We start from the raw sequence: 55296 nt of genomic DNA, 5'->3' as shown, positions 1-55296 counted from the left end.
AACGACCGCACCGAGCGGGTGGACCACAACGAGAAGATCTCGATTGGCGACAACCGCACGGAGGATGTGGGCAAGAACGAGACCATCAGCATCGGTGAAAACCGCAGCGTGACGGTGGGCGACAACGAGACGATCAGCATAGGCAGCAACAAGACCGACGATATCGGCGACAACCTGAGCATCACGGTGGGCAAGGCCAAGACCGAGGCGGTGGCATTGGCGTCGATGGAGAACGTGGGCCTGGCGAAGATGACGAACGTGGGGGCGGCCTACAGCCTGAATGTGGGGGCGTTCATGAATACGGTGGTGGCGGCCTGGCAGAAGGAACAGGTGGGATTGACCAAGGCGATTACGGTAGGTGATGCATACGATCTCACCGTTGCCGGTGCAAGCTCGATCCATATGGACGAAGACACCATCACCCTTAAAGTCGGCAAGAGCGTCATGACCATGAAAGGGGACGGTACCATCACAATCAATGGCAAGGACATCAATGTCATGGCCAGTGCCGAAATACAAGTCGAAGCCAAGGCCGATATTGTCATGCATGGCAAGAACATCAAGCAGAATGGTTAAGGAGACAGGCATGTCCGTGCCCCACACCGCCCAGTGCACTGGCCAATCCACATCAGGTACCCCCTTAGACTCCCTACTGCAACGGCCAGCTGCTACGCTCGCCCCACCGCAAGGCAGCGTCATGCTCGCCACGCTGATCGCATTTGATGGTAGCCAAGCCACACTCTCGCTCCCTGGTGCTCAGCCTATCACCGCAGCCAGCTTGGTCCCACTGCAAGCTGCAGATATCGGTCGCACGGCTGCAATCACACTGCACGGCGACAGCCAAGCACTCGTGCTTGGCTTAATCTGGAAAGCGGAGCCCGCGACCACGACCCTGCATGATGTCATCGTCGATGGCCAACACGTCAGCATTGAAGCCAAAGAATCCATCACCCTCGCCTGCGGTCGCGCCAGCGTCACCCTTACTGCAGACGGCCAGATTCTGCTACGCGGTGACTATATCTCGAATCACTCCACCGGCACCCAGCGCATCAAGGGCGCTGCCGTGCAGATCAACTGACGGGATAACCGATATGGACCTGATCAACGGCACCCGCTACGCCCTGAGCGTCGACCAGGTACTCGATAAAGACGGCCGCCCATGGCTCGTAGCCGTGGCCAAAAGCACTTGGCAGCTCGAACCCGACGCCGACGGAAAGCTGACCCTCGCCGCCAAACAACGCCCACTGCGCATGAGTGACGTGCACGAAGGAGAGCCCGGTCTGAGTGCCCCTTTGTTCGAATCTGACTACACCTTTCGCAAAGCCGCTTGCGATGTACTGTTCAAAGGTGCTGCCCACTCACCCGAAGGCAAGCCTGTCAAGATACTTGAAGCCGGTCTACGCATCGGTCCTATCCACAAGGTATTACGCGTCGTCGGCAACCGCCCCTGGCAACGCAAGCTAGGCAGCTACTGGACACCGGGCTCACCGGAGCCGTTCGTTCAACTCCCAATCACTTACGGTAATGCTTTCGGTGGCATGTATACACCTGAGCAAATTGGCTCCTCCTCCCCGGACGATTACCTAAGCTACCCCGACAATCTCGTCGGCCGCGGTTATGCCAAAGGCGCATTCCAAGGTCTCTTGGCTGACACCTACGCACCCAACCTCGAAGCCATGGACGAGGAGATCAGTGCGCCCGACGGACGTTACAAGGCTGTGTCGCTAGGCCCGATTGCCCGCAACTGCCCCCCCCGGCTACGCTACGCCGGCACCTATGATCAACGGTGGCAGGAGGAGGTCTTCCCTCTCCTGCCCAAGGATTTCGACGAGCGCTTCTATCAGAGCGCGCCACCGGACCAGCAAATGCCTTATCCAACCGGTGGTGAGCAGATAGCACTGCTCAACCTGACGCTTGGTGGCGGCCTCAAGGTCATTACCTTGCCACGTCTACGCCTGCCCATGGTCGCACTGACGCGCGAGCGTCGGCCCATCCCGCTCCACACCGTCGTCGACACCCTGATCTTCGATACCGATGCCATGGTGCTCGAAGTCGTCTGGCGTGCCTGCCATCCGCTCAAGCGCAATCTGCAAGAAATCCACACGCTGGCCGCCGGCAACGTCTGCAAACGCTGGTGGAAGAGCCGCGTCTACGGTGCGGAAGACTGTGGCTGCCACGGTATCGAAACAGACGACAAGGACCTGGCTCCCGTCACCGAAGCACTGGAGGAAGACGACTCCATACCCGATGACAGCACACCCCGCAGCGAGCATGCATGAGTAACCATACAAAGCTGACTATTATCGCCAGCGGCGCTGTCACGCCACTGGGCTTGAGCGCCGCCAGTACCTGCGCCGCCATTCGCGCCTGCCTCAATAACTTTCGCGAAACGCACTTCGTCGACGGACAAGGAGCTCCGCTGCTCGGCGCCACAGTGCCTGCGCACGCCCTGCTTGGCAGCGACGAGGATGCCGTACAAGGTGGGCCAGATAAGCTCGCCGCTATGTTCGTACGCGCCGTGCGCGAATGCCTGCAGCAGGTACAAGGCTTCAACGCCGCCCAGACGGCTCTGCTACTAGTCGGCCCCGAAAGCAGCCGGCCAGGCATCACTGCCGAAAGCCTGCGTGAAGTCTTTGATGCCTGTCAGGCCACGCTCGGCGAGCACTTCCACGACGCCAGCCGCATCACGCAGATCGGAACCCCTGGGCTCGCTGTAGCACTTAAATACAGCCGCGAGCTCCTGGCCGACCCGAATCAAAGTGGCGTTCACGCGGTCTTGATTGTCGGCCTGGATAGCCTGCTCAACACCAGCGACATCCTCGCAGGCCTCCAACAGCGCCGACTCCTTGCCCAGAACAATAGCGACGGTTTCATCCCCGGCGAAGCATGTGCCAGCCTATTCATTATTGGCGAGCGCAGCAATATCACAGCCCCCAGCGGCAACCTAGTCGTGCGCGGCCTTGGTATAGCCCAAGAGACCGAAACCCTGCTCGAGCAAAAACCCAGCCGAGGCCAAGGCCTGGCGGCCGCCATCCGGCAAGCGCTAGACGAAGCCGGCCTCGGAGCCCACGACATGCACACCCGGCTCTCTGACGCCACAGCCGAAAGCTACTTCTTTGAAGAAGCCAGCTTCGCCTGGACCCGGCTACTACGGCAGCGCTCACCGGAGGGCTACGGATTTTTCACCCTAATGAACCGCGTCGGCCACATCGGTGCCGCCATGGGACCACTCACCCTCGTCGTCACCCTTGACCAGGTGCGCAAGCAATGGGCCACCGGCCCCCACACGCTCGTCCACCTCAGTAGTGCGCATACACCCCGAGCTGCTGTAGTCGTGACCGCTGCCTGAGCCACAGAATCGAGAATCCGCCGTCATGTCCCACAACGTCTTCGCCAACAACAACGAGATCTGTGCCAAAAGTGCATCGGGTTCGTCGAATCTCGCCACGGATACCTGCTTCTCGCCCGGCGCCCCCATGCCCGGCGTGCCCGTGCCCTACATGAATAGCTGCAAAGCCAGTGACATTACCAAGGGCTCCAAGACAGTAGCCATCAAGGGTATGGAAGTCTGCATGGAGGACAAGAGTTACTTTGCCACCAGTTACGGTGATGAAGCCGCTACCCAGGGGCTCAAGCGCGGTGTCGTCTCAACCAGCGTCCAGGGCAAATGCCGCTTCATAGGCTGGAGTCCCAACGTATTTGTCGAAGGCCTGGCCGTTACCCGCCATCTGGACATGGTGACGCACAACCACAACAGCCCGGCCAATACCCCTCCCATGCATTACATGTCCAATGCCGACCCTTCTAACCCATGCAAAAAAGACTACGAACAGATCGCCAAGCGTTGCGCGCCTGACGATCACAAGGACAGGGCCAAGCGTGGCAAGGGTGTACCTAAGGACAAGCAAGGGAAGGTCGATAAGGCCGGTAATTGGGTCATGGATCATTGCGGTCCGCTTATGGTCCATCCCGGCGACAATTTTGAGGACTGGAAGAAGGATTTTGGGGACTTGGGTAGCCTGATGAAGAAGGCTTCAGATCAGCTCAAGAACGATGTGATCGCCAAGATGGAAAAGGAGATCGCCGAGTTCGCGGCAAAGAAGCTGACAAAGATGGCTGTAAGGCGCGGCCTGACGGGTTGGATACCTGTAGTCGGCTGGGTACTGACCGCAGTAGATGTTGCAGCAACGGGATATGAGATTGCCACAACGGTCAGCACCATGAAGGATGAATTGGCTGACCTAAAGAAAACCGTCGACAACCTCAAAAAAGAGTCAGACAACGTTACCAAAGCATTCAAGGATTACGAAGATAAGCTCAAGAAATACGGCACCATGAGCGCCGATGAGAAGAAAAAAGCTGAGCGTGAAGTCATGGCAGCCGTTCAGGGTGCCTATGGCGCGGCCAACCCTTGCTTGCGTGCCCGTAAATGTGCCTTGGTTCCCTACAATAAGGCAGATAAAGATAATGGCTGGCTAGGCAAGGGCTGCTGCCCAGGTCAAACAGGCCACCACCTTTTGCCTGATGCCATGTTCCGCAGTGCTGATAAGCAAGAACAGGCGAAGGCCTTCGAGACCTGGAAGAAATCCTACGGTGGCAAGAAAGATAAGTCCAAACTCACGGCCAGCGATATGCCGCGTGATCACAAGGCAAATGCAAAGTGCTGGGACAAATACAAGGAAGGCCCAGCCCCGACCATCTGCCTGGAAGGTACCGACAATACCAGCGGCTCGCACGGTCTAGTCCACAGCGCGACCTCAACGTTGCTTGCACCGTTCAAGAGCAGTCCGACTATGGATTACACCAAAGCCCGGAGCCTGCTTGCCAAGGAAATTAGCGTCGCCTACGGTTGCGATGCCGACTGTCTGGAAGCGCAATTGGATGAAGCCTATTGCAAGATGTATACCTGCGGCGGAAACAAACCCTGCCCAGAGAAGCTAAAGGATGCCAAGGTTGTCCCACATGACGGCATGCCAAATGGCGGACCGAAAACCGGCGACGGTACAGTAAACACAGACATGGATGGTTAATTATGTTCGACGCAAAAACTTGGGAAAGATTCGGTTCAGGCTTCTCGTTCTACGACTGTGCAATCAGCACCGCTACCCGTTTCTGGTTGCTAGGGTACGAAATTCAGGAGACTCCACACCGTGACCCTTGGCCGCGGATGCGTGTCCTGTCAGTCAGTCTTAAAAAAGACATGGCTGAGCGCTTTTCTTACGATGAGTTTGGCAATTTTGATTTCGCACGCATGGCCTTTTACAAAGGTGATCAAACAGAAATCGTCGCAGCTGATCTCGGCGGCTTGATTTACTCATTCAATGCCCTTGGTACGCGCGAGGAAGCACCGCACCCAATCGGCTTGGCAGGAACCGAGCTACGTGCCACCGTCACGCAAATCGTTCGCATCGGACAGCATGCCTACACTGTCGGCGGACCGCGTCGCATGCACAAGCGCCTAGGCATGAATCAATGGGAAAACATGACTCAAGACCTCCCCATTCCGCTTGCCTATGCTAACGGCGATGTCACTATGGGCGACTATGTCTGGAAGAGCGCTGCCGGTTTTAGCGAATCCGACATCTATACCGTGGGCGGTGCTGGCGATGTCTGGCACTACGATGGCAAGCACTGGACGCAATGCAGCTTTCCATCCAACGAAAGGCTCTACAACGTCTGCTGCGCTGACGACGGCAACGTCTATATCGGTGGCAATATGGGCTCCCTCTACGTCGGGAAAGGCAACCAATGGACCAAGCTCAGCGACAGCAATTTCAGCGTGCCTTGGAAAGACATCGCCTGGTTTGCGGGCAAGCTCTGGTGTGGTTCAGATTACGGCCTTTGGGTCCTGCAAGACAAGGAACTGGTACGTGCAAATATCCCCGCCAACGTCCAACTCGTCTCTGGCGCCATTGATATCTCCCCCGACAGCAAGTGGATGCTGACGGCCGGCCGTGATGGGGCGGCCTTATTTGATGGCACCAACTGGGAAGTCCTGTTCAGCCGCCACGACCTTGAAGACTAAGTATTTGCAGGCCGTCAGCCACAGGCGGCCTGGACTGCCATCGATTAGATATCGATAGCGGCACGGGAGCAAACCTTTTGAGGTGCCCCCTTGATCCATTGACCAGCTACGTCTAGCTAGCCTGAACTCAGAAAGTTGATTGTAATGTCCGTAGTGAAACATCTTGTTGCACGCCACGCCGAGGATGCCGCCTTTTATTGGGCGCGCTGCCAGGAGGGACAGTTCAGCGCTCAGCAGGATATCGCCACACTGAAACGATTTAGCCATTTGGTGGAAGCCAACCTGGAAGGCTTGCGGGTTGCACAGCAGGAGTGCCAGGCCTGCACCCCATCTAATGGTGCAGGCTGGCAAGCCACCTTCTCGCGCACCCAAAAATGGCGTACTGCGGATGAAGCCTTTGTAAGCGGCGTACTGGCTTTGGAGACCGCCTTGGCTGCAAGTGCGCCGACACAGGCACTACTCGATGCGATGGCGCAATTAGCCACGAATCAGTTTGCAGAAACGGGCGAGAGGGAAGTAGCTAAGGGGCTGGCACTGGCAGCTAGTTGGTTGGGCTTGCCAGCAATCAACCTTCTGTCCAATCTCTGGCAACAATCTGCCGACCCCATTCAACGCTACATCACCCTTGCCGCCGCTGCAAAACATGAAAGCCTCAGCGATACCGTGCTGACCGCTTGGCTGCAGGATACCCATCCACTTGTGCGTGCCCATGCCATGCGCTGCGTGGGTGAGCTAGGTCGTACCATGCTTGGCGAAACCCTGGTGCCAGCCATGGATCCACTGCAGGAAGCTGATGCCGATTGTCGCTATTGGGCTGCCATATCTCGCTGCCTGCTAGGCTATGTCGATGGTGCTCCCTTGCTGGGCAAGTGGGCGTCAGAGCACCCTGAACAGCCAAGGAGCAGACATGCGCTAGCCGTGCTGGCGCAACTGCTCCCGCCCGACACGATGTTCCGAACACTCAGCAACGCGCTAGGTCTACCCACCCATCAGCGCTGTGCATTGGATGCAATACGCTACACCGGGGATCTCCGGTGGGTACCCTATCTGCTTGATCTGGTGGACGCCCATACCCAACCCGACGCGCTACGTAGCGCCCTGCTCGAACCGGCCAGCAACCTGGCTCGGCTGGCCGCCGACGTACTAGCCCACCTGACTGGCCACCCGATTGGCGGCAACATGCAACATGCGGCCTTGTGGCAGGACACACCCAGTGCAGAAGACCTATGGGAACCCGACGAGGCCGGTAACTATCCCGACCCAGCCTCCGACCCTGCAATCCCTGTACACCGCAAGCAAGATCCTGACAGCGGGCTTTTATGGCCCGACCCGCTCAAGCTGCGCCCAGCCATGAGTACTTATGTGTCCCATGCTACGTTTGGCGCAGAGCAACTCCCCATACTGGGCGGCCAGACACTTACATCTGAGAGGGCACAGATCGTATTCGCGGATCCGGAGGCCACCCAGCTACAGCGTCGCCACGCTGCCCTGTTTTTACGATGCAAAGGCTATAGTGCGACCTTGTTGAGTAACGGAGTATAACCCCCGCCTAATTGCCTTCGTGCGCAAAGTACCGTGGCGACAGCGGAGGCGCAACGCAGCCTGCAATACCGTCAGGTAAGGTGGAAGCACAGCAAGGCCCAAAACAAGCCGCAGTGACCGGAACAACGTAAACGTGCCAGGCCGCCATCATGATGGCGGCCGTCGCTGCGTATGTCCTCACAAGAAGAACAATCCAAACAGCCAAATGCGGCACCATGTGGTACAGGATCGTTGCTTCAAGCAGCTTGGCGAGGCTTTGTTGCACAGCTCCTCGCACCTAAGCCCAGCCGATAAACTACGGCCATGACCAAACCCGCTCCCGCCCAGTACAAGACCACCAACTGGCGCGACTACAACGCAGCCCTCAAGCTCGTGGATCGCTACTGATCTGGCTTGATCCTGCCATGCAATGGTATGCACCGGCCAGCGGCAAACCTGGCCGCCAGCCCACTTTCTCTAATACCGCCATCCAGTTCTGCCTGTCGATCAAGGTGCTGTTCGGCCTAGCATGGCGGCAGGCCATTGGCTTGTTAGAAGGGCTGATCAAACTAGCTGGGCTAGACTGGCGCGTGCCGGACTACAGCACGCTCAGCCGGCGCCAACAGATGCTGACGGTGCAGATTCCGGCCCGGCGCAGCACCGCAGGGCTGCATTTGCTGATCGACAGCACCGGTATCCAGTTTCTCGGCGAAGGCGAGTGAAAACGCAAGAAATATGGCGCGGAATACCGCAGGCAATGGCGCAAGGTACATCTGGGCATTGACGCCGAAACTCTGGAAATCCGCGCCATTGAAGTCACGGGGAACGGCATCGGCGACGCACCGGTGCTGCCAGACTTGCTGGGGCAGATTCTGGCTGAAGAGGGCATTGCCAGCGTGTGTACCGATGGCGCTTACGACACCAAGGAGTGCCATCGCGCGATTGCCGAGCGGGGCGCCGAGGCGGTCATCCCAGTGCGCAAGAACGGCCGGCCTTGGAAAGCAAATCAAGCTGGTGCTGGAGTGCGCAACGAAGCATTGCGCGCAATGCGCCGGCTGGGCCCGGCGATCTGGAAACGCTGGAGCGGTTATCACCGCCGGAGTCTGGTCGAAGCCAAGATGCGCTGCTTCAAATTGGTGGGTGAGCGGGTAAAGGCGCGTACCTTCGAGAGGCAGGTGGCGGAGTTGCAGATTCGCGCCGCACTGCTGAACCGTTTTACCCAACTGGGCACGCCGCAGACGGTGAGTGTGGCATGAATCCGTCTGGGGTTTGGGGAGGCTCAATCTTCAGCTGCGTTGTGCAACAAAGCCATGGCGGCCCCAAAACATCTGACGGCGCTCTGTAAGAAAATTACAACTTCCAGAAAGGTAATCCTAAATGTCAATTGCTGACAAAGAGCGCTGGGACCGCTTCTTCAATGGCTTCTCAATATATGACTGCGCATATGGCTATGAAGACAGGTATGTTTTCCTGGTCTACGAAAAGACTGACAGCCCTCACCGCGACCCTCTGCCAGAGTTGAGAATTGTTGTTGCTCGCATGGAACGCCCGATGGATAAGCGCTTCTATCGGATGCAATTCCCCTATTTCGACTTCGCCCGTGTTGCGTACACATCCTCACCAGAATCCGAATTTGTTGCGGTCGATATAGTTGGACAAACCTACGGCTACACCCCCCCGCGTAGCGACGAAGAAGAGCGCCATCCGACACAACTGAAAGGCGCAGAGCTGGGCGCCACGGTTACTCAGGTCGTTCGGATTGGACAGCATGCTTACACCGTCGGCGGCCCGCGTCGCATGCATAAGCGCCTAGGTGTGAGCCAATGGGAAGACCTCACCAAGGATCTACCCATCCCGCCCGCCTACGCCAATGGCGATTTCACCATGGGCAACTATGTCTGGAAAAGCGCTGCCGGCTTTAGCGAATCAGACATCTATACCGTGGGCGGTGCTGGCGATGTCTGGCACTACGACGGCAAGCACTGGACACAATGCAGCTTTCCATCCAACGAAAGGCTCTACAACGTCTGCTGCGCTGACGACGGCAAGGTCTACATCGGCGGCAATATGGGCTCCCTCTATGTCGGAAAAGGCAACCAATGGACCAAGCTCTGCGACAGCAATTTCAGTGTACCTTGGAAGGATATCGCCTGGTTCGCGGGCAAGCTCTGGTGTGGTTCGGACTACGGCCTGTGGGAACTGCGCGGTGAGGACTTGATACGGGCAGACATCCCCGCCAACGTCCAACTCGTCTCCGGCGCCATTGATATCTCCCCGGACAAGAAGTGGATGCTGACCGCCGGCCCTGATGGGGCGGCGCTGTTTGACGGCACCACCTGGGAAGTCCTGTTTAGCCGCCACGACCTGGAAGAATAAGTACTCACTGGGCCACCAGTCATAAGTGGCCTGATTTGCTGTCACGTCCAAACCGACCGGCAATCCACGGCTACGTAATTGGCTACGCGGCGGCATGACCAGCTTTATCGGCGGCGATGCCGTGGCTACGGGCTATCTTGCCCGCGGGTGCCTCAAACCAGAAATCCCCCTCCGCATCCAGGTAACCTCCGGGGTTCCACGCCACCTCCCACAGAAAACCATCAGGGTCGCTGAAATAGCCGTTGCGACCGCCCCAAAAGGTATCTTCGGCGGGCTTGGTGATATTGGCGCCTCGACTGGCCAGTTCCTGCAGCAAGCTATCGACCTCGCCCCGCACCGCCACATTGTAAGCCAGAGCGATACGGGCATGGCCGCCCTCACCTGCTAGGCCGGCATCGTGTGCCAGGGCATCGGCGGGGAACAAGGCCAGCACAAAGCCGTTGAGCTGGAAGAAAGCCACACCGGCCTGGCTCTTGGGCGAGAGCGGCCAGCCTATGACCTCGCAATAGAAGCGACGGGCGCGCTCCAGGTCGCGTACCCCCAGGGTGATGAAGCTGATACGGGCTTGCATGGCGCGGGCTCCCAAAAAAAACGGCGGCCACTGGCCGCCGCTTGATCTGCCGTGGTAGACCCCAAGTCTACTTGACGGAAACGTTTTCGAAGTTGTTATTGGTGAACGGGCTGGGCTTGAAACCCACGACGTTCTTCTGGAAGGCCACGGTCGTCAGCGGCTCCACCAGGGTGGCCCAGGGCATTTCTTCGATAAAGATCTTCTGGGCGGCTTCGTACAGCTTGGTGCGCTCCTTCAGATCGGTTACCCGCTTGGCCTGGTCGATCAGCTTGTCGAATTCCTTGTTGCACCAGCGCGAGCGGTTCTCGCCCGATTCGGCGGCAGAGCAGCTCAGGTTGGGGGTCAGGAAGTTATCGGGGTCGCCATTGTCGCCTGCCCAGCCGTAGATGGTGACATCGTGCTCACCGGCCTTGGTGCGCTTTTGCAGTTCCACCCACTCCATCACCGTCACCTTGACGTTGACGCCCAGCTTTTTCCAGTCGGCCTGCAGCATTTCGGCGGCCAGCTTGGGGTTGGGATTGGAACCACTGCTGCCGTTACGCACCAGGATATTGATGTCGAAGCCATTGGGGTAGCCGGCTTCCTTCAGCAGCTTCTTGGCCTTTTCGATATCGGTCTTGTAGGCAGGGATAGCCTTGTTGTAGCCCCACATGCGTGAAGGCAGCGGCAGGTGGGCGGGCGAGGCGTTGCCTTCCCACACGGCCTTGATCATGGCGTTCTTGTCCAATGCCAGTGCCAGTGCCTGACGAACGCGCTTGTCCTTGAGCTGGGGCTTCTGGGCATTGAAGGCCACATAGGTCAGCAGCAGTGCCGAGGTTTGCAGCACGGTCAGCTTGGGGTCTGCCTTCAGGCCGGGGATATCAGCCGGCTTGGGATAGACCATGAAGTTGCACTCGCCGCGCTTGAGCTTCTGGGTACGCACGGCGCCGTCTTCGGTGATGGCGAAGATCAGCTTGTCGCTGCCGGGCTTGCCGCGCCAGAAGGTCGGGTTGGCGTCGTAGCGTATCTGCGAGCCCTTCTCGTAACGCTTGAACACATAGGGGCCGGTGCCGATGGGCTTGAGGCTGATGTCGCCCGGGCGGCCTGCCTTGTCCAGCTGCATGGCGTACTCGGCCGACACGATATCGGCAAAACCCATGGCCAGGTTGGCCACAAAGGGCGCCTCGGGTTTGCTCAGGGTGAACTTGACCTTGTAGGGATCGAGCTTCTCGATCTTTTTGATCAAGGTGGGGAAGCCCATATCGGCAGCGTAGGGCCAACCCTGCAGGCTGGCCTTGGCGCCGGGGTGCTTGTCGTCGATCATGCGCTGGAAGGTCCACAGCACGTCATCGGCATTGAAATCACGGCTAGGCTTGAACCACTCGGTAGTATGGAACTTCACGCCACGGCGCAGATGGAAGGTGTACTCCAGGCCGTCCTTGCTTGCTTCCCACTTCTCGGCCAGGGCGGGTACGACCTTGGTGCCGCCTTTCTCAAACTCGGTCAGGCGGTTGTAGATGGCCTCGGTGGAGGCATCATGGGTTGCGGCAGCGGTAAACATGCCGCCATCGAAGCCTTCGGGCGAGGCTTCGGAACAGTAGACCAGGGTCTTGGCCTGGGCGCTTGTTGCCAGGGCCAGGGCAATAGCCGTGTATTTGATCAGTTTCATCGTATTTGCTCCGTGGTGCATGCGTATGCAGCAGGTAATCATCGTCTTACGCAAAAAAGGACGGGCGTACCCGTCCTTTCCCGATTGCCGAGGTTGGCTTACTTGATCGACACACCGTAGAAGGCGAAATTGCCGAAGGGGCTGACCTTGAAGCCTTCAACCTTCTTGTTCATCGGCACATACACGGTCGAGTGGGCAACGGTAGTCCAAGGCACTTCGCGCTTGAAGATTTCCTGGGCCTTTTCGTACAGCTTGGTGCGTTCCTTCTGGTCGTTCACTTGCTTGGCCTTGACCACAGCATCGTTGAACTCCTTGTTGCACCAGCGCGAATAGTTGTTGCCACCCACGGCATCGCAGGAGAGCAGCGTGCCCAGCCAGTTGTCCGGATCACCATTGTCGCCAGTCCAGCCGACCAGCACAGTGTCGTGCTCGCCGTTCTTGGCGCGCTTGAGGTACTCACCCCACTCGTAGCTGGTGATCACGCCCTTGACGCCGATCTTGGCCCAGTCGGCCTGGATCATTTCGGCCATCAGCTTGCCGTTGGGGTTGTAGGGGCGTTGCACCGGCATGGCCCACAGGGTGATGCTCAGATCCTTCACACCGGCCTTGGCCAGCATGGCCTTGGCCATCTCGGGGTTGTAGGCGGCATCCTTCAGGTTCTTGTTGTAGGACCATTGGGTAGGCGGCATGGGGTTGCTGGCCACCTGGCCAGCGCCCTGGTACACCGCGTCGATGATGGCCTTCTTGTTGATGGCCATATCCAGCGCACGGCGCACCGCAACGTTGTCGAGCGGCTTGTGCTCAACGTTGTAACCCAGGTAGCCGACATTGAAGCCAGCTTGGTTCATCATCTTCAGCTTGGGGTCCGCCTTCAGGCCAGCCAGGTCGGCCGGCTTGGGATGCGCCATCAGGTCGCATTCACCGGCCTTCAGCTTCTGCGCACGCACGGCGCCGTCCGTGGTGATGGCGAAGATCAGGCCATCGAGCTTGATATCAGCCTTGTTCCAGTACTGCTTGTTGGCCGTATAACGGATCACAGCGTCTTTCTGGTAGCTCTTGAAGACGAAGGGACCGGTGCCGATGGGCAGGGTATTGATCTGGGTGGGCTTGCCTTCCTTCAGCAGCTGGTTGGCGTACTCGGCCGACAGCACCGAGGCGAAGTCCATGGCGATATTCTGCAGGAAGGGGGCATCCACCTTCTTCAGGGTGAACTTGACGGTCAGGTCGTCCAGCTTCTCCACCTTGGCGATGTTCTCATCCAGGCCCATGTCGGTGGCGTAGGGGAACTCGGTTGGATAGGCCTTACGGAATGGGTGCTCCTTGCTGATCATGCGCTCGTAGGTGAAGACGATGTCGTCAGCGTTGAAATCGCGCGTCGGCTTGAAGTATTCGGTGGTATGTACCTTCACGCCACGGCGCAGCTTGAAGGTGTACTGCAGGCCATCGGGGCTGATGGTCCAGGATTCAGCCAGGGCGGGGACAACCTTGGTGCCGCCACGCTCGAACTGCACCAGACGGTTGTAGATGGCCTGTGCAGTGGCATCCATCGTGGTGCCGGACGTGAACTGACCGGGGTCGAAACCCTCGGGGCTACCTTCAGAACAGTACTTGAGCACGGCCGCTTGGCCCGCAGTGGCGGCAAAGGTGGCGGCAAGTGCGAACGACAACACGGTAAGACGCTTCATGTAGTTCATCCTCGTGGGTGAGTTTTGCAGACCGGGTCGGGAAGCCCCTGGATAAATCCCCGGCACACCTTACGAGAGATTTATCCAGAGACTCCCTAGGGTTTTCCCTAAGCAGCAACCCGGCAATGCGGCGATTCCGCATGGCGCGAGACGGTAACACAGCCGTAAACGTGAAAACAGCGGGGCGAGCCCGCTGTTGTACCTATTGCTTCCTTACTACAACGCTTCCGACCGAATATCCGGCTCCGAAGCTTGATATCACCCCCACCTCGCCCGGTGGCAGATCGCCATGCAGATGGAAGGCAATAATCGAACCGGCGCTGGAGGTATTGGCATAGCGATCCAGAATCACCGGCGCTTCCTCGGCCGTGGGATCGCGCTCCAGCAGCCGTTTGGCAATCAGCAGATTCATGCTGAGATTGGCCTGATGCAGCCAGAAGCGGCGCACCGCTGCCGGCGCCAGCCCCAATTGGCCCAGGTGGCTGGCGATATGCTCGGCCACCATGGGGCAGACTTCCTTGAAGACCTTGCGGCCCTCCTGCACGAACAGCTTGTCGCGCAGGTCGCCTGTTTTGTCCTCGGCCCGATTCAGGAAGCCGGCATTGTTGCGGATATTGTTGGAGAACACCGTGGCCAGGCGTGTACCTAGTATCTCGTAACCCTTAACCTGGGCCAGTTCAGCACGTTCCACCACCACCGCGGTACAGACATCGCCAAAAATGAAGTGGCAATCACGGTCGCGCCACTCCAGATGAGCCGAGCAGATTTCCGGGTTGAGCATCAGCACTGCACGGGCGCTGCCGGTACGGATGGCATTGGCCGCCTGTTCCAGCCCAAAGGTGGCGCTGGAGCAGGCCACGTTCATATCAAAGGCCCAGCCCTGTATGCCCAATGCCTGCTGTATCTCGACCGACATGGCCGGGTAGGCGCGCTGCATATTGCTGGCGGCACAGATCACGCCATCAATGTCGGCAGCCGTCCTGCCTGCCCTGGCCAGTGCCTCGCGCGCGGCGGCCACGGCCATCTCGGCCATGACCGACAGTTCCTCATTGCCGCGCGGGGCAATCTGCGGACACATCCGCTCCGGGTCCAGGATGCCGGCCTTATCCACCACGTGACGTTGCTTGATGCCCGAGGCCTTTTCGATGAACTCCACCGAGCTCTCTGCCATGGGCTCCAGTTCGCCAGCGGCGATGCGCTCGGCGTTGGCCGCATTCTGCAGGCGCACATATTCATTGAAGCTGGCCACCAGCTCTTCGTTGCTGATGACTTGCGGCGGCGTATAGAGACCGGTGCCGGTGATGACGGCTTGATGCATGGCGGTAACCTTTGCTGTGTCGGGGTCGTGCAGCTTGCCGGGGCTGATGGAACAGGCTGTCCAAGCTACCTAGCAAGCGATTGAATCTGCGCAGTTTAGCAGATGCACCGGCAGCACCGCCTACTCATGCGGATTGGCCACTTCCACCAGTTCGGCCTGCAGCAGGGGCAGCAGGGACTTGGGATCCAGCCCTACCAGGAAACCCCGCTTGCCGCCGTTGAGATAGATGCGATCCAGCGCCATGATGGTCTTCTCGACATACACCGGCATGGCCTTGCGCGTACCCAGCGGCGAGGTGCCGCCCACCAGGTAACCGGTGTGGCGATTGGCCACCTCGGCACTACAGGGCTCGATATGCTTGCGGCCCGTCTGCCGCGCCAGATTGCGGGTGGACGTCTCGCAATCGCCATGCATCAGCACGATCAGGGGCTTCCTGGCCTCGTCTTCCATCACCAGGGTCTTGATCACTGCGTGCTCGGGCACGCCCAGCTGGCGCGATGACTCGGCCGTGCCACCTTTTTCCACGTAGTCGTAAAGGTGTTCGGTATAAGCCACCTTGTGCTGGCGCAAGGCACGAATGGCGGCGGTGACGGGGGCTTTTTCCTGGCTCATGGGGGCGATTTTAACCACGCAGCACGGGGTATTTCCATGATAATTGCCATATGGATATCCTGACCGAACGCCTGCGCCTGCGGCCACTGGCAGAACGCGACATGGCCAGCTTCATGGCTTACCGCAATGAGCCCGAGGTGGCGCACTGGCAGAGCTTTGCCCTGCCCTACTCCTTGGACGAAGCGCAATCGCTGTTCCGAGAATGTGACGCCAGCCTACCGCTGATGCCGCGCGCCTGGCGGCAGATTGCCATTGCCAGCCGCCTGGACGACACCCTGTTGGGCGATTGCGCCGTGTGCCTGTCGGGCGATGGCCAGCAAGCAGAGCTGGGCATCACCCTGGCGCCCAAGCACCAGGGCTGTGGCTACGCCACCGAAGCCTTCAGAGCCTTGTTCGATTGGCTATTCACCCAGCAGGGCCTGCATCGCGTGCATGCCGCCTGCGACCCGGACAACCATGCCTCGGCCCGCCTGCTGCGCCGCGTGGGTATGCGCCAGGAAGGCCACTTCAAACGTAGCCTGTGGCTCAAGGGGCAATGGGTGGATGACCTGGTATTCGGCCTGCTGCGAGAGGAGTGGCAGGCTCAGCGATAGCGCGCGGCAAAACCGGCGGCGGTGCCATCCTGCAGCACCGATTGCACGGCATTATCCAGCTTCTGGAACAAGGCATCCGGCATGCTGGGGTTGCAAGCCAGCCACATCTGGGTGTCGCCGGGATTACCCATGGTGATCACCACCCGCACCTCGCCCTGATAGCCCTCGCGATTGGCCTTGTACGCACCACTGATCACCCCAGCCACCCACAGGTCTATGCGCCCGCCCATCAGCTTGGGCAGGTTGTGCCTATCGGCTGGCGCCCTATCAAGCGGCACGCCCTGGCGCTCCACATAATCGCCATAGGCATCGGCCAGATAGCCACCCACCTTGTATTGTTTGGCATCCGCCACGCTATCGAGCCGTATGGCGCTGCCGGTACGCGCGAACAGGGCTATCTTGTCGTCCACCAGCGGCCCTATCCATTTGAACTGCGACTCTCGCTTGGCGCTGCGCACGGCGGAATAGACACAGGTATCACTGCGGCTGGCAGCCAAGGCCAGCGACCGCGCCCAGGGCAGCAGATCGAACTGGGCAGGCAAGCCGGCCCGGTTCACCGCCTCCCGCAGTATCTGGGTCGAGATGCCACTGACCCGTCCGTCCTCCAGCATGTTGAACGGGGGATAGTCTTCGGTCAGCAGCACCAGCGCGTTGGCGCCGGGCATGGCCAGCAACAGGCAGAACAAGGGCAAGCAACGCATGCTGCTGCTCCCACACCGCCAGGCGCCCTGCCACTCAGGCGGGCGCCCGGCTGCACGGCTATTTGTATTTGGTACCCAGCTTGGCGGCCGTGCCATCCTTGGCAATGGACTGGATCGCGTCGTTGAGCTTCTTCACTGTGTCATCCGGCACACCGGGATTACACGCCAGGTACATCTGGCTGTCCTTGGGATCGCCCACCGCCAGCACCGGCTTGATCGCGCCCTTCAGGCCTTCGCGTGCTGCCTTGTACGGGCCACTGTTAGCCCCCGCCACCCACAGGTCTATGCGGCCCGAGCTGAGCTTGGGCAGGTTCTGGGTATCCGTCACCACCCGCTCCAGCTTCACCCCCTGCTTCTCCACAAAGTCGCCATAGGCGTCACCGTTATAGGCGCCCACCTTGTACTTCTTGGCGTCGTTGATGCTGGCCAGGGTGATATTGCTCTTGCTGGCGGCAAATAGCGTGATCTGGTCGGCCGTCAATGGTCCCACCCACTTGAACAGTTTTTCCCGCTCTGGTGTGCGTACTGCCGAATAGACACAGGTATCCGGCTTGGTCTTGGCCATATTGAGCGCACGCTCCCATGGCAGCAGCTCAAAACTGGCCGTCAGCCCCGCACGCTTTAACGCCTCCTGCAGCATCTCGGTGGAGATCCCGACCACCTTCTTTTCCTCGTACATATTGAACGGTGGATAGTCTTCAGTCGTGAAGGTCAGTGCCTGCGCCTGCAAGGCGGCAAAGCCTGTCAGGGTGGCGCACAGAAGGCTGCGGCGTAGCATCATGGTGGTCTCCGAAGAACAAAGAAGGACATCGCGACGGCAGGCGATGCTGCCTTGACCTTAGACCACCCGCCCCACTCTGCGCCAGCCAGCTACGATATGCGGCTTGCCAGGGTAGAATCATCGCCTGTCCCTCTGGAATCACCATGCCTACCATCACGCTCGATCAAGCCGGTTTTCGCGGGCTGGGGCCGGACTTCTACAGCGAAGTCACCGCCACGCCCCTGCCTCAGCCCCGGCTGGCCGCCTACAACGCCAGCCTGGCTGCCGAACTGGGCCTGCCCGCCCACGCGGGTGACTGGCCTGATGCCGCGGCCATGCTGGCCGGCAACCTGCCCGCTGCCGATAGCGCCGCCATGGCCACGGTCTATTCCGGCCACCAGTTTGGTGTCTGGGCCGGCCAATTGGGCGATGGCCGCGCCCTGCTGCTGGGTGAGGCAGGTGGCCAGGAGGTACAACTCAAGGGGGCCGGGCTCACACCGTATTCACGCATGGGCGATGGTCGGGCAGTGCTGCGTTCCAGCATACGCGAGTACCTATGCTCCGAGGCCATGCACGGCCTGGGCATACCGACCACCCGTGCACTGGCCCTGGTAGCATCGCCCGAGACGGTCTGGCGCGAGACGCCGGAAACCGCTGCCGTCCTGACCCGGGTGGCACCCAGCTTTCTGCGTTTTGGCCATTTCGAACACTTCTTCTACCGCGATCAACAGCACCAGCTGAGCCAGTTGGTAGACTACGCTGTCCGCCGCTATTTCCCCCACTGCAGCGAGGCCGCGCGGCCAGCCCAGGCCATGCTGGAGGAGGTCATCCGCCGCACCGCCGCCCTGATTGCCGATTGGCAAGCCGTCGGCTTCTGTCACGGCGTAATGAACTCGGACAATATGTCGCTGCTGGGCCTGACCATAGACTATGGCCCCTTCGGTTTTCTGGACGGTTTTGACACCGGCCATATCTGCAACCACTCCGATCACAGCGGCCGTTACGCCTATGGCGCCCAGCCCGAGATCGGCCTCTGGAACCTGCACTGTTTGGCCCAGGCCTTGCTACCCCTGCTGGACCGCGATGAGGCCATCGCCGCCCTCAAGCAGTACCAGCCGCTGTTCGAAACCGAGCTGACCCACCGATTCAGCCGCAAACTGGGCCTCGCCACCCAGGAAGACGATGACTGGGCCCTGCTGGTGCGGCTGTTCGACCTGATGCAGGCCAGCCGCAGCGACTGGACCCTGTTCTGGCGGCAACTCAGCCGCTTCGACAGCAGCCCCGACGCGCTCAACCCCGATGTGCGCGACATGGTGCTGGACCGCGATGCATTTGACGGCTGGGCCCAGGATTACAAAACTAGGCTGGCAAGCGAGGCCAGCGTGGATGCGGCACGCCACACCGCCATGCTGGCCACCAACCCCAAGTATGTGCTGCGCAACCATCTGGCCGAGCAAGCCATACGGCAGGCCCAGGCAGGAGACGACAGCGAAATCGCCCGCCTGCAGCAACTGCTGGCGCAACCGTTTGACGAGCAGCCTGCCTTCGAGGCCTATGCTGGCCTGCCGCCGGACTGGGCCAAGCAGCTCTCGGTAAGCTGTTCGTCGTAAGGGGATGGTATTTCTGTCCCGATAAGCTAAGACCCTTAGTAGAAGACAGAGCATCGACAGCGGCATAGTGTCGCTAGTCGTGCCTACTCAACTATGAAAAGGGCGAATGATGAAGCTGTTTATCCTGAGTGCCGTCATGGCATGCAGCGCTGCTGCATGGGCCGAAACCGTGACCATAGGTGCCGAAGACGATTGGGCGCCGTATTGTTCCAAGGTAGGCAACGACGCCAAGGGCTTTGCTGTTGACCTGGTGCGCGAAGCCTATAAGGCAGCGGGGGTGGAAGTGAAATTCGCTGTGGTGCCCTACGCACGCTGCATGAGCGAAGCCAAGGAAGGCAAGTTGGTGGGCTGCTTCAATGCCGCCCGTAACAGCCTGCTGGAGAACGACTACCTGTGGCACGCCAAGCCCATGTTCAATGCCCGCATCAATATCTACGCCCCGGCCGACAGCAGCGAAAGCGGACTGACGCCCAAGAGCCTGGAAGGCAAGGATGTGGCGGTCACCAACAACTATGAGTACGGCGACGACTTTGATCGCAATACCAAGATCAAGCGCAGCGTCAGCAACCAGGATGAGCAAGGGTTCCGCAAATTGCTGGCCAAGCGGGTGCAGTACATGGTGGCTTACGAGAAGGTCGCCAATGCCATCTTCAGCAAGAACAAGGCCGAATTCACCGGCAAGTTCAAGGCCGTGGGCATGACTGCCGAGCCGGGCCTGTACATTGCCTTCTCCAAGAAGCACCCGGACAGCGCCAAGTTCGTGGAAAAGTTCAACCAGGGCATGGAAGCGATACGCAAGAGCGGCAAGTACAAATCGCTGGAGACCGCCTGGCCTTGAGAGCCTGTATGGACTCAAGGCATTGATGGTTTTTTCTGACAGCGCAGGCGCCAGGGTAACCCTGGCGCTGTGCGTCCATTCAGCCTGAACCAGTAGGCTCTCCCCTTATGAGAATCCACACCCCCCGCCCGCGCCGCCGCGAGGTGAGGAATCTGATCTCCCATGGTCCCCCTTGCTGGTGCTTGTGAACATGGCGCTGTTCGGACTTGATCAATGTGACGGCAGTTATGACCAGTGATAAGGGCCGATTTTCGGCCTAAGCGGACCCTGAGCACATTGGGTTTGGTCGTCCGCTAATGATCCATTCCGGACTTGCATGCGAGAGAGCGTTTCACCATACCCCATAGGCATAGAGAACGGCATCCCGCTCACTAAAGGCGGCGGAGCGCAACTATGTTCTTGACTACTTTTCCAAAGGCTCGCCCATGAACTTCCTCGTTGCTGGTTGCGCGAAGAAGTTCTGAGCTGGTGCAGGTGACGCCTAACCATTCCATCGAGGGGATGCCCAGCCGGCTGCGCCGGCCGGTCACCCCTCATGTCAAACGCTGGGCTGCACATGAATCGCGCTGAAACACAACTCACGCTGCAAGGCTTCCTTGATCGAGCCGCTTGCGCAACTGTCGCTGATGCGGCGCTGGCCGCCGCATATCTTGAGGCGCTCCGTGGCTACTTGTCCAAGCTAGAGGAGGACTTTGAGCCAATCGATGCTTGGTCCGTCGAAGAGTACGAGCGTGTCTGCGAATACATTCACAATAACTTTGAATGGATCGCCAACCCATCAGTCGCATCCGAGGCGCTGGCCGATGCAAATGCACATCTGAACGCGCATAAAGTTTTTTTGAGCGAGAACGGTCTTTTGCCAGAGCACTTAACGCAAAGGCCCAACCCTTCATTCCAGCGGACGCCTAGCGGCGCCGCTGAATTCGCACGTTGAAGTCTGGTTTACGAGTTATAACGGCCATTCATTCCTAGGCCGTGAACATCTGCTTAGGCCGAGAAGCAGACAAATGATTGCTGATCAGATAGGCAGCAGGCCGCGCATAATAAGCTGCTAATTGCTCACGAGTAATCAGCAAGGATGGTCATGATCGTCAGCGTCCACAGCGACGAAAGTCCACGTTGCACGGTGCGTGGAGGGAGCTTAGCCGGCGCTCATACACATTTTAAATGGCCCTCAGCGCCTGTATGGACTCAAGGCATTGATGGGCGTTGCTGACAGTGCAGGCGCCCGGGCAACCCAGGCGCTAAACGTCAGCGCCACCTGAACCAATAGGCGCTCCCTGATTAAACCGTCCCCTGCCGCCATTCTCCGGCGCTGTCTCAAGGCCGCGTCCATCAGGCATGGGCCAAGCGCCACCGCCTGGGTGATATACCCGTCCAGCGTCTGAATGCCCGATTGAAGGCGCTCTGTTCCGAGTAGCCCAGTAGCAGTGCCACCTCGGGCAGGGCCAGGCGACGGTCGCGCAGATAGTTTTCAGCCAGGCAGCGGCGGCTATCCTCCAGCAGTGCGCGGTAGCTCCAGCCCAGCGCTTGCAAACGCCGACGCAGGGTACGGTCCGACAGGTTCAGCGCCTCGGCGCAGGCCTGCAGCGCGGGCTCGCCCTGCACCAGGTGCTGCGAGATAAAGCCCCGCACCGACTGCAGCAACGCCTCCCTGGCCGGCATGGCGGCGAATAGCGCGGCAACCTGTTGCTCCAGCATGGCTGCCAGCGCGGGGTCGGGCTGGCGCAAGGGCATGGCCAACACATCGGCCGGCAGGTGGATGCGGGCGGCCGTCTGGCCGAACAGCACTGGGCAGCCAAACAGCTCGGCATAGGGGCGTATATCGGTCGGCGCGGCCTCCACGAAGTGCACCACCAGAGGGTGCAATGGCTGGCCGGTGATGCAGCGGGCGAAATGGACCAGGGCGGCCAGTCCGCACTGGTTGGCCAGCAGCCCGATGGCGCGGGCATCGTCGCCCCACTCCAGCACCACGGCGCCTTCTGCCGGGAAGTGCCGCACCGGGCTAACGTCATGCACCAGCCGCTGATAGCGCAGATAACGTTCCAGCGCCGTGGCGGATGAACCCGACAACTGCAGCACATAGCCCAGTGGCCCCAGGTGGGCCGGGGTAATGGTTGCCCCCAGGCGCAGGCCCAAGGCCGGGTCGCCCAGATGCAGCGCGGCCTGGGTCAGCAGCCGGCGCCAGTGGGCGGCTGCCACAGTGCCATCCGGCCCCGGTGGTGAGGCAGCATCGCCCAGCACGCGGCCAACGTCCTGCCCCTGCGCTGCCAGATAGTCGAACAGCAGCCGCACATAGGTGCCAGGCACATGACCGGATACCGGCAGCGGCGGGTTTGCACGTTCGATTTCCAGCTTGATCATGGCCTGAAGTGTCAAAAAGCTGGCCCGACAAGTCAAGCCCCACCCCTGCCCCAAGCCCTAGCATGGCCTCCCTACTTCAAGACGGAGCCTTGCGATGATTGCCCCATCTGCAGCCCAAGCGCAGGCGCTGCTGCGCGACCCCAGCCACTTCCAGTGGTATGTCATTCCCCTGTTGCTGCTGGTCATCCACGCCTATGGCGAGCAAGCGGCCGAGAAGCGCTGGAGCGTGGTGCTGGGCGGGATCGCCTTCTGGTTGATGGACTGGATCAACGAAATCTGGAACGGCCTGCTGTTGCACTTCTCCGGCTATGCCCCTGCCTGGGCCACCCCGGGTGGCTCGGCCTACGTGATCCTGGTGGGGCTCAACATCGAGATCTGCCTGATGTTCGCCATCATGGGCCTGTATGCCGTGCGTACACTGCCGGCCGACCGCTCCCTCAAGCTGCTGGGCATCAACAACCGCTGGTTGCTCGCCGTGGTGAGTTCGGTGCTATGCGTGTTGGTCGAATACGGTCTCAACCATATCGGCGCGCTGACCTGGGAATGGCGCGGCTGGAATACCCAGGCGCCCTGGCTGATTTGGCTGATAGGCTATCTGCCTTTCTTCCTGGTGGCCTACTGGGTGCACGACATGCCCTCGCGCAAGCGCCAGTTGGCTGTGGTGGGCGGTCTCGCCACCACGGTGCTGTGCGCCCTGGTCTTGTTTATCGGGGTATTGGGCTGGATCTGATCCCCATCTCGCGCAGAACCTGGGCCAGCCTGACGGCTGCCAGCATCAGGCTGGCATCGTCCACCCCGGCATAGCCCAGCACCAGGCCTGGGAAGGGTGGCTCAGCCGCGCAGTAGGCCGACAGGGGTGGCGCGGCGATGCCTTGCTGCGCCAGGAGTGTACTGACCTTGGCATCATCCCAGCCTGCGGGTAGCCGAGCCGTCACATGCATGCCAGCCTCGCCCCCCAGCAGGGGCAAGGCCTCTCCCAGTTCGCCCTCCAGCACCTTACGCAGTTTGGCCTGGCGCCGGGCATAGACACCTCGCATGCGGCGCAGATGGCTGCCAAAATGGCCCTCCTGGATAAAGCGGGCCAGGGCCGCCTGTGTCGTATAGTCCCCCTCGCGATACAGGCGCGCCTGCAGCAGCCGCAACGGCGCCACCAGCGCAGCCGGCACCACCAGATAGGCCAGCCGCAAGGCAGGGAACATGACCTTGCTGAAGGTGCCCAGGTAAATCACCCTGCCGCTGCTGTCCAGCCCCTGCATGGCCGCCAGCGGCCGGCCAGCATGGCGGAATTCGCCATCGTAGTCATCCTCCACCACCCAGGCCCCCTGCCGTGCGGCTTCGGCCAGCAAGGCCTGCCGGCGCGCCAGGCTCATGACACTGCCCAGCGGATACTGGTGCGAAGGCGTCACATAGACCAGCCGTGGCACCGGTAGCGCCCGTCCTTGCCAGTCCAGGCCCTCCTCATCTACCGGCACAGGGCAAACCGACAGACCGGTTGCCAACCAGGCCATGCGCGCCCCCCTATAACCCGGCTCCTCCATCCAGACGGTGTCACCCGCGTCAGCCAGGGCGCGTCCCAGCAAATCCAGCGCCTGCTGCATGCCGCTACAGACCAGCACCTGCGCCGGTTCGCACACCACGCCCCGGGATAGCTGCAGATAGCCCACCAAGGCCTGCTTGAGCGCCGGGTGGCCGCCTTCCTCGCGGTAGTCAAAGTCACCCGCCTGCGCCCCGCGTTGCTGTGTTTGCAGCAAGCGCCACCAGACAAGCCAGGGGAAAGCCGCTAGGTCGGGCTGCCCCGGTGCAAATGCAGCGGAGGCCGATTCCACCCGCTCGCCCATCACGTCCAGCCAGGCGGCAGCCCGCCGCGATAGCGGCAGCGCCTCGCTGATCGCCGTCTGGCGGGCCGGCCAAGCCGCGGGCTCGGGCAGGTGCGCTGCCACGAACGTGCCTGCGCCCACCCTTGTTTGGCAAAAACCTTCGGCACAAAGCTGCTCGTAGGCATGCAGCACCGTATTGCGCGCCACCGCCAAGGACTGGGCCAGCACACGGCTGGCCGGCAAAGCGGTATCGCCCGCCAGCAGCCCCTGCTGTATTGCCTGCCGCAAGGCGCGGTAGAGCTGGCGATGGAGCGGCTCCGCCACCTGGCGATCCAGCCTGGCCGCCAGGTAGTCCAGCAAGGCCGGCAGATTGGTTCCATTCAACATCGTTCAATCGGCACCATCAAAGGAACCAATATAGCTTTACGCTTCGCTGCTATCCCGTCAACACCGCTAATTCAGTAAGGCCCCACCATGCGCATTGTCCTGAACCAGCCTGTACACCCCGACCAGTTGTCCGATCTCTATCGCCGCGCCGGCCTGGCCCGCCCCGTCGACGATCAAGCACGCCTGGCGCGCATGCTGGAGCATGCCAATCTGCTGGTCACCGCCTGGGAAGGCGAGCGGCTGATAGGGGCAGCGCGCTGCTTCTGCGACTACGGCTGGGTTTGCTATCTATCCGATCTGGCCGTGGATGCCGGCCTGCACCACCAGGGACTGGGGCGCGCGCTGGTGGCCGCCGTGCAGGCAGAGATAGGCAGCGAATGCCAATTGGTGCTGCTGTCGGCACCCACAGCCATGGATTACTACCCCAGGCTGGGATTTCAACAGGCCAACCATGCCTTCTATATCCCCCGCCCCGCCCACTGAAACCGATACGAGCCGACACGGAACACGCCATGAGCCATTTCACACCCACCGACCTGACCCGCGTACGCCGCATTGCCCAGCGGGCCAGCTATGACCAAGCCACCGTGCATGCCATCGTGGACCATGCCTGGATCTGCCACATTGCCTTCAGCCTGGATGGCCAGTCGCACTGCATTCCTACCGCTCACTGGCGGGTGGGTGAGGCCATACATATCCACGGCAGTAATGGCAGCCGCCTGTTGCGTGCGCTGGCCACCGGCATCCCTGCCTGCGTCTGCATCACCCACCTGGATGGCCTGGTGCTAGCGCGCTCGGCATTCAACCATTCCATGAACTATCGCTCCGCCATGGTATATGGTCGATTTGCGCCCCTGACGGCAGCAGAGCGTAGCGCTTCACTGGATGCCTTCATGGACAAGCTGGAACCCGGCCGCCGCGCCCAGGTACGCATGCCCGACGCCAACGAACTGGCCGCTACCACGGTGCTGGCCCTGCCCATCATCGAGGCCGTAGCCAAGATACGGCAAGGGCCGCCCGAAGACGATGAAGCGGATCTGTCGCTGCCTGTTTGGGCCGGAGTGTGGCCGCTAGAGACCCGCTTTGGCGAACCCATCACCCACCATGCCAGTGCAGCACTGGCCTGATACAAACTCTGCGGGGAAGTCCACCATGTACCAACCCAAGCACTTCCGCGAAACACGGGCCGAACCGTTGCAGGCGTTGATCGCCAGCTACCCGCTGGCCACCGTGATCGTCAACCAGGAGTCAGGCCTGGAAATCAACCTACTGCCCATGTTGCTGGACGCCGCAGCAGGTGAGCACGGCACCTTGCTGGGCCATGTCGCCAGCGGCAACCCGCTGGCGCAACTGGATGGACTCCCGGCCACCGTGCTGTTCCATGGCCCTGACGCCTATATTTCGCCCAACTGGCATCCCAGCAAGCAGCAGCATGGCAAAGCCGTACCAACCTGGAACTTTGCCGTGGTAGAGGCACGCGGGCGTATTCGGACCTATCGCGACCCCGCCCGTCTCAACGTCCTGCTGACACGCCTGACCGATCGATTCGAGGCCAGCCAACCCACCCCCTGGCAGGTCAGCGATGCACCGGCCGACTTCCTGGCCCAGATGCACAAGGCCATCGTGGGTATAGACATCGTGCTGGATAGCCTGGAGGGCAAGTTCAAGCTCAGCCAGAACCGATCGCCGGCTGATTTTGCCGGTACCCTGCAAGGCCTGCGCGCCACCGGCAATGCCGGCGATGCCACCCTGGCCGACTGGATGGCGGAAGCTGATCCAGCCCGCAGCGCCAGGCAGTAAGCGCCGCCAGCAGCATCTGGCGCAACGGTTGCGCCCCTGGCGGGCGCAGCAGACCGTACCTGTGCCCGACAGCCCTGGCCGGCATGCAAACAAGCAAATCAACCAAGCACTTGCTATGCTCCACCGCAATAACAAGGGAGACATACCATATGGCCTTACCTCTCACCGGCCTGACCGTGCTGGATTTTTCGCCGCTGCTGCCCGGCCCCTTTGCCACCCGCATGCTGGCCGACCTGGGCGCCCAGGTCACCCGCATCGAATCCCCCAACCGACCCGATCTGGTCAGGCATACACCGCCCTTTGTACAGGGTGTGGCCACGGCCCATGCCTACCTCAATCGGCACAAGCAGAGCCTGAGCCTGGATCTGAAATCGCCCGCCGCGCTGGCTCAGGTGCTGGCGCTGGTCGCCACCGCCGACGTATTGGTCGAGCAATTCCGCCCCGGTGTCATGAGCCGCCTGGGGCTGGGCTATGAGGCGCTGGCCGCAGTGAACCCCAGGCTGGTGTACTGCTCCATTACCGGCTATGGCCAGACTGGCCCACTACGTGACCGGGCGGGCCACGATATCAACTACCTTGCCCTGGCGGGCATTGCCGCAGGCTCGGGCCGCCAGGCCGATGGCCCTCCGCCGCTGGGCATACAGGTGGCCGACGTCGCCGGCGGCTCGCTGCATGCCGTGATCGGCATCCTGGCGGCACTGCACCAGCGCGAACGCGACGGCCTGGGCCAGCATATCGATATCGCCATGACCGACTGCGCCTTTCACCTCAACGCCCTGGCCGCTGCCGGCCAATTGGGGGCGGGAGAGGACACACCGGCCGAGGCTGGGCTGCTGAACGGTGGCAGCCACTACGACTACTACCGTTGCCGCGATGGCCGCTGGCTAGCTGTGGGCAGCCTGGAACCCGTCTTTCTGCAAGCCTTGTGCCAGGCGCTAGGAGAGCCGGCCTTGCTGGAGCGATTCCGCCAGGCACCCGTGGCCGCCAAGCAGGCTTTGGCCCAGCATATTGCGGCGCAGGACTTTGCACACTGGCGTGCCGTGTTTGCGGCGGTGGACGCCTGCGTGGAACCTGTGCTGACCCTGCCCGAAGCCCTGGCCAGCGAACTGGCCCAGGCCCGAGGCTGGACCGTGACCGTGGAGACCGAAGCCGGCCCCATCAGGCAACCCGCCATGCCCATACGTTTTTCACGTAGCGACAGGCGATAAGCGCCTGTGTTGGATTTAAAGCGTAGGACGCAAAAAAACGGGCAGCCTGCGCTGCCCGTTTCTCCTGTCCCAGTTGCCTGGGTAGCCACCTAGGGTTTAGTTACCGCAGCCCTTGTTATTGATGCGATCGTAGGCGGCCTTGGCTTGCACCAGACCATGGCCATACTTGTCATCGCGGCCTGGTGCGCCCAGGTCCAATGCACTCCGCTCGAGCGAGCTACGCACCTTGGCAGCGGTACAGTGGGGGAAGTAGCTCCACACCAAAGCCCCCACGGCCGCCACATGCGGTGTTGCCATGGAGGTACCGCTCATGGTGCTGTAGTTGGTCACCGCCACGCCCACGGTGGTGTTCTGGCCCAGTTGTGCCTTCAAGGCCGCACCATCCACATCGCTGGTCGATACGGAAGGAATAGTGGTAACCGCCCCACCCAGGGTACCGTTGAAGCTACCTGGCGCGTTGTTGTAGATGATGGCGCCAACGCCACCGCTGGTCTCGCAGTTGCCCACCTTCACCGCAAAGCTCACGCTGCCGCGGGCAATCAGGCAGACCTTGCCAGCGACTGCAGCATCGACCTTGTCGCCCAGGCCGAAGTCAGCCAGTGCTGCGGTGGCCGTGATCTTGGGCGAACCGTCGATATCGTTCGCTGCGTAGGCAGTGCCTGCCGCCGACAGGACGGTCTCGCTGCCGGTGCCCATGGGCACGGTCGAGAGCACATCCACACCCGGACCGGCAATGGAGACCTGCTTGTTGTATTGCGAGAAGGGAGCCCACTCCTTGTTCTGGTCGACCGCCGCCACCGACATCACGCTGGGATAGGAGGCCGGGTAGGACAGCGCGGTATTGCCGCTGTTGCCAGCAGCCGCCACCAGCAGGATGCCGCCAACGTGGAGCTTATCAAATGCACGCTCTTCGGAGAGGCTCCGGCCAGCGCCGCCCAGCGACATGGAGATCACGTTGGCGCCCATGGTCTTGCACTTGTTGGCAGCTGTGATCAGGGTGGAGGAGTAAGCCCAGCCATCGGCGTCAAATACCTTGACGATATGCAGGCGCAGGCGCTTGTTGGGATTCACACCCACCACACCCTTGCCGCTGTTGTTGACGGCAGCGATGGTGCCGGCGACATGCGTGCCATGGCCGTTCTCATCGGTGTACCACCAGCGGGTATTGTTGTCGAACTCGCCGGCCACGGTGTTGCCAGTCAGGTCTTCGTGGTCGCGGTTATAGCCGGAATCGATGATGCAGACCTTGCGGTTGCTGGCCAGCGAATCCGCACCGGGCAACAGGTCGGCCTGCACCTGCTTGATACCGTAAGGCACCTGCTGGCCGCTCAGGTAAGGGCTGCCAGTCGACGGTGAGGAGAGCGCCATCGTGCGACGGACCAGGTCTTCCTCGACATATTCCACATTGGGATTGTTGCGCAGCGCGGCAACGGCATTGACAGGCACTTCAACCGCCATGGCGCGCGAGCCGGCAATCTTCAGCTTGACCTGACCACGTGCTGCCAGCACGGCAGTTTCGGCTTGCAGCGCGGCATTCACGCCCGACTTGTAGGCCACGATAACGCGGACATTCTCAGCAGCCGAAGCACTGGCCATACCGACGACAGCGGTAGCAAGACCCAGGCTGACAGCGCGGCTGAGTCGGGACATCTTGAAACAGGACTTCTCCATACAGCGAATCTCCCCTATTGAGATTTGGATTGAAGCCGGTCGGCACGGCAATCCGCATGGGCCCGGTAGACGGTACCGAAGGCGCTGCGCCTGCAATGATCCTGACTGGCTGGCCATCAAGTGACGGCGAGTTCATGGTGATCGAAGCGCAGCGCAACAAGCAAGCAAAGGGGGCTGGATTTTCTTGCAGGGAAAACTTTAAAGATGGTTTATACCTACCAGTTCTGACATAAGGGATAACCCCAATCAGCCAGCAATACCGGTCTTATGCGCCGGTCGGCATCACGTCGGCGCAAGCTCGGCCAGGGGCTTTTTCGCCGGACGGAAATGCGTTGTGAATTTGTCACAAAAATTGATCAAACTCTGCAAGCACGCATCCCATACCCTTGATGAATATAGTCAAATCGGGTAATCAGGCCGATCAACCCTGGCCATAAAGTTGTTCTGCCCGATTGAACAATATCCAGCTGGTCAGTATGTATTTGTCACTGGAGATTGGCGTGCAGCCGCGGTGGGTATGGGTGAAATAGGCCGGCGCAATCACCATGCGGCCGCGGCGCGGCGCAATGGCCTTGTCCTGATAGTAGAACTCGGTCTGCCCACCCTCGGTCACGTCGTTGAGGTAGAACATGAACAGCAAGGTGCGGTGCAGTGGCTCATTGGCCGGCAGTTGCGGGTAGACCTCGCAATGCCAGTAGTTGTAGTTGCCCTCGCCCGCCCGGTACTTTTGCGCCTGTATCGGCCCCAGGCGGTACAGGCTGCGCATCAACGCATCGGTCTGCCCGGCAGCCAGCTCGGTATAGTTCTCGTGCGTCAGCGCTACCGGCGCCCCCGTGTCCGGATCGGCCAGGGTCAAGGCCACCGGGGCGATCAGGGCAAAATGATATTTGCGGAAATACTCAGCGGCGTAGTGGCTGGTCACTTGGCTGACCTGCTGGAGGAAGCGCTGGTATTCCGGGTGCTGGTTAAGGTGCAGATCGGTACTGTGCTTCTTGCTGATATCCACCCCTGCACCGGTGCGGCCTGCCACAGTATGGAGGCTGGCCTCGAAGGCCTTGATCAGCTCGGCGCAGAACTCGGCACTCAGGGCGTCGTCGTAAATCTCGATAAAGTCGGGCATGGCGTGGGCAGGCATGGGTGGCAGGGCCGCCATGGTAAACAGTTTGCCGCGCTGTCCGCCAATCCTCCCACGCCCGCACCCTGGCTACTGCAACATGGGCTTGAGCTTGGCCATCACCTCGGCGGCATCGGGCTCGGTACGGGTAGAGAAGGGGTAGACCGTCTTGCCGTCCGGCGCAATCAGGTACTTCTGAAAGTTCCACTTGGGCGCCTGGCCGCTGGCTTGCGCCAATGCCTTGAAGAAAGGGTTGGCCGTTTCACCCGTCACGCTGCTGGCCTCCGCCATGGGAAACTCGATGAAATAGGTGAGCTTGCAGAAATCCGCGATCTGCTTGTTGTCCGCCAGCTCCTGCTTGAAGTCGTTGGAGGGAAAGCCCACCACCGTCAAACCCTGCGCCTTGTACTGCTTATACATGGCCTCGAGCTTCTCGAACTGGGGCGTGTAGCCACACTTGCTGGCGGTATTCACCACCAGGATGGGCTTGCCCGCCAAGCTGCACAGATCGAGCGGCTTGCCCTGCAGGGTCTTGAATTCGTGCTTGAGCAAAGCCGGGCAATCTGCCGCATACAACGAGGGTACGGCTAGCAAGGCAATGAGTGCGGTGAGTCTACGTAGCATGGTACGGCCTCCACAGTGAACAGTGGCGTGACCATATCCCCGCAACTACCCAAGGTCAATCAACACGCTTTGCTTATATGGCGCATAGACTAGACAGCAAGCTGCGCTGCCAGCTTGACTACCTGGGGCGCAATCTCCTCGGCCCAGCGTGCCGGTGTCAGCCGGTAGGCTGGGCCGCTGCAATTGATGGCCATGGCCGGCGCGCTGCCGGCGATGGGCACGGCCACCGCATGGATGTCGGGCTCAAACTCACCGTAAGAGGCGCAGAAGCCAGTCTCGCCGTAAGTTGTTTGCGCAACCTGCAGCCGCGCCGCAACCTCGGGCCAGCGAGCGCCGTACTCGTCGGCCAGCAGGCACACCACCTCCTGCTGCTCCGCCGGCGCCAGCGCCATGTACAGCGCCCTGCCTATGGCGGTGGTCGCCAGCGGCACGGTAGAACCCACCTCCAGCCTGATCCCCACCCTGGTCAGTGCCCGACAGGTTTCGACATAGACCACCCGGGTTCCCTGCCGCACACCCAGCGTCACGGACAAGCCGGTCTCCTCCGACAGGCGCCGCATGGGCTCGCGCGCGCGCTCTCGCAGGTCCAGCCCCGACAAGGCAGCAAAACCCAGGGTCAGTACGGCTGGCGCCGGGCGATACTTGCCTGACTCGTCCTGGCTCAGGTAACCCAGCTTGCACAGGGTGTAGGTCAGCCGCGAAACCGTCGATTTCGGCAGGCCACAGCGCTGCGCCAGCTCGGTATTACCCAGCGCACGGTCGCCGGCCTGGTAGGCCGCCAGCACATCCAGACCGCGCGCCAGCGCGGTGACAAACAATCGGTCCTGATCCTCGTTCACGTCGCTCTACCCTTGGGTTCGATGATCACCAGCGCAATACCGGCAACCAGCAGGCCTGCACCCAGCCAGAACACCAGCGCGGGTACCTCATTGAAAAACACATAGCCCAATGCCGGGCTGAACAGCAGCAGTGAGAAGCTGCCCGCCTCCACGGCCGAGGCATCGCCCGCGCGGTAGGCATGGAAATACGCCAGATAGATGCCCGATGCGGACAGGGCAACCAGCGGCAGCAACCACCACAGATCCAATGGCACCGTGGGTAGGCGGAAGCCGGTGAACAGGCCAAAGGTCAGCCAGCAGGCCACCTGGCTCCAGGTCAGCACCGCGATGGCCTTTTCATCGGCCGAGTATTTTTTCAGCACCACCCCCAGCATGGATTCCATGAATGCCCCCAGCAGCGCCACCAGGGCCGCCAGACGGAAAGCATCAACTCCGGGCTGCAGTATCACCAGCACGCCACAGAAGCCGACCCCGACACCCAGCCAGCGCAGCCCATGGGGCTTCTCCCCTAGCAGCATCACACCCAGCGGCAGCATGAACAGCGAGCCTGTCATCAGATAAGCACTCGCCTCGGCCAGTGGCAGATGGGCTACTGCCCAGGCAGCACACCAGGCCGAGGTGACGATAAACAGCGCGCGTATCAGATGCAGGCGTGGATTGCTGGTGGCCATGGCGCGCCCACGCGTCAGGACGGCCAAGGGCAGCAACAGCAGCAGCACCAGGGTGGCCTGCAGAAACAATACCTGCTTGGGGGCCATCCCCCGGCTCATCAACTGCTTGTTGCAGCTATCGAGGACGGCCCAGCACAGCATGCCCAGTATCACCAGCAGCACTCCACGGGTATTGCCACTGAGCGCATCCCACCGATTCTTAAGGCTTTTCTGCATCCGTACTTTCTGATTTCGGCTCGCCGCCCGGCTTTACACCCCGCCCGGCAAACGGTATTCTGTTTCGCATGGTGAAATTATGTTCCGCAATGCGGAACAACTCAAGCTTTGTGTGATACGGCCAAGGTGCCGTCGTGGCCGGTGGCATTCAGGTGCCGCAGCAGGCCTGACAAGACCACCCCACCGTATCGGGCAAACCCAGCAACGCAGTAGATGGAGACAGACATGGCCAAGCCGCACTTTCAATGGGACGACGCACTCTTGCTGGACGAACAGCTGACCGACGACGAGCGCATGATTCGCGACGCAGCACGCGATTACTGCCAGGGCCGCTTGCAGCCCCGCGTACTGGAAGCCAACCGGCACGAGCGTTTCGACCGCGAGATCATGACTGAGCTGGGCGAACTGGGTTTCCTGGGTTCCACCATTGAGGGTTACGGCTGCGCCGGCGTCAGCCATGTGGCCTATGGCCTGGTGGCGCGTGAAGTCGAGCGTGTCGATAGCGGCTACCGTTCGGCCATGAGCGTACAAAGCTCGCTGGTGATGTACCCCATCTACGCCTACGGCACCGAGGAACAGAAGCAGAAGTACCTGCCCAAGCTGGCAACCGGCGAATGGGTGGGCTGCTTCGGCCTGACCGAACCCAACCACGGTTCCGACCCCGGCAGCATGATTACCCGCGCCCGCTCGGTTGACGGCGGCTACTCGCTGTCTGGCGCCAAGATGTGGATCACCAACTCGCCCATCGCCGATGTGTTCGTGGTGTGGGCCAAGACCGACGACGGCGAGATTCGCGGCTTTGTGCTGGACAAGGGCATGAAGGGCCTGTCCGCCCCCAAGATAGAAGGCAAGTTCTCGCTGCGCGCCTCCATCACCGGCGAAATCGTGATGGACGAGGTCTTCGTGCCGGAAGCCAACCTGCTGCCCAATGTGCGTGGCCTCAAGGGCCCGTTCGGTTGCCTCAACAAGGCCCGCTACGGCATAGCCTGGGGCGCCATGGGTGCAGCCGAGTTCTGCTGGCACGCTTCCCGCCAGTACACCCTGGATCGCAAGCAGTTTGGCCGCCCCCTGGCAGCCACCCAGCTGATGCAGCTGAAGCTGGCCAACTTCCAGACCGAGATCACCCTGGGCCTGCAAGCCGCCCTGCGTGTGGGCCGCCTGATGGACGAAGGCCGCGCTGCACCCGAGATGATCTCGCTGATCAAGCGCAACAACTGCGGCAAGGCGCTGGAAATCGCCCGCATCAGCCGTGACATGCACGGCGGCAACGGCATCAGCGACGAGTTCCATGTCATCCGCCATGTGATGAACCTGGAGGCCGTCAATACCTACGAAGGCACCCACGATGTGCACGCCCTGATCCTGGGCCGTGCCCAGACCGGCATCGCCGCGTTCGGCAGCTAAGTCCCCTCCCTCCCCGGCCTGCGCAAGCGCGCCGGGGATCAGTTTGCAATCGCATCTACCCGGTGCGACGCCGGGCAGGCGGGCCTGTTTATACGATAGGTCCGGCCTGCCCTCGTTATATAAAGGGCAGCCATGTCTGCACTACAGCATCTCCGCATCCTCGACCTCTCCCGCGTACTGGCCGGCCCTTGGGCCACCCAGCAACTGGCCGATATGGGCGCCGAGGTCATCAAGATAGAAAAGCCCGACGGCGGCGACGATACCCGTGGCTGGGGGCCGCCTTTCCTCAAGGACAGCGAGGGTCAGCCTACCCGCGAATCGGCCTATTACCTGTGCGCCAACCGGGGCAAGAAATCCGTCGCCATCGACATGGCCAGCCCGGAGGGCCAGGCCCGACTGCGCGAGCTGGTGAAGGACTGCGATGTGGTGGTGGAGAACTTCAAGGTCGGTGGCCTGAAGAAATATGGCCTGGACTACGACAGCCTGGCTGCCATCAAGCCCGATCTGGTGTACTGCTCCATCACCGGCTTTGGCCAGCAGGGGCCGCGCGCAGACCAGGCTGGCTACGATTTCATGATCCAGGGCCTGGGTGGGCTGATGAGCATCACCGGCGACCCGCAAGGCGAACCACAGAAAGTGGGCGTGGCCGTCACCGACCTGTTCACCGGCATGTATGCCACGGTAGCCATCCTGGCAGCCCTGGCCCACCGTGACCGCACCGGCATCGGCCAGCATATCGACCTGGCGCTGTTCGACTGCCAGCTGGCCATGCTGGCCAATGTGGCCAGCAACTATCTGGTCGGCAATGTACAGCCACCCCGCTACGGCAATGCACACGCTAATATCGTGCCTTACCAGGCGTTTGCCGCCAGCGACGGCCACGTTATCGTTGCCGTGGGCAACGATGGCCAGTTTGCCCGCTTTGCCGAGCTGTGCGGCCATGCCGAGTGGGCGCAAGACGCCCGTTTTGCCACCAACAAGGCACGGGTGGAAAACCGCCAGCTACTGGTGCCCCTGATCAGTGACGCCCTGGCTAAACAGCCACGCGGCCACTGGATCAGCGGGATGGAAAGCCTGGGCATACCCGGCGGCCCCATCAACACCATACCCGAGGCACTGGCCGAGCCCCAGGCGCTGGCCCGTGGCGCCGTGGTGGAGATTCCCCATCCAGCGGGCAGCGTCAAGATGGTGGCCAATCCGATCAAATTCTCCAAGACACCGATCTGCTATGACACCCCGCCGCCCACCCTGGGCGAGCACACGGCGGCATATTGAGACTGTGCCGGGGCCACACTGGCCGGCCAGCAAGAAAACAAGGAATACCCATGAGTACAAACGACAAGATCAGTGAATTTCTCGACCAGCATGGCATACGTGAGGTGGAGTGCCTGGTGCCCGACATCAACGGCGTACCGCGTGGCAAGGGACTGCCGGCCAAGGCGTTTGCCAGCGGCGCCGAGCTGCGGCTGTGTCGTGCCGTGGCCATACATACGGTAACGGGCGAGTGGGCGGACTACCAGTATTCTGGCGAAGGCGACCCGGACATGAAGCTGGAGCCGGTGCTCGATACCCTCAAGCCCGTGCCCTGGGCCAGCCGCCCCCGTGCGCTGTGCATACACGATTGCGTCGACCTCGATGGCACCCCTACCCCCATCGCCCCCCGCACGGTATTGAAGAATGTGTTGGCACGCTACCAGCAGCATGGCTGGTCGCCCGTGGTAGCGCCCGAGTTGGAGTTTTACCTGCTGGCCGCCGGCAACACCCCAGAGGCGCCGTTCCAGCCTTTTTCCGGCCCGCGTGGTCGGGCCGAGATCGGCAACCAGGGCTTTACCCTGGGTGGCCTGAATGATCTGGCCGCATTCTGGGACGAGGTCTACGCCGCCCTGGAGACGCTGGATGTCCCTGCCGATACCTTTGTGCATGAGCTAGGCCCGGCCCAGTACGAAATCAACCTGTTGCACGGCAATGCCCTGCAACTGGCCGACCAGACCCTGCTGTTCAAATACGCGCTGCGCGAGATCGGCTTCAAGCACGGCCTGCAGGTGGTATTCATGGCCAAGCCGCTGGCGGGCGAGCCCGGCAGCTCCATGCATATCCATCAAAGCGTGGTGGATGCCCATGGCAACAATATCTTCAGCGCAGCCGATGGCCAACCCACCGAGCTGTTCTACCAGTTCATCGCCGGCCAGCAGCAAGGCATACCCGAGCTGATGCCGCTGTTCTGCCCGCACGTCAACAGCTACCGCCGCTTTGCCAAGCACATGGCGGCGCCAGTGAACCTGAGCTGGGGCTACGACAACCGCACCGTGGGCATACGTATTCCCCGCTCTGGTGCCGCCGCCCGCCGGGTGGAAAACCGCATTCCCGGCTGCGACGCCAACCCTTATCTGGCACTGGCCGCCAGCCTAGCCAGCGGCCTGCATGGCATCGAACAGCAGCTCAAGCCCACCGCCGAAGCCGAAGGCACGGTCTTTAACCAGGAAGGCGAGACCGGACCCAGCCTGCCGCGCACGCTGGACAGTGCGCTGGAGCGCATGGGCCAGAGCAAGCTGGCGCGCGAGTGGCTGGGCGCCGAGTTTGTCGACAGCTATATTGCAGTCAAGGAGACCGAGATGGCCAGCTTCTGGCACGAGGTCACGCCGTGGGAGCGTCGCTACTTGGGCAATCTGGTCTGATACGCCCACACTTGGCTGACAAGGCGCCCCCAGGGGCGCCTTTGTTTTGCGCAAGCGGTATATAAAACAGACAGCGCTCGCCGTCACGATTGATCGCCGCAGCTTGGCACGGCACAATCAGGCCGACGCCCGGACTAGGGTAAAACAGGGATCGCTATGGCAGCGCTGGGCTTACGTGGTAAATCCTTGCTGGCACTCGTGCTGGCCTGTCTCATCGCTCTGATACCCGCCGTGCTGATAGGCTGGCAGCTGGTCGACAACATCCGCAATCACTTCGGGCTGGCCTATGCCCGCAATTTCACCCAGCTGAACCAGCAAAAGATACTCGCCCCGATCTCGCGCGAGCTGGCGCTGTCCATGCGCCTGGCCGATTCCGAAGTCACCCGCCAGTGGCTGCAGGATGAGACCGATCCGGCCAAGTCCGCCCTGTTCTTCCGTGAGGCCGAGGGCTACCGCCGGGATTTTCGTGATCACTCCTATTTCGTGATCAGCAACGGCAGCCGCCGCTACTTTCTCAACGAGGCCGGCAAGCCCGCCAGTACCGAACCGCGCTACACCCTGGATCCTGCCGACAGCAACGACGCCTGGTTCTTCAATACCATGCGCAGCACGGCGCCCTACAACATCAATATCAACCACGACCATAAACTCAAGGTCACCCGGGTTTGGTTCAACGTGGTAGTGAGTGACGGCGACCGCAAGCTGGGCCTGGCGGGTACAGGCCTGGACCTGAGCAACTTCCTGCGTGACTTCATCGTCAGTGGTGAGAAGGGTGTCACGCCCATGATTCTGGACAGGCGCGGTGCCATCCAGGCCCACCCCGATGAGACGCTGATCGCCTTCAATTCTGGCACCCAGCAAAGCGGCGGCGGCAGCACCCTGTTCCGCCTGTTGAAGCCCGATGACGAGATCGCGGTCCGCCAGGCCATGCAGGCCGCCGAGGCCCAACCCAATGGCGTACATACCACCTGGGTCAGCCTGGCGGGCAAGCAGCAGTTGCTGGCCGTAGCCTATCTGCCCGAGCTGCAATGGCATGTCGCCACGGCTGTCGATCTGCATACCGCGAAAGTGCTGGATGCTGGCTGGCTGGCACCTGCCGCGATTGCCCTGGGCATGCTGCTGGTGGCCCTGCTGCTGGGCTTTGGCTACGCCGCCGAGCATCTGGTGCTCAAGCCCTTGCGGCGCCTGCATCAATCCGCCCGCGCCATTGCAGCGGGCGAGTACGACGTCGCACTACCGCATGGCAGCCAGGACGAGATCGGCGAACTGAGCCGTGCTTTCGGCATCATGGCCGACAAGGTACGCAGCCATACCACCGAGCTGGAGAGCCGGGTGCGTGAACGTACCCAGGCGCTGGAGCGGGCCAACCGCGAAATGGTGGCCGCCCACAAGAAGATAGACGACTCCATCGACTACGCCAGTCTGATACAGCGCGCCATCCTGCCCAACCGGCAACTGGTGAGTGCCTTGGGTGAACGCCATGCCGTGCTATGGCGCCCGCGTGATGTGGTGGGCGGTGATTTCTATGTCTACCGCGCCGCCGACGACGCCTGCCTGTTCGGCGTGGTCGACTGCGCCGGCCATGGCGTACCCGGGGCCTTGATGACCATGCTGGGCCACGCCGCCATAGACCAGGCCATACTGGACGTAGGCCTGGACGACCCGGCCGGCATACTGAGCAGGGCCGACCAGATCATCCGTAGCATGCTGCGTGACGAGCCGGAACGGCAGGCCCTGGCCACCAATATGGATGTCGGCCTTGCCTATGTGGATCTGAAGCAGCGGCAGGTGACTTTTGCCGGCGCCAAGATTGCGCTCTATTTCAGCGACGGCGATGTGGTTGACGAGCTGCCTGGCGCCCGGCGTGCCATCGGTGACAAGCGGGTAGGCCATTACAGCAACGAGCATGTGCCCCTGCTGCCTGGCCGCACTTTCTACCTGAGCACCGACGGCTTCCTGGACCAGGCCGGCGGCGAGCTGGGGTTTGGCTTTGGTACCAGCCGTTTTGCCGAGATGCTGGCACGCCATGCCCGCCTGCCGCTGGCGGAGCAGGGCGAAGCATTCGCTGCTACCCTGGCAGCCTATCAAGGTGAACACGCCCAACGCGACGACATCACCATGCTGTGTTTCCGTTTTGACTGATTCCGCTACCTGACCCTGGAGCCATGATGGAACCGTTCGATCTCTTCAGCATGCGAGAGGCTTACAACCGGCAGCAGATCATGCTCTGCTTCAACGGCCCCATCTCGCGCAGCCTGATCGAGGAAATAGGCAACGCATTGCGCAACTACCTGGAAGCCGATCACGCCCATCCATCTGCCGCCATGGATGTGTTTGCCGTCTATATCGAGATGACGCAGAACATCCGCCATTACGCCGCCCAAAAAGGCTGGCAGGAGCAGGAAGCAGCCGCCACAGTGGTCATCGCCCGTGATGAGGCTGGCCGTTACGTGGTATCGGCTGGCAATATGGTGGATGCCGCCGACGGTGCCGGCTTGCTGGCCAAGGTGGAGTCGCTGGCTGGGCTGGACAAGACCCAGCTCAAAGCCATTTACAAGGAACAATTGCGCAAGCCACGCGATGGCAGCGCAGCCACTGGCGCAGGCCTGGGCCTGATCGACATCGCCCGCAAGGCCAGCGAGCCGCTGCTCGCATCCATGCGGTCATTGAACGAGGACCGGGCGTTCATCAGCCTGCGCGCCGTTATCTGAATACCCAGTAAGAGCCAAGACCATGAGTGATTTTTCCATCCCGCGCAGCCAGTCCACTCCCGCCATACAGGGCAACTGGAGCGAGGGTGTGCTGTCCATGCAGGGCGACTCCTACCCTGAGAACTCCTACGAACTGTTCCACCAGGTTTTCGAGTGGGTAGAGCGCTTCCTGCAGGATGCTGGCCGCCCCCTGACGCTGGAACTCCACCTGCTCTACCTCAATACCAGCAGCATCAAGGCCATGATGGATATCTTCGACCTGCTGGAAGCGGCGCACCATGCCGGCCAGCCAGTTGCAGTAAACTGGCATTACGACAAGCGCAACGAGCGGGTGGCCGATCTGGCCGAGGAATTCAAGGAAGACTGTACCTTCCCCTTTGCCATCGTAGGATTCTAAGGCGGCCACATCCGATGACACGCGATCAACGCGATCTGGACGAGCTGGTCAAGCGCCTGCTGGCCGACCCCGCCAACAGCGACCACCCCATGCACTATGCGCTTAGCCAGCTATGGCTGGCGCATCGCGAACTACTCAACCGCATCGAACGCATTACCCATGTCTCCGACGCCTACCAGAGCATCGCCCGGGAACGGGAGATGAGCCTGGCGGAACGCTTCGACAAGCAGCTGCGGCAACTGGAGAAAGTCGCCCGCATCTCCGACCGCTACCAGCAGATGATGCGCGAACTCAATATTGCGCTGGAGGAAGCCTCTACCCACGACGTACTGACCGCCCTGGCCAATCGCCGCCTGCTGATGGAAAGGCTCAAAGCCGAGACGGAGCGTGCAGGCCGCCTGCAGCACGACTTCTGCGTCGCCATGGTGGATATCGACCACTTCAAGCAGGTCAACGACCAGCATGGCCACGATACCGGCGACCGGGTGCTGATCGAGATTGCCCGAGTCATGCAGGCCGAAGTGCGCGAGTACGATCTCTGCGGACGCTGGGGAGGTGAGGAATTTCTGATCCTGCTGCCCGAGCTTGATCTGGCTTCTGCCCAGGTGGTGGTGGAGCGCGTGCGCCTGGGCATACGCAATCTGGCCATACGCCAGGGCACCGAAGCACTCACCATTACCGTCAGCGCTGGCCTGGCTGCCCACCTGCCGGGCGAAAGCTATTCCGACACCATCAACCGTGCCGATGCCGCCCTGCTGCGCGCAAAACAGCATGGTCGCGACTGCCTGGTGCTAGCCAGTTAGCGCGCCAGCGTAGCGACCGTTTTCCAGGTTTTTCCGGATCAGCCCAGCGGGCCGGCATAAGGCGGAAGGCATCATCTACACACCGTGCAAGGTGGACTTCCGTTGTAGCGGCGAGGCGGTGATGGATTCCATCAGGCGTGAACCCAAGGTATCAGGCTGCGCAGGCATCCCGTGCCATAGCTGCCCTGGCGCAGGCCCCATCACTCAGCACCCAGCGATGGCTTGAGCCCAGGACAGGCTCTCAGAGCCACCCCTTGTCCCTCGCCAATCTGGCCGCCTCTACCCGGTTGGCCGCCCCCAACTTGCCTATGGCCTCGGACAAATAGTTGCGCACGGTCCCCTCTGATAGATGGATCAAGCCAGCAATCTCGGCCGACGATTTACCCTCACCAGCCCAGCGCAGCACCTGCCGCTCGCGGTCGGTCAACGGGTCATCCCCATCCCAGCCAGCCAAGGCCAGTTCGGGGTCTATCGCCCTGCTGCCGTTCGCCACCCGCCGTATGGCAGATGCCAGTTGCTCGCTGGGCGCATCCTTCAGCAGATAGCCCCCTACACCCGCAGCCATGGCCCGGCGCAGATAGCCGGCCCGGCCAAAGGTGGTCACGATCACCACCCGGGTAGGCAGTTGCAGGGCCTTTACCTGCTGCGCCAGTTCCAGCCCCGTCATCAGCGGCATCTCGATATCCGTCAGCAGGATATCGGGCCGCAGGGTTTCAACCAGCGCCAGCGCGGCGCGGCCATCGCCTGCTTCAGCAATCACAGCCAGGTCGGGCTCCAGCCCCAGCAGTGCCGCCAACGCGCCACGCACCAGCGCCTGATCCTCTGCCAACACGATACGTAGCTTGTTCACACCCGTTCCCACCCTGACTGAAACCTCATCAGCTAGCCGTTGCCAGCGGCACACTGGCACGCAAGCACGTACCGGGCTGCAGCATCGACCAATCCAGTTGCCCCCCCACCGCCAGCAATCGCTCACGCATGCCGGCCAAGCCATTGCCAGGCACGATATCGCGCTGGCTTCGGCCGTCGTCCTCAACCTGCAGCACCAGCTGGCTGGCGTTGATTGCCACCGCTATCCTGGCTTTGCTGGCGCCGGCATGGCGCACAATATTGGTGCTGGCTTCCAGCACGGCCTGCGCCAAGGCATGCTCGCTGGCTGGGCTCAGGCTGGGCAGGCTGGCGATGGCCAGCTCGGTCTTCAGACCCGCCGCACGCAACATGGTATCCGCCGCCTGGGTGGCATCCAGCAAACCCACGCTGCGCAGGCCGACGATGGCCTGTCGCACCTCGGAGAGTGCCGAACGGGCCACCTCTGCCACCTCCTGCATCTCACTACTGGCCCGTGCCGGTTCCGTCGCCACCAGCTTGTGCGATAGCTCGGCCTTGATGGCGATGAGGCTAAGGGTATGGCCCAGCAGATCATGCAGGTCACGTGCAATACGCTCGCGCTCCGCCAACTGCGCCAGCCGCTCTATCTCCTCGTCCTTCTGCGCGATGGTCCGGCGTGAAGCACGGCCGGCGCGCGCGCCCAGGGTACCAAACCCCACCCCCAGCAGAATGGCCGAGAGCACGCCGTAATAGGCGCCGCCCAAATCGTGCCAGCTGAGGTAGGCAAACGACGCCACTGTGGTGATGACGATCATGGCAGCCGCCTCCCGCATGCTTGCCCTAATGGCTGGGAAACCGGCATAGATGAACAAGGTATGGGCAAACGGGTTGTAGGGGAACAGCGCCACCCCGAGCAGGAAAATCAGCGCACTACACAGCCACAGCCGCGGGCCGGTGGCGTAGAAGCTCCCGAAGTGCAGTGGCAGGAACGCCGCTATCGCCAGTGCCGTCGCCAGCCAGCCCTCACTCTGCATGCGCTGCAGCGGCAGGAACAGAAAGGCCAGGTAGATCAGGTTGAACCAGGGGCCGTCGTAGAAGCTTTCGTCCTCCCCCTGGTCTGTCTGGGTCGCACCATCTTGCCTGCGCTGAAATGGATTCATCTTCATATTCGTCTCCTTGAGCCGCTGTCCAGACGGCGCCGGCAACGGCCGGCGCCGTCAGCTTCAGTTCGGAATCAAACCTACATCAGCCAGCTCGAACTGGAACGGCCCAGTGCGCATGGCCGCGACCAGTCCCAGCCAGGTCGTGGTCTTGGGATCAAAGCCCTTGAGGCTGGCCCACTCCAGTTTCACCTCGCGCCATTCGGACTCCGCCTTGAAGGTGGCGGCAGCGGGCTGGTAGCCGCCTGCTTGCCAAAAGGCCTGCAGTGCATAGGTTGCGCCATCGCCCCGCACCTTGAAGCGTATGCCCTTGGCGGCGGACAGATCGGTCGGCGCAAAGGGCTGCTTGCCGGGATTGAACGCCACGCCCGCCCAGGGATAGGCAAAGCCCGGTTTCAGCTCACCGTCCAGCTTGAGGCTGATCTGGCCCGAGGGTCCGGTACCCGCACTAAGCACCACCTGCGATTTGCCATTCATCACGCTATCGACGTTCTGCTGCCAGCTGCCGAAGGGCGCGGCCATCACCAGCTTGCCTGCATCGCTGCTGAACAATCCCAGCTTGCCATCCGCCGGCAAGGCCATCTGCGGCCGCGCAGCCGCCTTCGCCGCTGCCTGCTGCAGCGCCAACTGGCGCGCCTGCCGCAGCGGGCTGACTGCCACGCCCGCCTTCCAGACCTCAACAATATTGCGGGTAGCGCGGATATCCATGCTGGGGTCGCCCTTTACCAGCAACAGGTTGGCCTTCATTCCCTTGGCAATGCGGCCGCTGTCATGCAGGCCGAAGGCCCTGGCGGGCACCGAGGTCGCGGCGGCCAGGGCTTCGCTGGCGCTCAGCCCTGCCTGAGTCAGCAGTTCCAGTTCACGATGCAGGCTGGCGCCATGCAGGGTCCCTGGGTTACCCGCATCCGTACCAGCCAGAATAGGCACACCGGCTGCCTTGAGCTTGCCCAGGCTGGCACGCATCAGGGCATCGAGACGCGCACTGCGGTCAACTGGCCGCATCACCTGCTTCAACACGCCTTGCTGGCCAGCATCCAGCATATCGGCAATGGCGGCTTGCGCCAGCAGGCCGGTGCCGCCAGCGCGGCCATAAACGCTTTCATTCACCGCGTAGGTAGGAATGATGAATATCTTCTTCTGCTTGGCCAGCTGCACAAAGGCGTCGTCCACCTCGCTATCGGTAAACTGGTGCACCAGGCCGTCTGCCCCTGCTGCCACCGCATCCTTGGCCGCAGCCTGGGTGGACACATGCACCACCGCCAGTTTGCCGCGTCGATGGGTGGCCCTGATCGCCGCCGTCAGGGTGGGCAGGTCCAAGGTAGTGAAGTTGACGCCATAGTGCTTGCCGTCGTCGTAGACCAGCTTGATAAAGTCAGACCCTTCCGCCAGCCGCGCCTCGATAAACGCATCGGCATCTTCCGGCCGGCTCAGCGTGGGGATGGTGAAGCCGTACTCAGTACCATGGCCGCCCGGCGTCGTCACCAGCGTACCGGCTGTATAGAGATCGGCCTGATCCAACAGCTTGCCAGCCGCCATGCGGGCCTTGATATCGCGTGCCATATCCAGCGGCATGAACATATCCAGCTGGGTAGTGACCCCCAGCAACAGAGGCAGCTCATGGTTGGCATAGGCATGCACATGGCTGTCCATCAAACCAGGGAGCAGGGTACAGCCGTCGCAGCGCACCTCAGTGGCGCCAGCTGGGGTAGCCCCCCGGAAATCCGCATCGGCAATCTTGCCGTCTGCCAGCAGCACATGCCGTGCAGGCAGACGCTGGGTGCCGTCGAACACGGCCACATCGCGTATCAATACCGGTCCAGCCGCCAGGGCTGTGCCAGACAGTGCCAGGACACCGGCGATGACAAGGGGGAAAGCAGACATCTGTGACTCCTCTTTGTAGGCAACGTCGCCATTATTCGGCCGCCACCTTGCCCGTCCCAGTGTCCCCTGTCACGACTTGCAGCTGACAAATGTCACACCCAGTAGCCAGCCGTGCGCTGTTTGCAACAGGCATGAAAAAAAGCACCCGCAGGTGCTTTTCTTATCGAAGCAGCTACCTATCAGAAGCGGTAGTCTGCACCGAAGGTGAGGGTCGAGATAGCCACGTCGTCCATCTTGGCGTAGCGGATGTACTCGCTGCGCAGGCCGACATTCTGGGTGATCGCGTAGCGTACACCCATACCCAGCATGGCCCTGTTCTTGCTGTCCGATTCCACTTCGACTGTCGAACCATCCCTTATGGTGCTCTTGCCTTTGACATGCACCACACCCACGCGGCCGAACAGCGCGAACTTATCTGACAGCGGGAAGGTACCGACTGCCGATGCTTCCACAGCATTCAGCTTGTGATTAATGTTCCAGCTGCCGTACTGCTGATTGAGCTTGCTCAGACTGCGATAGCTCAGCTCTGCTGCAATATGGTCATTGAATTGATAGCCGCCAGTCAGCGCCCAGCTGTCGTCATAGCGATGGCCACCGACCATGTCGTCAGAGACTTCCAGCTTGGTGCGGCCCATGTCGGCCCCCACATAGAAGCCATTGGCGAAAGCCGGTGCAACCAGGGCGGCGGACAGAGCGATCAGGGTAAATTGTTTTTTCACAGTTATGCCTCTTGTTTGCATAGATTATCTACAGGTGTCTGGCGAGAACCGGCATCTAGGCCATTCCGTACACCTGCCCCCTCGGGGGCGGCGATTCTATCGCGCTGCAACAAATAGTCAAACGAGGCCGGCCTGTGGTTGCCTTGGGCGGCCCCCAGAAAAGCAGATAGCCGCAATCTGCGGCTATCTGTGGGCACTGAACGGTGGCTGGCAGATCAGTTGGAGAAGAAATCCTTCACCTTATCCATCCAGGAGTTGGCTCGTGGATTGTGCTTGGCGTCGTCCTCCAGGCTGATGTTCTCGAACTCGCGCAGCAGCTCGCGCTGCCGTTCGGTCAGCTTGACCGGGGTCTCCACCACCACATGGCACATTAGATCGCCGGTAATGGCGCTGCGCACGCCCTTGATACCCTTGCCGCGCAAGCGGAAGACCGCACCGGTCTGGGTCTCTGCCGGTATCTTGAGCTTGACCGCGCCATCCAGCGTGGGAATCTCGATCTCGCCGCCCAGTGCGGCAGTCGCAAAGCTGATCGGCATTTCGCAATGCAGATCGTTGCCTTCACGCTCGAATACGCCGTGGGCCTTGAGGTGGATAACCACGTACAGGTCGCCCGGTGGGCCGCCATTGACGCCAGGCTCACCCTCGCCGCTCAGGCGGATACGGTCGCCCTCATCCAGACCGGCCTGTATCTTCACGTTCAGTGTCTTGTAGGTCTTGACCCGTCCCTGGCCATTACAGGCACGGCATGGGTCGGGGATGACCTTGCCACTGCCGTGACAGGTGGGGCAGGTCTGCTGCAGGCTGAAGAATCCCTGCTGCACCCGAACCTGGCCATGCCCGCCGCAAGTACCGCAGGTCTTGGCCTGTGTGCCGGGCTTGGCGCCAGAACCGTGACAGGTGTCGCATTCCTCGTGCGAAGGAATCTTGATCTTGGTCTCGGTGCCGCGCGCGGCCTCCTCGAGACTGATTTCAAGGTTGTAGCGCAAGTCAGAACCGCGATACACATTGGATCGGCCACCACGGCCGCCGCCGCCGAAGATATCGCCAAAGATGTCGCCAAAGGCATCGGCAAAGCCGCCACCGCCAAAGCCACCACCACCCATGCCGGCCTGCGGGTCTACCCCGGCGTGGCCATACTGGTCATAGGCAGCCCGCTTCTGGCTGTCGGACAGTATCTCGTAGGCCTCCTTGGCCTCCTTGAACTTGTCTTCAGCATCTTTGCTGTCGGGATTGCGATCTGGGTGGTACTTCATCGCCAGCTTGCGATAGGACTTCTTGATGTCCTCATCGCTGGCGTCCCGGTTGACACCCAGAATCTCGTAAAAGTCTTTTTTTGCCATGATCAGATTTGCATAACGTGAAGTGTGAAACTAAAACAGCCAGAACCCCGGCTGCTCTGCGGCTGACAGTACCCGGCGCACCCAGGACAGCGCTACGCCTCTTCGGCACTTTGCCGTGCCCACCAGCCCAGATTATCGGGCGGTGGGACACGGCAGCATGCCCTATCCGGAAGGTAAGGCCAACTGCACCTCACCCGGAAAAGTACCGGCGGTACCCTGGTTCAGGCCAAGCGTCGGCAAACCACTGCCAGCCCCTGGCCCAGCACCCTCGCCGGTCTCTTCCACTTCACGCTTACTGCTTGTCGTCCTTCACTTCGGTGAACTCGGCATCCACCACATTGCTGTCGTCCTTCTTGGCCTCGCCAGCCGGTGCTTCGGCACCTTCTGCGCCTTGCTGGGCGGCGTACATCTTCTCGGCCAGCTTGTGCGAGGCGCTCATCAGCGCTTCGGACTTGGCATCGATGGCAGCCTTGTCATCACCCTTCACAACGCCTTCGGCTTCGGTCAGGGCGGTTTCGATGGCAGCCTTCTCGTCGGCGGCAATCTTGTCACCGAATTCGCCCAACGACTTCTTCACCGAGTGGATCAGGCTTTCCAGCTGGTTGCGTGCACCCACCAGTTCGGTCAGCTTCTTGTCTTCTTCGGCGTTGGCTTCGGCATCCTTCACCATGCGCTGAATTTCTTCTTCGCTCAGGCCCGAATTGGCCTTGATGGTGATGTTATTGGCCTTGCCGGTCGCCTTGTCCTTGGCCGACACATGCAGAATGCCGTTGGCGTCGATGTTGAACTCCACCTCGATCTGCGGCACACCACGGGCAGCGCTGGGGATGCCCTCCAGATTGAACTGGCCCAGCGACTTGTTGGCAGCCGCCTTCTCGCGTTCGCCCTGCAGCACGTGAATGGTCACGGCGCTCTGGTTGTCATCGGCGGTAGAGAACACCTGCGACGCCTTGGTCGGAATGGTGGTGTTCTTCTGGATCAGCTTGGTCATCACGCCGCCCAGGGTTTCGATACCCAGGCTCAGCGGGCTCACATCCAGCAGCAGCACGTCCTTGCGGTCGCCCGACAGCACCGAACCCTGGATGGCTGCACCCACGGCAACGGCTTCGTCCGGGTTCACATCGCGGCGGGCTTCCTTACCGAAGAACTCCTTCACCTTGTCGATGACCTTGGGCATGCGGGTCTGACCGCCAACCAGGATCACGTCGTCAATGTCGGTCACCTTGAGGCCGGCATCCTTCAGCGCAATACGGCAAGGCTCGATCGAACGCTCGACCAGGTCTTCCACCAAGCTCTCGAACTTGGCGCGGCTGATCTTCATGGCCAAGTGCTTGGGGCCGGTGGCGTCCATGGTCACGTAGGGCAGGTTGATCTCGGTCTGGCTGGTCGACGACAGTTCGATCTTGGCCTTTTCGGCAGCTTCCTTCAGGCGTTGCAGCGCCATCACGTCGTTCTTCAGATCGATGCCTTGTTCCTTCTTGAACTCGGTCACGATGTAGTCAATCAGGCGCTGGTCGAAGTCTTCGCCGCCCAGGAAGGTATCGCCATTGGTCGCCAGCACTTCGAACTGCTTGTCGCCGTCCACATCGGCAATCTCGATGATGGAGATATCGAAAGTACCGCCACCCAGGTCATAGACAGCAATCTTGCTGTCGCCCTTTTCCTTCTTGTCCAGGCCGAAAGCCAGCGCAGCTGCGGTAGGCTCGTTGATGATGCGCTTCACTTCCAGGCCGGCAATGCGGCCGGCATCCTTGGTTGCCTGGCGCTGGCTATCGTTGAAGTAGGCCGGCACGGTAATCACGGCTTCGGTCACTTCCTCGCCCAGATAATCTTCGGCGGTCTTCTTCATCTTGCGCAGCACTTCAGCGCTGATCTGCGGTGGGGCCATCTTCTTGCCCTTCACCTCCACCCAGGCATCGCCGTTGTCGGCGCGCGAGATGGTGTAAGGCATCAGGTCGATGTCCTTCTGCACTTCCTTCTCTTCAAACTTGCGGCCGATCAGGCGCTTCACGGCATACAGCGTGTTGCGGGGGTTGGTCACCGCCTGGCGCTTGGCCGGTGCGCCAACCAGAATTTCGTCGTCATTGGTGTAGCCGATGATGGACGGCGTGGTGCGTGCGCCCTCTGCGTTTTCGATTACCTTGACGTTGCCGCCTTCCAGCACTGCCACGCAGGAGTTGGTGGTGCCCAGGTCAATACCGATGATCTTGCCCATTTTGTAGTCCTCTCAATAACTTGCCGGCTTGGCCGGCTGGAATTTGTATAACCTTGTTAGCTAAGTGGGGATGGAGCGGCAGGTTTCAAGTGAGATTGTCTGCACACCGGCACCTGGCCAGTCCATCCCGGCTCAGGCCTTACTCGGCCTTGGCCTTGGCGACCACCACCATGGCGGGCCGCAGGATACGATCGGCGATCACGTAGCCCTTCTGCATCACGCTCACCACGGTATTGGCTTCCTGCTCGGCCTCCACTGCACTCATGGCCTGGTGCTTGTGCGGATCCAGCTTGTCACCGGCCTGCGGGTCGATTTCCTTGACCTGGAACTTGTCGAATGCACCACTGAGGTTGCGCAGCGTCATGTCCACGCCCATCTTGATGTTCTCTATGCTGGAGTTGTCCTTCAGCGCCATCTCCAGGCAGTCCTTCACGATCAGCAGTTCGCTGGCGAACTTGCCTACCGAGTACTTATGCGCGGCGGCCACGTCTTCCTGGGCACGGCGGCGGATATTTTCGGTCTCTGCCTTGCCATACAGCAGTGCAGTCTGCAGTTCAGCCACCTTGGCCTCCAGCGCTGCCACCTGGGCCTCCAGGCTCTCGGCAGCGACAGGCTCTTCGCGCTCAAGCGCTGCAGCATCCTGCTCAAACGCCTGATCCTGCTGGCTTTCGATGGGGTTTTCGGTCTGGTTTTCCTGTTGCATATTGCTATCTCCTGAAGCGATAGCCCACAAGATGAGGATGGTTATTGGGATTTCAAGCCCCCCCATGCAAGCCGGGCGCATCCCGGCCAGCACGCATTGCCAGGCACCACGCCAGCCAGCCACCCAGGTCGCTGCGCAGCATGCGCAAACCCACAACAGCTGTCTCCTCACCACCACGCTGCTGTTGTGATTTCATATAAATCAGACGCTCGTTTGAAAAATATGGTGCACTGCACATGAAACTCCTTATAATCGACTACACAAGTAACGGAATACCCTAGCTGGCCCACCCCATGCCAGACCCGGGTCCATATCGCCCCAAGCAGCATCCAGCCGGGGCGCCGGCAGACAGAACATCTGTCTGCCCCTCCCGAGCTACTCCCCAATGATTTGCGCGCCACCGGCTCGCCGGGGCCGCCGCCCAACGAGGTAAGAGATATGTCGACTCGCGAACAACGCATCGCCGCTATTCAACATGACTGGGACACCAACCCACGCTGGAAGGGTATCAAGCGCGGCTACACTGCTGCCGACGTCGAGCGCCTGCGCGGCTCCGTCCAGAACGAATACAGCCTGGCCCGCCGTGGTGCCGAAAAGCTGTGGGATCTGGTCAACAACGAACCCTATATCAATTGCCTGGGCGCCCTGACCGGCGGCCAAGCCATGCAGCAGGTCAAGGCTGGCGTCAAGGCCATCTACCTGTCCGGCTGGCAAGTGGCTGCTGACAACAACGAATACGCCGCGATGTACCCGGACCAGTCCCTCTACCCAGTGGACTCGGTGCCCAAGGTTGTCGAGCGCATCAACAACGCCTTCAGTCGCGCCGACGAAATTCAGCACTCCAAGGGTATTGAGCGCGGCGACAAGGGCTTTATTGATTACTACGCCCCTATCGTGGCCGATGCCGAAGCCGGTTTCGGTGGCGTACTGAACGCCTACGAACTGATGAAGTCCATGATCCGCGCTGGCGCCGGTGGCGTGCACTTCGAGGACCAACTGGCCTCAGTGAAGAAGTGCGGCCACATGGGTGGCAAGGTGCTGGTTCCCACTCAGGAAGCCGTGCAAAAGCTGATCGCCGCCCGTATGGCAGCTGACGTCTACGGTGTGCCCACCCTGGTGATCGCCCGTACCGACGCAGAAGCCGCCGACCTGCTGACCAGCGACTACGACGAGAACGACAAGCCCTTCCTGACCGGCGAGCGCACTGCCGAAGGCTTCTACAAGACCAAGAAGGGCATGGAGCAGGCCATCAGCCGCGCCGTGGCCTACGCCGACTACGCCGACCTAGTGTGGTGTGAAACCGGTACGCCTGACTTGGAGTTTGCCCGCAAGTTTGCCGAGGCCGTCCACGCCAAGCATCCGGGCAAGCTGTTGGCCTACAACTGCTCGCCTTCCTTCAACTGGAAGAAGAACCTGGACGATGCCACCATCGCCAAGTTCCAGCGCGAGCTGGGCGCCATGGGCTATAAGTACCAGTTCATCACTTTGGCCGGTATCCACTCCATGTGGTACAACATGTTCGATCTGGCCCAGGACTACGTGGCCCGCGGCATGTCGGCCTATGTAGAGCGCGTGCAGGAGCCCGAATTCGCCGCCCGCGACCGTGGCTACACCTTTGTCAGCCACCAGCAGGAAGTTGGCACCGGTTACTTTGATGACATCACCACCGTCATCCAGGGTGGCCGTTCTTCGGTGACTGCGCTGACTGGCTCGACGGAAGAAGAGCAGTTCCACTGATCTGATTGCAAGGCTGGATGGGCATGGCGCGTGCCCGGCAAAGCCGGGTTGGATAGACCAGCGCAGCTTGGCTGATCAGTCCCGCCGCCCCCGCCCCTCCCACCGGAGGGTAGCCTTGCTCGCGCTCGCCAGTGGATAGCCCACGATCAACGCCGCCCCTGCTCACCGAGTTCGGGCGGCGTGTTTCCATCGGCGATCGCCCATCGACAGTCGCCATCGATAATCAGGCAGCGCACCACGCAATGGTTTTCTTTATCGTCACCCGCAAGAGCCTGGATAACTTTCTTGCACACCGCGACAGCACGCCATGCGTGCTCTGGTTGGGCAGAAATATCCTCGACGATACCGTAGAGGCACGTATTCCGAAGTCCATGTCGCTCAACTGGTTCTATGATGCTATCGACCCAGCGGATGAGGCCAGGATGGCGGAATGCGTAGAAACCATATAACTGCATCATCCCGGTGAAGCCATCACGATCGAACCCTCGACAGGACCGCTTCCAAGCCACAGGGAAGGACACTCCAGCATGACCGAACGTATCCAGCACGGCAGCCTCGCCATCGCCCGCGAGCTGCACGAACTCGTCAACAACGAGATCATCCCCGGCACCGGTATCGCACCGGATGCCTTCTGGTCGTCCTTCGAGCAGATCGTTGCCGACCTCACCCCCAGGAATCGCGCCCTGTTGGCCCGCCGCGATACCTTGCAGGCGCAGATTGATGCCTGGCACCGTGCCAACCCCAAGGCTGACTTTGCCAGCTACAAGGGCTTTCTGACCGAAATCGGCTATCTGCAGCCGGAAGGTCCGGACTTTGCCATCAGCACCACCGGGGTCGACGAAGAGATCGCCACCCTGGCCGGGCCGCAACTGGTCGTACCGGTCAAGAATGCCCGCTACGCCCTCAATGCCGCCAACGCACGCTGGGGGTCGCTGTACGACGCCTTGTATGGCACCGATGTGATACCCGAGGCCGACGGCGCCGAGAAGGGGAAGGGTTACAACCCTATCCGTGGCGCCAAGGTGATTGCTTTTGCCCGCCATTTTCTGGATGAGACCTTCCCGCTGGCGCTGGGCAGCCACAAGGATGCCACCCTATATGCGGTATCCGACGGCAAGCTGGCTGTCAGTCTCAAGGGCGGCGAGGTGACCGGCATGCAGAATGCTGTACAGTTTGTCGGCTACTGCGGTGATGCCTCAGCCCCCACCAGTGTCCTGCTCAAGCACCATGGCCTGCATGCCGAGATCCAGATCGATGCCAGCCACCCCATCGGTGCCACCGATGCCGCCAGGGTCAAGGATGTCTGCCTGGAAGCCGCCGTCACGACCATACAGGACTGCGAAGACTCGGTCGCGGCTGTCGATGCCGAGGACAAGGTCGAGGTCTACCGCAACTGGCTGGGCCTGATGCTGGGCACCCTGGAAGACACCTTCGACAAGGGTGGCAAGCCGGTGACCCGCCGCATGAACGGCGACCGCAGCTACACCGCAGCAAACGGCGGTGAGCTGAAGCTCCACGGCCGCTCGCTGATGCTGCTGCGCAACGTGGGCCACCTGATGACCAATCCGGCCATCCTGCATCAGGGCGAGGAAGTGTTCGAAGGCATCATGGACGCCGCCATTACCGCCCTGATCGCCAAGCACGATATCGAGGGCCGTGGCAGCCTGCGCAACTCTCGCACCGGCTCCATGTATATCGTCAAACCCAAGATGCACGGCCCTGACGAGGTGGCCTTTGCCGTTGAGCTGTTCAGCCGGGTCGAAACCGCCCTGGGCCTCAAACCACTGGCGCTGAAGATCGGCGTGATGGATGAGGAGCGGCGCACCTCGGTCAACTTGAAAGAATGCATACGCGCTGCCCGCGAGCGCATCATTTTCATCAATACCGGCTTCATGGACCGTACCGGCGATGAAATCCACACCGCCATGGAAGCAGGCGTCATGGTGCGCAAGGAAGCCATGAAAGCCACCAAGTGGATAGGCGCCTACGAGAACAGCAATGTGGATGTCGGCCTGCTCTGCGGCCTGCAAGGCAAGGCACAGATCGGCAAGGGCATGTGGCCCAAGCCCGACCTGATGGCCGAGATGCTGGCTGCCAAGCTGGGACACCCCAATGCCGGCGCCAACTGTGCCTGGGTGCCGTCGCCCACAGGCGCCACCCTGCATGCCTTGCACTACCACAAGATCAATGTGGCGCAGCGCCAGGCCGAACTCAAGCTGCGGCCGCGTGCCTCGGTGGACGATATCCTTACCCTGCCGCTGGCCCCCAACACCGATTGGCATGCCGACGAAATCCGCAGCGAACTGGAGAACAATTGCCAGGGCATCCTGGGCTATGTGGTGCGCTGGGTAGACCAGGGCGTGGGCTGTTCCAAGGTGCCGGACATCCATAACGTGGGACTGATGGAAGACCGTGCCACCCTGCGCATCTCCAGCCAGCATGTCGCCAACTGGCTGCGCCATGGGATCGTCAGCGAAGCACAGGTACGCGAGGCGATGGAACGTATGGCCGCCGTGGTTGACGGCCAGAATGCCGCAGACCCGCTCTACCACCCCATGGCGCCGGATTTTGCCGGCAACATTGCCTATCAGGCGGCGTGCGAGCTGGTGTTTGAAGGCTGCAAGCAACCCAACGGCTACACCGAGCCGGCACTGCACCGCGCCAGGCTGGCGGTCAAGGCGAAACTGGCAGGCCGCTAGCCTCCATGGCTGGGATGCGGGCCGCCCAGGCCCGCACACCTGCCCATGCAGGGACAAAACCGGAAAGTACACAGCGCCGATGGCAACATCGGCGCTTTGTTATTTGTAACCATCCCGCCCACACTCACTGGTCTCGGCCTACAGCAAGGCTTGGCGCCGTCCACCTGTCACACCGCCACAGCCTGACGCGAAAACGGGCTGTATCGCCAGCAGCCAAGGTGATACATTTCATGCAATTGTCATTGCAGGAACCACCTTGATGCTTGCCACCGTACTGTTACTCAGCACGGCGAACGCCGCTACGATCGCCGTCCAGCCCGCACCTGCCGATTACCCCGCACCGCGCTTTCCTGCCTCCATCGCCGAAATGGAACATACCGTGCGCATCCAGTCGGCGCAGGCGGCTACGGGCTATAGCGTCGATCCCGCCAGTCGGGCCATGTCGCGACTGTTCTACCGTACGGTATTTGCCTCTTCCAACGGTGTGCCCAGCGGCTGGAACGGCAACCTGGCGGCCTGCAATGCCGGCGACACCACGGCCGATTTCAAGGGCGCCATACTGCGCCGTATCAACTGGTTCCGCGCCATGAGCGGCATACCGGCGGCGGTCTCCTTCGATCCCAGCTTCAATGCCAAGGCGCAACAGGCTGCACTGATGATGGCAGCCAACAAGTCGCTGAGCCATTCCCCCCCCACCAGCTGGCTGTGCTACACCAGCGGGGGGGCTGATGCAGCCGGCAATGGCAATATCGCCCTGGGCAACTTCGGCCCAGGCGCCATTGCCAACGGCTATATCAGCGATGGCGGCGGCAACAATGCAGCCGTGGGCCACCGCCGCTGGATACTGTATCCACAAACCCAGTTCATGGGCACCGGCGATGTGGATGGCAGCATTGCCGGCACCAGCAGCAATACGCTGTGGGTGTTCGACGGCAATATGTGGGGCGCCCGCCCCGCCGTGCGCGATGACTTCGTGGCCTGGCCGCCCAAAGGGCACGTGCCCTACACCACGGTGTACCCGCGCTGGTCGTTCTCGTATCCCAAAGCCGATTTCT

50 protein-coding genes and 1 pseudogene (1 of these 51 running past the window's edge) are annotated in these 55296 nt (G+C 61.3%); 29 read left to right on the top strand and 22 right to left on the bottom strand.

The genetic code is table 11. The features are described 5' to 3' along the window. From QWZ03_RS13220 to QWZ03_RS13180, 9 genes and pseudogenes are all read left to right on the top strand, one after another. Window positions 1-576: bacteriophage T4 gp5 trimerization domain-containing protein (locus tag QWZ03_RS13220; RefSeq protein ID WP_441302638.1), on the top strand; the 576-nt coding region annotated here is incomplete at its 5' end. Between the two features lie 121 nt (window positions 577-697). Continuing rightward, window positions 698-1078: a hypothetical protein gene (locus tag QWZ03_RS13215; protein WP_284198343.1), complete on the top strand. Its 381-nt coding sequence runs from the start codon at window positions 698-700 to the stop codon at window positions 1076-1078. A 13-nt stretch (window positions 1079-1091) separates the two neighbouring features. Then, window positions 1092-2279, top strand: a complete 1188-nt coding sequence (locus QWZ03_RS13210; RefSeq protein ID WP_284198342.1) for a DUF2169 family type VI secretion system accessory protein — start codon at window positions 1092-1094, stop codon at window positions 2277-2279. After that, entirely contained in the window at window positions 2276-3349 is a 1074-nt protein-coding gene (locus QWZ03_RS13205; protein WP_284198341.1) for a hypothetical protein, read from the top strand. The genes QWZ03_RS13210 and QWZ03_RS13205 overlap by 4 nt, the downstream gene beginning before the upstream one ends. A 25-nt stretch (window positions 3350-3374) precedes the next feature. Further along, window positions 3375-5030 (top strand): PAAR-like domain-containing protein, encoded by a 1656-nt coding sequence (locus QWZ03_RS13200; protein WP_290333145.1) that lies wholly within the window; start codon window positions 3375-3377, stop codon window positions 5028-5030. A gap of 2 nt (window positions 5031-5032) precedes the next feature. After that, window positions 5033-6025: a hypothetical protein gene (locus QWZ03_RS13195; RefSeq protein WP_284198339.1), complete on the top strand. Its 993-nt coding sequence runs from the start codon at window positions 5033-5035 to the stop codon at window positions 6023-6025. Window positions 6026-6169: 144 nt separating this feature from the next. Beyond that, complete coding sequence (locus QWZ03_RS13190; protein WP_290333144.1) at window positions 6170-7567, top strand: hypothetical protein; 1398 nt, start codon at window positions 6170-6172, stop codon at window positions 7565-7567. 303 nt (window positions 7568-7870) lie between these two features. Next, a pseudogene (locus QWZ03_RS13185) lies at window positions 7871-8802 on the top strand (IS5 family transposase). A 121-nt stretch (window positions 8803-8923) separates the two neighbouring features. Beyond that, window positions 8924-9922 carry a hypothetical protein gene (locus QWZ03_RS13180; protein WP_290333143.1) on the top strand — a complete coding sequence of 333 codons (999 nt, stop codon included), beginning with the start codon at window positions 8924-8926 and terminating at the stop codon, window positions 9920-9922. A gap of 82 nt (window positions 9923-10004) precedes the next feature. Here QWZ03_RS13180 and QWZ03_RS13175 read toward each other — a convergent pair whose 3' ends face one another. The 5 genes from QWZ03_RS13175 to ybaK all read right to left on the bottom strand — a co-directional run bounded on the left by QWZ03_RS13175 (window position 10005) and on the right by ybaK (window position 15756). Continuing rightward, complete coding sequence (locus QWZ03_RS13175) at window positions 10005-10493, bottom strand: VOC family protein (RefSeq protein WP_308447564.1); 489 nt, start codon at window positions 10491-10493, stop codon at window positions 10005-10007. Between the two features lie 67 nt (window positions 10494-10560). Continuing rightward, window positions 10561-12141 carry an ABC transporter substrate-binding protein gene (locus QWZ03_RS13170; protein ID WP_290333142.1) on the bottom strand — a complete coding sequence of 527 codons (1581 nt, stop codon included), beginning with the start codon at window positions 12139-12141 and terminating at the stop codon, window positions 10561-10563. A 98-nt stretch (window positions 12142-12239) separates the two neighbouring features. Continuing rightward, on the bottom strand, window positions 12240-13835 hold the full coding sequence (locus QWZ03_RS13165) for an ABC transporter substrate-binding protein (RefSeq protein ID WP_373322419.1): 1596 nt from the start codon (window positions 13833-13835) through the stop codon (window positions 12240-12242). 193 nt (window positions 13836-14028) lie between these two features. Continuing rightward, window positions 14029-15144 carry a beta-ketoacyl-ACP synthase III gene (locus QWZ03_RS13160; protein WP_290333140.1) on the bottom strand — a complete coding sequence of 372 codons (1116 nt, stop codon included), beginning with the start codon at window positions 15142-15144 and terminating at the stop codon, window positions 14029-14031. Between the two features lie 120 nt (window positions 15145-15264). Further along, window positions 15265-15756 carry a Cys-tRNA(Pro) deacylase gene (gene ybaK / locus QWZ03_RS13155; protein WP_284198333.1) on the bottom strand — a complete coding sequence of 164 codons (492 nt, stop codon included), beginning with the start codon at window positions 15754-15756 and terminating at the stop codon, window positions 15265-15267. Window positions 15757-15806: 50 nt separating this feature from the next. Here ybaK and QWZ03_RS13150 point away from each other — a divergent pair, with 50 nt between their 5' ends. Next, entirely contained in the window at window positions 15807-16349 is a 543-nt protein-coding gene (locus QWZ03_RS13150; protein ID WP_290333139.1) for a GNAT family N-acetyltransferase, read from the top strand. Here the strand turns inward: QWZ03_RS13150 and QWZ03_RS13145 are convergent. Together QWZ03_RS13145 and QWZ03_RS13140 are read right to left on the bottom strand one after the other, a co-directional pair. Next, window positions 16340-17050 carry a substrate-binding periplasmic protein gene (locus tag QWZ03_RS13145; RefSeq protein ID WP_290333138.1) on the bottom strand — a complete coding sequence of 237 codons (711 nt, stop codon included), beginning with the start codon at window positions 17048-17050 and terminating at the stop codon, window positions 16340-16342. The two genes, QWZ03_RS13150 and QWZ03_RS13145, sit on opposite strands and share 10 nt — an antisense overlap. A gap of 58 nt (window positions 17051-17108) precedes the next feature. Beyond that, window positions 17109-17831: a substrate-binding periplasmic protein gene (locus tag QWZ03_RS13140; protein ID WP_290333137.1), complete on the bottom strand. Its 723-nt coding sequence runs from the start codon at window positions 17829-17831 to the stop codon at window positions 17109-17111. A 143-nt stretch (window positions 17832-17974) separates the two neighbouring features. Between QWZ03_RS13140 and QWZ03_RS13135 the strand changes: the two genes are divergently transcribed. The 3 genes from QWZ03_RS13135 (at window position 17975) to QWZ03_RS13125 (ending at window position 21192) form a co-directional block, all read left to right on the top strand. Further along, window positions 17975-19420 (top strand): protein adenylyltransferase SelO, encoded by a 1446-nt coding sequence (locus tag QWZ03_RS13135; RefSeq protein WP_290333136.1) that lies wholly within the window; start codon window positions 17975-17977, stop codon window positions 19418-19420. A 106-nt stretch (window positions 19421-19526) separates the two neighbouring features. After that, entirely contained in the window at window positions 19527-20258 is a 732-nt protein-coding gene (locus QWZ03_RS13130) for a substrate-binding periplasmic protein (RefSeq protein ID WP_290333135.1), read from the top strand. 556 nt (window positions 20259-20814) lie between these two features. Then, complete coding sequence (locus QWZ03_RS13125) at window positions 20815-21192, top strand: hypothetical protein (RefSeq protein ID WP_290333134.1); 378 nt, start codon at window positions 20815-20817, stop codon at window positions 21190-21192. 401 nt (window positions 21193-21593) lie between these two features. Here QWZ03_RS13125 and QWZ03_RS13120 read toward each other — a convergent pair whose 3' ends face one another. After that, window positions 21594-22622 carry an AraC family transcriptional regulator gene (locus QWZ03_RS13120; RefSeq protein WP_290333133.1) on the bottom strand — a complete coding sequence of 343 codons (1029 nt, stop codon included), beginning with the start codon at window positions 22620-22622 and terminating at the stop codon, window positions 21594-21596. A gap of 94 nt (window positions 22623-22716) precedes the next feature. Between QWZ03_RS13120 and QWZ03_RS13115 the strand changes: the two genes are divergently transcribed. Continuing rightward, window positions 22717-23352, top strand: coding sequence for an AF_1327 family membrane protein (locus tag QWZ03_RS13115; RefSeq protein ID WP_290333132.1), 636 nt, complete (start codon window positions 22717-22719; stop codon window positions 23350-23352). On the opposite strand, the gene pdxR is transcribed toward QWZ03_RS13115, so the two are convergent. Further along, on the bottom strand, window positions 23327-24826 hold the full coding sequence (gene pdxR, locus QWZ03_RS13110) for a MocR-like pyridoxine biosynthesis transcription factor PdxR (protein WP_290333131.1): 1500 nt from the start codon (window positions 24824-24826) through the stop codon (window positions 23327-23329). The two genes, QWZ03_RS13115 and pdxR, sit on opposite strands and share 26 nt — an antisense overlap. 87 nt (window positions 24827-24913) lie before the next feature. Here pdxR and QWZ03_RS13105 point away from each other — a divergent pair, with 87 nt between their 5' ends. The 4 genes from QWZ03_RS13105 (at window position 24914) to QWZ03_RS13090 (ending at window position 27834) form a co-directional block, all read left to right on the top strand. Continuing rightward, on the top strand, window positions 24914-25309 hold the full coding sequence (locus tag QWZ03_RS13105; RefSeq protein ID WP_290333130.1) for a GNAT family N-acetyltransferase: 396 nt from the start codon (window positions 24914-24916) through the stop codon (window positions 25307-25309). A 29-nt stretch (window positions 25310-25338) separates the two neighbouring features. Continuing rightward, window positions 25339-25953, top strand: a complete 615-nt coding sequence (locus tag QWZ03_RS13100; protein WP_290333129.1) for a pyridoxamine 5'-phosphate oxidase family protein — start codon at window positions 25339-25341, stop codon at window positions 25951-25953. 25 nt (window positions 25954-25978) lie between these two features. Beyond that, on the top strand, window positions 25979-26626 hold the full coding sequence (locus tag QWZ03_RS13095) for an FMN-binding negative transcriptional regulator (protein WP_290333128.1): 648 nt from the start codon (window positions 25979-25981) through the stop codon (window positions 26624-26626). 149 nt (window positions 26627-26775) lie between these two features. Beyond that, on the top strand, window positions 26776-27834 hold the full coding sequence (locus QWZ03_RS13090; RefSeq protein WP_290333127.1) for a CaiB/BaiF CoA transferase family protein: 1059 nt from the start codon (window positions 26776-26778) through the stop codon (window positions 27832-27834). A gap of 96 nt (window positions 27835-27930) precedes the next feature. Here the strand turns inward: QWZ03_RS13090 and QWZ03_RS13085 are convergent, their stop codons facing one another. Further along, window positions 27931-29505: a S8 family serine peptidase gene (locus QWZ03_RS13085; protein ID WP_290333126.1), complete on the bottom strand. Its 1575-nt coding sequence runs from the start codon at window positions 29503-29505 to the stop codon at window positions 27931-27933. Between the two features lie 29 nt (window positions 29506-29534). Here QWZ03_RS13085 and QWZ03_RS13080 point away from each other — a divergent pair, with 29 nt between their 5' ends. Then, a complete protein-coding gene (locus QWZ03_RS13080) occupies window positions 29535-29738 on the top strand; it encodes a hypothetical protein (RefSeq protein WP_290333125.1) in 204 nt (67 codons plus the stop codon). Window positions 29739-29926: 188 nt separating this feature from the next. On the opposite strand, the gene QWZ03_RS13075 is transcribed toward QWZ03_RS13080, so the two are convergent. The 4 genes from QWZ03_RS13075 to QWZ03_RS13060 all read right to left on the bottom strand — a co-directional run bounded on the left by QWZ03_RS13075 (window position 29927) and on the right by QWZ03_RS13060 (window position 32969). Beyond that, a complete protein-coding gene (locus QWZ03_RS13075) occupies window positions 29927-30658 on the bottom strand; it encodes a 2OG-Fe(II) oxygenase (protein WP_290333124.1) in 732 nt (243 codons plus the stop codon). 51 nt (window positions 30659-30709) lie between these two features. Continuing rightward, a complete protein-coding gene (locus QWZ03_RS13070) occupies window positions 30710-31243 on the bottom strand; it encodes a glutathione peroxidase (RefSeq protein ID WP_284198316.1) in 534 nt (177 codons plus the stop codon). Between the two features lie 89 nt (window positions 31244-31332). Next, window positions 31333-32082, bottom strand: coding sequence for an IclR family transcriptional regulator (locus tag QWZ03_RS13065; RefSeq protein WP_290333123.1), 750 nt, complete (start codon window positions 32080-32082; stop codon window positions 31333-31335). Beyond that, entirely contained in the window at window positions 32079-32969 is an 891-nt protein-coding gene (locus QWZ03_RS13060; RefSeq protein WP_290333121.1) for a DMT family transporter, read from the bottom strand. Before QWZ03_RS13060 ends, QWZ03_RS13065 begins: the two co-directional genes overlap by 4 nt. Before the next feature lie 225 nt (window positions 32970-33194). Between QWZ03_RS13060 and QWZ03_RS13055 the strand changes: the two genes are divergently transcribed. From QWZ03_RS13055 to siaD, 7 genes are all read left to right on the top strand, one after another. Beyond that, window positions 33195-34373 (top strand): acyl-CoA dehydrogenase, encoded by a 1179-nt coding sequence (locus QWZ03_RS13055; protein ID WP_290333120.1) that lies wholly within the window; start codon window positions 33195-33197, stop codon window positions 34371-34373. Window positions 34374-34505: 132 nt separating this feature from the next. Beyond that, the gene (locus tag QWZ03_RS13050) at window positions 34506-35648 is read left to right on the top strand and encodes a CaiB/BaiF CoA transferase family protein (protein WP_290333119.1); all 1143 of its coding nucleotides are present in this window, start codon (window positions 34506-34508) and stop codon (window positions 35646-35648) included. Between the two features lie 50 nt (window positions 35649-35698). Then, window positions 35699-37048 (top strand): glutamine synthetase family protein, encoded by a 1350-nt coding sequence (locus tag QWZ03_RS13045; RefSeq protein WP_290333118.1) that lies wholly within the window; start codon window positions 35699-35701, stop codon window positions 37046-37048. Between the two features lie 156 nt (window positions 37049-37204). Then, window positions 37205-39190, top strand: a complete 1986-nt coding sequence (gene siaA / locus QWZ03_RS13040; protein WP_290333117.1) for a biofilm regulation protein phosphatase SiaA — start codon at window positions 37205-37207, stop codon at window positions 39188-39190. A gap of 23 nt (window positions 39191-39213) precedes the next feature. Beyond that, entirely contained in the window at window positions 39214-39759 is a 546-nt protein-coding gene (gene siaB, locus QWZ03_RS13035; RefSeq protein ID WP_290333116.1) for a biofilm regulation protein kinase SiaB, read from the top strand. Window positions 39760-39781: 22 nt separating this feature from the next. Continuing rightward, window positions 39782-40156, top strand: coding sequence for a biofilm regulation phosphoprotein SiaC (gene siaC / locus QWZ03_RS13030; protein ID WP_290333115.1), 375 nt, complete (start codon window positions 39782-39784; stop codon window positions 40154-40156). Between the two features lie 14 nt (window positions 40157-40170). Beyond that, on the top strand, window positions 40171-40959 hold the full coding sequence (gene siaD, locus QWZ03_RS13025; protein WP_290333114.1) for a biofilm regulation diguanylate cyclase SiaD: 789 nt from the start codon (window positions 40171-40173) through the stop codon (window positions 40957-40959). 241 nt (window positions 40960-41200) lie between these two features. Here the strand turns inward: siaD and QWZ03_RS13020 are convergent, their stop codons facing one another. From QWZ03_RS13020 to grpE, 7 genes are all read right to left on the bottom strand, one after another. Further along, complete coding sequence (locus QWZ03_RS13020; protein ID WP_290333113.1) at window positions 41201-41809, bottom strand: response regulator transcription factor; 609 nt, start codon at window positions 41807-41809, stop codon at window positions 41201-41203. A 28-nt stretch (window positions 41810-41837) separates the two neighbouring features. Further along, complete coding sequence (locus QWZ03_RS13015) at window positions 41838-42953, bottom strand: sensor histidine kinase (RefSeq protein WP_290333112.1); 1116 nt, start codon at window positions 42951-42953, stop codon at window positions 41838-41840. A 57-nt stretch (window positions 42954-43010) separates the two neighbouring features. Beyond that, the gene (locus QWZ03_RS13010; protein WP_290333111.1) at window positions 43011-44828 is read right to left on the bottom strand and encodes a CIA30 family protein; all 1818 of its coding nucleotides are present in this window, start codon (window positions 44826-44828) and stop codon (window positions 43011-43013) included. Window positions 44829-45007: 179 nt separating this feature from the next. Beyond that, entirely contained in the window at window positions 45008-45547 is a 540-nt protein-coding gene (locus tag QWZ03_RS13005) for a porin family protein (protein ID WP_290333109.1), read from the bottom strand. Window positions 45548-45762: 215 nt separating this feature from the next. Further along, complete coding sequence (gene dnaJ / locus QWZ03_RS13000; RefSeq protein WP_290333108.1) at window positions 45763-46887, bottom strand: molecular chaperone DnaJ; 1125 nt, start codon at window positions 46885-46887, stop codon at window positions 45763-45765. Between the two features lie 292 nt (window positions 46888-47179). Next, window positions 47180-49102 (bottom strand): molecular chaperone DnaK, encoded by a 1923-nt coding sequence (gene dnaK, locus QWZ03_RS12995; RefSeq protein WP_290333107.1) that lies wholly within the window; start codon window positions 49100-49102, stop codon window positions 47180-47182. Between the two features lie 139 nt (window positions 49103-49241). After that, complete coding sequence (grpE, locus tag QWZ03_RS12990) at window positions 49242-49805, bottom strand: nucleotide exchange factor GrpE (protein WP_284198300.1); 564 nt, start codon at window positions 49803-49805, stop codon at window positions 49242-49244. 438 nt (window positions 49806-50243) lie between these two features. Here grpE and aceA point away from each other — a divergent pair, with 438 nt between their 5' ends. Next, on the top strand, window positions 50244-51542 hold the full coding sequence (aceA, locus tag QWZ03_RS12985) for an isocitrate lyase (protein ID WP_284198299.1): 1299 nt from the start codon (window positions 50244-50246) through the stop codon (window positions 51540-51542). Between the two features lie 146 nt (window positions 51543-51688). Here aceA and QWZ03_RS12980 read toward each other — a convergent pair whose 3' ends face one another. Next, a complete protein-coding gene (locus QWZ03_RS12980; RefSeq protein WP_290333106.1) occupies window positions 51689-52090 on the bottom strand; it encodes a hypothetical protein in 402 nt (133 codons plus the stop codon). Between QWZ03_RS12980 and QWZ03_RS12975 the strand changes: the two genes are divergently transcribed. Continuing rightward, complete coding sequence (locus QWZ03_RS12975; RefSeq protein ID WP_290333105.1) at window positions 52070-54241, top strand: malate synthase G; 2172 nt, start codon at window positions 52070-52072, stop codon at window positions 54239-54241. The two genes, QWZ03_RS12980 and QWZ03_RS12975, sit on opposite strands and share 21 nt — an antisense overlap. A 259-nt stretch (window positions 54242-54500) precedes the next feature. Further along, a protein-coding gene (locus QWZ03_RS12970; protein ID WP_290333104.1) for a CAP domain-containing protein crosses the window boundary here: on the top strand, window positions 54501-55296 show its 5' portion. It continues 1229 nt past the right edge of the window; 796 of the gene's 2025 nt are visible here — the first part of the coding sequence; it begins with the start codon at window positions 54501-54503; its stop codon lies off the right edge, out of view.

Source organism: Chitinimonas viridis, assembly GCF_030409555.1.
In the GTDB taxonomy this organism is placed as follows: domain Bacteria; phylum Pseudomonadota; class Gammaproteobacteria; order Burkholderiales; family Chitinimonadaceae; genus Chitinimonas; species Chitinimonas viridis.
The sequence above is the reverse complement of the archived record's forward strand: the minus strand, read 5'-3'. Positions and strand labels throughout refer to the sequence as shown.

Coding starts and splice junctions, on each gene's coding strand:
- QWZ03_RS13045 (WP_290333118.1), top strand. CDS start 35,699: ATGAGTACAAACGACAAGATCAGTGAATTTCTCGACCAGCATGGCATA.
- QWZ03_RS12975 (WP_290333105.1), top strand. CDS start 52,070: ATGACCGAACGTATCCAGCACGGCAGCCTCGCCATCGCCCGCGAGCTG.
- siaB (WP_290333116.1), top strand. CDS start 39,214: ATGATGGAACCGTTCGATCTCTTCAGCATGCGAGAGGCTTACAACCGG.
- QWZ03_RS13085 (WP_290333126.1), bottom strand. CDS start 29,505: ATGGAGAAGTCCTGTTTCAAGATGTCCCGACTCAGCCGCGCTGTCAGC.
- QWZ03_RS13055 (WP_290333120.1), top strand. CDS start 33,195: ATGGCCAAGCCGCACTTTCAATGGGACGACGCACTCTTGCTGGACGAA.
- QWZ03_RS13215 (WP_284198343.1), top strand. CDS start 698: ATGCTCGCCACGCTGATCGCATTTGATGGTAGCCAAGCCACACTCTCG.
- QWZ03_RS13195 (WP_284198339.1), top strand. CDS start 5,033: ATGTTCGACGCAAAAACTTGGGAAAGATTCGGTTCAGGCTTCTCGTTC.
- QWZ03_RS13010 (WP_290333111.1), bottom strand. CDS start 44,828: ATGTCTGCTTTCCCCCTTGTCATCGCCGGTGTCCTGGCACTGTCTGGC.
- QWZ03_RS13150 (WP_290333139.1), top strand. CDS start 15,807: ATGGATATCCTGACCGAACGCCTGCGCCTGCGGCCACTGGCAGAACGC.
- QWZ03_RS13075 (WP_290333124.1), bottom strand. CDS start 30,658: ATGGCGGCCCTGCCACCCATGCCTGCCCACGCCATGCCCGACTTTATC.
- QWZ03_RS13050 (WP_290333119.1), top strand. CDS start 34,506: ATGTCTGCACTACAGCATCTCCGCATCCTCGACCTCTCCCGCGTACTG.
- pdxR (WP_290333131.1), bottom strand. CDS start 24,826: ATGTTGAATGGAACCAATCTGCCGGCCTTGCTGGACTACCTGGCGGCC.
- QWZ03_RS13070 (WP_284198316.1), bottom strand. CDS start 31,243: ATGCTACGTAGACTCACCGCACTCATTGCCTTGCTAGCCGTACCCTCG.
- grpE (WP_284198300.1), bottom strand. CDS start 49,805: ATGCAACAGGAAAACCAGACCGAAAACCCCATCGAAAGCCAGCAGGAT.
- QWZ03_RS13180 (WP_290333143.1), top strand. CDS start 8,924: ATGTCAATTGCTGACAAAGAGCGCTGGGACCGCTTCTTCAATGGCTTC.
- QWZ03_RS13200 (WP_290333145.1), top strand. CDS start 3,375: ATGTCCCACAACGTCTTCGCCAACAACAACGAGATCTGTGCCAAAAGT.
- QWZ03_RS13100 (WP_290333129.1), top strand. CDS start 25,339: ATGAGCCATTTCACACCCACCGACCTGACCCGCGTACGCCGCATTGCC.
- QWZ03_RS13125 (WP_290333134.1), top strand. CDS start 20,815: ATGAATCGCGCTGAAACACAACTCACGCTGCAAGGCTTCCTTGATCGA.
- QWZ03_RS13190 (WP_290333144.1), top strand. CDS start 6,170: ATGTCCGTAGTGAAACATCTTGTTGCACGCCACGCCGAGGATGCCGCC.
- QWZ03_RS13115 (WP_290333132.1), top strand. CDS start 22,717: ATGATTGCCCCATCTGCAGCCCAAGCGCAGGCGCTGCTGCGCGACCCC.
- QWZ03_RS13140 (WP_290333137.1), bottom strand. CDS start 17,831: ATGATGCTACGCCGCAGCCTTCTGTGCGCCACCCTGACAGGCTTTGCC.
- QWZ03_RS13090 (WP_290333127.1), top strand. CDS start 26,776: ATGGCCTTACCTCTCACCGGCCTGACCGTGCTGGATTTTTCGCCGCTG.
- QWZ03_RS13160 (WP_290333140.1), bottom strand. CDS start 15,144: ATGCATCAAGCCGTCATCACCGGCACCGGTCTCTATACGCCGCCGCAA.
- siaA (WP_290333117.1), top strand. CDS start 37,205: ATGGCAGCGCTGGGCTTACGTGGTAAATCCTTGCTGGCACTCGTGCTG.
- QWZ03_RS13060 (WP_290333121.1), bottom strand. CDS start 32,969: ATGCAGAAAAGCCTTAAGAATCGGTGGGATGCGCTCAGTGGCAATACC.
- QWZ03_RS13145 (WP_290333138.1), bottom strand. CDS start 17,050: ATGCGTTGCTTGCCCTTGTTCTGCCTGTTGCTGGCCATGCCCGGCGCC.
- QWZ03_RS13135 (WP_290333136.1), top strand. CDS start 17,975: ATGCCTACCATCACGCTCGATCAAGCCGGTTTTCGCGGGCTGGGGCCG.
- QWZ03_RS13205 (WP_284198341.1), top strand. CDS start 2,276: ATGAGTAACCATACAAAGCTGACTATTATCGCCAGCGGCGCTGTCACG.
- dnaJ (WP_290333108.1), bottom strand. CDS start 46,887: ATGGCAAAAAAAGACTTTTACGAGATTCTGGGTGTCAACCGGGACGCC.
- QWZ03_RS13165 (WP_373322419.1), bottom strand. CDS start 13,835: ATGAACTACATGAAGCGTCTTACCGTGTTGTCGTTCGCACTTGCCGCC.
- ybaK (WP_284198333.1), bottom strand. CDS start 15,756: ATGAGCCAGGAAAAAGCCCCCGTCACCGCCGCCATTCGTGCCTTGCGC.
- QWZ03_RS13015 (WP_290333112.1), bottom strand. CDS start 42,953: ATGAAGATGAATCCATTTCAGCGCAGGCAAGATGGTGCGACCCAGACA.
- QWZ03_RS13175 (WP_308447564.1), bottom strand. CDS start 10,493: ATGCAAGCCCGTATCAGCTTCATCACCCTGGGGGTACGCGACCTGGAG.
- QWZ03_RS13095 (WP_290333128.1), top strand. CDS start 25,979: ATGTACCAACCCAAGCACTTCCGCGAAACACGGGCCGAACCGTTGCAG.
- aceA (WP_284198299.1), top strand. CDS start 50,244: ATGTCGACTCGCGAACAACGCATCGCCGCTATTCAACATGACTGGGAC.
- siaD (WP_290333114.1), top strand. CDS start 40,171: ATGACACGCGATCAACGCGATCTGGACGAGCTGGTCAAGCGCCTGCTG.
- siaC (WP_290333115.1), top strand. CDS start 39,782: ATGAGTGATTTTTCCATCCCGCGCAGCCAGTCCACTCCCGCCATACAG.
- QWZ03_RS13120 (WP_290333133.1), bottom strand. CDS start 22,622: ATGATCAAGCTGGAAATCGAACGTGCAAACCCGCCGCTGCCGGTATCC.
- QWZ03_RS13105 (WP_290333130.1), top strand. CDS start 24,914: ATGCGCATTGTCCTGAACCAGCCTGTACACCCCGACCAGTTGTCCGAT.
- dnaK (WP_290333107.1), bottom strand. CDS start 49,102: ATGGGCAAGATCATCGGTATTGACCTGGGCACCACCAACTCCTGCGTG.
- QWZ03_RS13210 (WP_284198342.1), top strand. CDS start 1,092: ATGGACCTGATCAACGGCACCCGCTACGCCCTGAGCGTCGACCAGGTA.
- QWZ03_RS13170 (WP_290333142.1), bottom strand. CDS start 12,141: ATGAAACTGATCAAATACACGGCTATTGCCCTGGCCCTGGCAACAAGC.
- QWZ03_RS13130 (WP_290333135.1), top strand. CDS start 19,527: ATGATGAAGCTGTTTATCCTGAGTGCCGTCATGGCATGCAGCGCTGCT.